This window comes from Vibrio proteolyticus NBRC 13287, assembly GCF_000467125.1.
Lineage (GTDB): Bacteria > Pseudomonadota > Gammaproteobacteria > Enterobacterales > Vibrionaceae > Vibrio > Vibrio proteolyticus.
This window is the reverse complement of record NZ_BATJ01000026.1, coordinates 1-57,671: the sequence shown is the minus strand read 5'-3', so window position 1 is coordinate 57,671 and position 57,671 is coordinate 1. Positions and strand designations below refer to the sequence as shown.

Sequence of the window (57,671 nt, the reverse complement as noted above, 5' to 3'; positions counted from 1 at the left end):
CGCAAACACCGCATCCGCCTGTTTCAGGCCAAACCAGCTCAACCCCAACGCCACCATGATCGCGATGTTCATGTAGAGATCCGACTGGTAATGCAGCGAGTCGGCAGCAATCGCCTGGCTGCCGGTCTTGCGCACCACGTACTGCTGAAAACGCACCAGCGCAAACGTCACCACAATGGCAAACAGGCTGACGTACACCCCGTATTCCGGTGAGGTCAGTTCGTGCGGGCGAAAGAAGCGGTCCACCCCATTGAGGATCAGAAAACAGGCTGAGCCGGAAATGAACATCGCCTGCGCCAGTGCGGCCAGCGATTCGGCTTTGCCATGGCCAAAGGTGTGCTCGCGATCGGCCGGCTGCACTGCATAGCGCACCACGATCAGGTTGACCACCGACGCCGCAATGTCCAGCAGCGAGTCGATCAGTGACGCCAGCAAACTGACAGAACCGGTCACCCACCAGGCAAAGATTTTCACGATCAGTAACAAGGTCGCGACCATCGCCGCAGTCCAGGCCGCCAGGGTCACCAGGCGCGCATAGTCTTTCTTCATAACGTGTTCACAATAACCAGAATAATCTATCAAGTATAACGTGCTCATTGTGAAACAAAAAAGGCAGCCTTAAGCTGCCTTTTTGAGGTCGGTATCGCGTTATTTTTGCTCGGCACGCTTTTGCATCCGCTCGTGCATTTTCGCCTGACACTCCTGCATACGCTCTTGTTTCAGTTCCGCGTACTGGGTTTTCTGCTCCGGCGTCAACACACTCAGCATCTTGTGCTGACGGGCCATCATTTGTACCCGGCGCTCAGTTTGCTTTTCGACCATCTGTTTGGCCAGTGTGTTGGCTTGTGCCTGATCAAAATTGTCGGCCAGCAGCAATTGCTGGACCTGAGCATGGTACGCCTGCATTTCAGCCTGACGTGCTTCGTTATTGCCGGCAAACTTAGCTCGCATCTCCTGACGCCCTTGTTCACGCATCGTCTTGAGCTGGTCCTTCTGCGCGTCCGTTAGATTCAGCTCTTTAAAAATGCCCCGGTCAGAGGCACATTTGCCGAACTCACCACCGTGATGACCTTCGCCGCCTTTACCACCAAATGCCCACGCACTCGCGGTGCCCAGAGTCAGTGGCAGAACGACCGCCGCCAGAATCATTTTCTTTGCCATTTTCATAATCAGTCCCTCTTGAGGATAGTCTTGTTCATGCATGCCGCTCTCTGCAGCGCTTGAGTGTAGAATACGTCGTGGTGAGTAAAGCAACGTTTAGCCAGCGTAAAGAATCGTAAAGAGTGAAAATCGCGCTGAAACCCAATCATTTTTCGCAGTAATATAAGACCAGAGCGAGATAACAGAGGCACACCCATGGCGCACATTCTTTTAATTGATGACGATACCGAGCTGACCAGTCTGCTGCAGGAAGTCCTGAGCTTTGAAGGCTTCACTGTCTCGGAGGCCAACGACGGCGAAGCCGGTCTGGCAGCGCTGTCTGAGGAAATCGATTTGATCCTGCTGGATGTGATGATGCCAAAACTCAACGGTATGGAAACCTTAAAACGTCTGCGTCACGATTGGGAAACCCCGGTGCTGATGCTGACGGCCAAAGGCGAAGAAATTGATCGCGTGGTGGGTCTGGAACTCGGCGCCGATGACTATCTGCCTAAACCGTTCAGCGACCGTGAGCTACTGGCCCGGATCCGCGCCATCTTGCGTCGCACCCAGCACAAAGCCAGTGGCCGCCACAGCGACAGCCTGTGTTATCAGGACATCGAAATCTTTCCCGGACGCCAGGAAGCTTACTGCAGCGGTCAGTTGCTCGAGCTGACCACCACCGAATTCGCCCTGCTGACGCACTTAGTGCAAAACCCCGGGGTGACTCTGACCAAAGACGCCCTCAGTCTGGATGTGCTGGGAAAACGTCTTGCGCCCTTTGATCGTGCCATTGATATGCATGTCTCCAACCTGCGAAAGAAACTGCCAGAACGCGAAGATGGCAAATCGCGCATCAAAACCCTGCGTGGTCGCGGTTACCTGCTGGTTGAGGAGGACTGATGCGTCTGCCGAAAATCACCAGCCTGTACGGGCGGATCTTTGCGATTTTCTGGTTCACCATGGCTCTGGTGTTGCTCGCGGTATTGTCACTGCCTCACCTCGACCCTCGCAAAGCGCGTGACATTCCCGCCGACCACCTGCAGCGCATGCAGCAGGCGCGCGATCGGGTTGAGCAGCGTTTTGCCAACGAAACCGATCTCAGTCGGATTCTGTTTCGCCTTGACGCCCATGAAGGCGGCCCTCGCGATCCCAAGCCCCGCCTGTTTCTGTCCGATACCGACGGCACTATCCTTACAACTCGCCGTCACACCGATTTTAAACTCAAGGCGCTGCAAAACTTCGTCACCGGTATTGAACCGGACTCACCGCCTAAACAGCGCCTCTACGGCCGCTATATGATTGGTGGCCCGCTCCCCATCACTCTGGCCAATCAGGATCTGCGGCTCTACTTCGGTTTCCGCTGGAATGAGCCGCCGCCGTTTCTGCTGCGTCTATTCGATAAGCCGTTCCAATTGCTGCTGGCAGTCATGGCGGTAAGTACGCCGCTGCTACTGTGGCTGGCCTGGGCGCTCAGTCAACCCGCACGCAAACTGGAACTGGCCGCACGCCGGGTCGCCAGCGGCGAGTTTGTCGTCGACCCGAAGCTGGAAAAAGGCACCTCAGAATTTCGTCAGGCCGGCGCCAGCTTCAACCAGATGGTCGAAGCGGTCAACCAGATGATTTCCGGTCAGCAGCGTCTACTGTCGGATATCTCACATGAGTTGCGCTCTCCTTTAACCCGCTTACGGATGGCCAACGCGTTGGCGGTGCGCAAACAGGGCAACAGTCAGGAGCTGGAGCGTATTGATACCGAAGCCCAGCGGCTGGAAACCATGATCGGTGAACTGCTCGAGCTGTCGCGCATGCAGGCCGACAGCCACCTCAGTCGCGAAGTGCAGCCGTTGTCCAGTCTGTGGGAAGAGCTGCTGAGCGACAGCCAGTTTGAGGCCGAGCAAATGGGTAAAACCCTGACTTTCTCCGCCATTCCTGATCGTCACATCTCCGGCAATCCACAACTGCTGATGAGCGCGGTGGAAAACATCATCCGTAATGCGATTTACTATGGTCGGGATCAGGTTGATGTCCAGTTGAGTGAGCATGGCGACATCCTGAGCATTCAGGTCGAAGACAATGGCGATGGCGTGCCGGACAGCGAACTTCAGGACATCTTTCGCCCATTTTACCGTGTCTCGACGGCTCGTGATCGTCACTCGGGCGGCACCGGACTGGGGCTTGCGATCACTGAAAGTGCGGTGCGCCAGCACAGCGGCAGCATCACCGCCAGCCGCAGTCAACTGGGCGGGTTGAAAGTATGTATCGAGCTGCCTTTAGTGGTGGGGTGAAATACCCCCACAAAAAACCAAGTTGATAATGAGATTTATTATCATTAAAGTGAATTCAACTTTTAGGAGGATTCACTATGACGCATTTGTTCCCTGATCTGCCCTACGACTACGACGCGCTGGAACCGTACATCGACGCCAAAACCATGGAAGTACACTACAGCAAGCACCACCGCACCTACTACGACAAATTCCTTTCCGCCATCAAAGGCAGTGAACTGGAAACCACCCCGCTGAGCGAGATCTTCGCTCAGGTTTCCACCCTGTCACCGGCGGTACGCAATCATGGGGGTGGTTATTTCAACCACATTCTGTACTGGAACTGTATGTCCCCTAACGGTGGCGGCGAACCGAATGGCGCTTTGGCAGAGGCCATTGATGCCCGCTTTGGCAGCTTCAGTGCATTTCAGGATGCCTTTACTCAGGCGGCAATCAATACGTTTGGGTCCGGCTTCGCCTGGCTGGTGGTGCGTAACGGCCAGCTGCATATCAGCAGCACCCACAATCAGGACAACCCGCTGATGGACGTGGCCGAGGTACGTGGTGAACCCATCTTGGCGCTGGATGTGTGGGAACACGCCTATTACATCCGCTATCAGAACCGTCGTCCGGAATACATCGACGCCTGGTGGAATGTTGTGGACTGGCAAACGGTCGGCGAACATTACGCCGTGGCACTGGCGCAGCGCGCCTGATTTCAGTGTGGCGGGCCAGCCCCGCCGCCTAATGCCTTCGCCGCAGCGCGCGAAGCTCGCATCCTGTGTCTACTGGGGTATACTCATGGCTATCGTTCTCAATGACTCTGCAACACCATGTTTGATATCGCTCTGTACGAACCTGAGATTGCGCCGAACACCGGCAACATTATCCGTCTGTGTGCCAATTGTGGCGCCAACCTGCACCTGATTGAGCCGCTGGGGTTTGATCTCGAAGAGAAAAAAGTGCGCCGCGCTGGTCTGGATTACCACGATCTGGCCCGGGTGACCCGGCACAAAAATCTCGACGCGTTCTACGCTTACCTGCAGCAACATCGCCGCGATGGTTACCGTATTTTTGCCTGCACCACCAAAACCACGGGTCATCATGTCAATGCCCATTTTCAAGCAGGGGACGTATTGCTGTTTGGTCCGGAAACACGCGGCCTGCCCGCGGAGGTGATCGAAAGCCTGCCGATGGCGCAGCGCATCCGTATCCCGATGATGCCCGATGCGCGCAGCCTTAACCTGTCCAATGCAGTGGCGATCATCGCCTATGAAGCCTGGCGACAACTCGGCTTTGACGGCGCGCAGTAACCGTCACTGAATAAAAAAACGCGCGGCTCAGGCCGCGCGTTTTACGGTTAATTGAGTTTATTCCGGTCATCGTCGTCTTTGCGTTCGTATTCCCCTTCAAAGGTATTGCCGTTTTTGTCGGCATTGAACGGGTCGCGCTCAAACGGATTTTGATCGAACGGGCCGTTGGAATAACCGCTGTGGAATCCTCCTCCAGAGACCGTTTTGACCACCATTTTGCTCATCAGGTACTTGGCGATCACCGCACGCGGTGCCGGCAGCAGAATCAACATACCCAACGCATCGGTCATAAAACCTGGCGTCAGCAGCAACACCCCGGCCACCGCCAGCATCACACCTTCAAAGATCTGTTGCGCCGGCACTTCTCCCTGTTGCAGACGCGACTGGACGGTCATCAAAGTTTGCAAACCCTGACTGCGCACCAACGACGCGCCGACAAATGCGGTGATCAACACCAGCGCGATGGTCGGCCACAAACCAAGGACACCGCCCACCGAAATAAACAGGCCAATTTCAATGATCGGCACCACGATAAATAACAATAATAAGATAGGAAACACATGCCCTCCTTTGTTTCCTACACCTTAGCGCCTTGCCCAGGCGCCTGCAAGGCTGCGCAGATGCATAAAGTGTTGCGGTATATTGCGTCAGGTCACGAAATTTATTTCCCCTTTTTTCATATACATAGTTAGCCCCCTCACGAGAGAGTGGCGATATATTGGTCAAACCGCATTGCGTAGTCTAAATTACTGTCAATCATAAATACTCAACCAATACCATATGAAGCGTGTGTCGAGCATCCTCAACAAGATGGTTATCGTGTGGACGCTGGTATCTCTGATACCGGCGGCGTACTACTTTTACATGAGCGCCAAATCGCACACGTTTCTGCTCGCTAGAATGGAAGCGCAGGGGTTGCAGTTTCTCTCCCATGTCGACGTCAAAGCCACGCAGTTACACGATCATCTCGATCAAACAGTTCGCGAACTGAGCCGCTCTAAACTGATCCATGATTTTGCTAAATCCCCCACCGAACAACGCCGCCAATACCTCGAAAGCCAGTGGCTCCTCAATGCCGTGAATTCCACCTACTTTTACCAGCTGCGTTACATCGATACCCGGGGCATGGAAGTGATCCGGGTCGAATACGATGCGCTGAACAAACGGGCACTGGTGGTGCCGCCAAGTCAGTTGCAGAACAAATCACAACGCGATTATTTCCGTTACGCCCAACAACTCACCGGCGGAGAACAGGGCTATTTCGGGATTGATATTGAGTTTGAGCATGGCAAACCCGTGATCCCGTACAAACCGGGCTTTCGGATTCTCTACCCGATTGAAGATAACGGCACCCGGCTGGGCTACTTTGTGGCGAACCTGCACGTACTGGAGATCATTGCCGCCATCACCGACAACCAACAGAATATGAACGTGCATTTCGTTGACGATCTGGGGTACTTTACCCTCAGCAGCGACAGCCAACTGCTGTTTGGCGACATTATCCGTGCCCGTGCGGGTGACAACATCCCCAACCACAACCCGGAACTGTGGGAACATATGCAGGCGCACCTGAATCAGGAAGGCAGCGTCATGACCTTGCAGGGTCTGTATGTTTACCGGCCGTTCAATCAACAGATTTTTGCCAACGTCAACAGCCTTACGATGCTGGCCTACTACCCACCCAGCGTGGTCGATGCGCTCTTCCTGCCCATGCAACAGGACATCATCAGTGAAACGTTCATTCTCTGGCTGTTTCTCGGACTGGTCGCCGCGATCGTTGCCATGCACTGGGATGATCGCCAGCGGATCAAAACCAACCGCACCTTTGCCCAGTTGGCGATTGAAAACGGCGGCGCAGTGGCACTGACCGACAATGAGCACTACATTCTGCGCGCCAATGCCCAATTGAACGAACTGGTCGGTCTGCACAGCGCCAGCGAAGTGCTGAAAGGACATAACCTGCTTGACTACCAGCCAACTCAGGCGGCGCGGCGCCAGTTGGCGAAACAGTTGGAACTGGATGGTCGCTGGAAAGGCCAGCTGACTCTGTTAAGTCAGGACAACACCCCCACTATCTGCGAAGCCGAAGTGCGCGCCCTGCCGGGCAAATTCACCAAAGTCGACTATTTCATTTACTCGTTTACCGACATCTCTCAGCACCACATGAAGATTGCCGAACTGACCGAGCAAACCGAGCGCGATCCGGCCACTTCGCTGTGGAACAAACGCAAGTTTGATGATCACCTCCGCTACCAAGCCCGCCTTCATCAGCGCTACCCGGATCACCCGCCCGGCTGTCTGGCGATCATTGACATTGATGAATTCAAGCAGGTCAACGACAGCCAGGGGCATGCCTTCGGTGATGAGGTCATCACGTACGTCGCTAGCCAGCTCACCGCTTTGCTGCGCGATACCGACATGGTGGCCCGCATCGGCGGGGATGAATTTGCGGTAATCATCCAGCACATTGAGCTGGAGCAGGCCTTCAAACTGATGCAACGGGTCAGTGAAGCCATTACTCAGGGCGCCAGTTATCCCATCACCCTCAGCATCGGACTCGCCCGCCTCTGTGAGGATGCATCCGCCACTTTCAGCCGTGCCGACGGCGCTCTGTATCGCTCGAAAAACACCGGGCGAAATCAGGTCTCTGCGGACCATTTTCCGCACTTTACCGTGGTGGAAAACTAGCGGATGAGAATTTCGTTAGATTTGCTCCAAAAGGTGATCTAGTTACTATTTTTATGTGTCAGGTGCAGTATGATGTGCCACAGAAGTCAGGACGTATTTTCCAGCCAAAAATTCTGACGAATGGATTCTTATACTGCAGAAATGGCTAATAATTCCCTTTATTATCAGAATAATTCTCTAAGGATCCTGTTATGGCTACCCTATCTGATGCTCCAAAAACTGCTAATTCAGCCACTCGTATTGAAGAAGACCTGCTCGGCCAACGTCATGTTCCTGCGGACGCGTACTACGGTATCCACACTCTGCGTGCGATTGAAAACTTCAATATTTCCAGCATGACCATCTCTGACGTACCGGAATTTGTCCGTGGCATGGTGATGACTAAGAAAGCGGCGGCACTGGCGAACAAAGAGCTGGGTGTGATCCCGAAAGATGTAGCCAACTACATTATTCAGGCGTGTGATTTGATCCTTGAAACAGGTAAGTGCATGGATCAGTTCCCGTCAGACGTCTTCCAGGGTGGTGCCGGTACTTCCGTCAACATGAACACCAACGAAGTGATCGCCAACGTGGCACTGGAACTGATGGGCAAAGAAAAAGGCCACTACGAATTCATCAATCCTAACGATCACGTTAACAAGAGCCAATCGACTAACTGTGCTTACCCAACCGGTTTCCGTATCGCGGTATACAACTCCGTCACGAAACTGATCGATGCAATTGAATACCTCAAAGGCGCATTCGAACTCAAGAGCCAGGAGTTCAAAAATGTGTTGAAGATGGGCCGTACTCAGTTGCAGGACGCAGTACCAATGACCGTTGGTCAGGAGTTCCACGCCTGGGCCGTGACGCTCAACGAAGAGATCCGTGCGCTGGAATACACTTCTAAGCTGCTGCTGGAAATCAACCTAGGCGCCACTGCAATCGGGACGGGGCTGAACGCGGCTCAGGGCTATCAGGAACTGGCGGTGAAACACCTGGCGCAAGTGACCGGCCTGGAAGTCGTGCCCGCAGAAGATCTGATCGAAGCCACGTCTGACTGTGGCGCTTACGTGATGACACACGGCGCGCTGAAACGTCTGGCGGTGAAACTGTCTAAGATCTGTAACGACCTGCGCCTGCTGTCATCAGGCCCACGTGCCGGCCTCAACGAACTGAACCTGCCAGAACTGCAAGCTGGCTCTTCCATCATGCCTGCTAAAGTGAACCCAGTTGTACCGGAAGTGGTTAACCAGGTGTGTTTTAAAGTACTGGGGAATGACAACACTGTGTCTTTCGCAGCCGAAGGCGGCCAGTTACAGCTGAACGTGATGGAGCCGGTGATTGCCCAAAGCATGTTTGAGTCTATCTCACTGCTGGCTAACGCCTGTGTCAACCTGCGCGACAAGTGCATCGACGGCATCACCGTCAACAAAGAAGTGTGTGAAGCGTACGTGTACAACTCCATCGGTATCGTCACTTACCTCAACCCATACATCGGCCACCACGAAGGTGACATCGTCGGTAAGATTTGTGCCGAAACCGGTAAGAGCGTCCGTGAAGTGGTTCTGGAGCGTGGGCTGCTGTCGGCGGAAGAGCTGGACGAGATCCTGTCGGTCGAGAACTTCATGCATCCGACTTACAAAGCAAAACGCTACGAGTAATGCGATGGCATCAGGGCCCTGTGCGGGCCCTTTTTTCGGCGTCGCATTAATACCCCTACTTTTTATCCTGCTTTACTCGTCACAGTCAGTGACTCTGATTATCTGAGCGTTCAGCCTCCTGAGGGCTCAGGTAATCAGAATCAAAATATAAACGAGGTAATCATTATGGTTTGGGTCGAACTGCTTGTTGTTCTGCTCTTTATCTTTTTAGGGGCACGTATTGGTGGCATTGGCATCGGTTTCGCCGGTGGCGCCGGGGTCATTGTGTTATCGCTGGTGCTGGGTGTACCCACCAGTCAGGCGTTTATTCCGGTCGACGTGATTCTGATCATCATGTCGGTGATCACTGCGATCGCGGCCATGCAGGTCGCCGGCGGGATGGACTGGCTGGTACAGCTGGCGGAAAACTTTTTGCGTAAACACCCAGAGCGCATCACCTTCTACGCGCCAATCGTGACTTTTCTAATGACACTGATGGCCGGTACCGGTCATACGGCGTTCTCGACCCTACCTGTGATCGCCGAAGTGGCAAAAGGTCAGGGAGTACGACCTTCACGTCCGTTGTCGATTGCCGTGGTTGCCTCGCAAATTGCCATTACAGCTTCGCCGATTTCCGCCGCCGTGGTGGCGTTCGCTGCCATGCTGGCTCCCAAAGGCGTCGACTATCTCACCCTGTTGGCCATCTGTATTCCGACCACGTTCATCGCCTGTATGATCGGCGCTTTTGTGGCGAACTTTATGGGTAGCGAACTCAAAGACGATCCCGTCTATCAGGAGCGTCTGGAAAAAGGCCTGATCAAACTGGCCGGTGAGCAGCAGCGTGAAATCCTGCCAACCGCTAAGAAAGCCACTTTCATCTTCCTGGCGGCGATCGGGTTTGTGGTCTGTTATGCGGCGGCCATTTCCAGTTCGGTTGGCCTGATTGAGAACCCGGCATTGGGGCGCAACGAAGCCATCATGACCGTCATGCTGGCAGCAGCAGCGGCTATTGTGTTGTTCACTAAGATCGATGCCTCGAAAATTCCGTCGGCGGCCACGTTCCGTTCCGGTATGACGGCATGTGTGTGTGTTCTGGGTGTGGCCTGGCTGGGCTCTACTTTCGTCAATGCCCACGTAGACGGAATCAAAGAAGTGGCCGGTGCACTGCTGGCGGATTATCCGTGGATGCTGGCCCTGGTACTGTTTTTTGCCTCCATGCTGCTCTACTCACAAGGCGCCACCACGGTTGCTCTGATGCCAGCCGCTCTGGCGATCGGCGTTGCTCCGCTGACCGCGGTGGCATCGTTTGCCGCCGTCAGCGCACTGTTCGTACTGCCAACCTACCCCACACTGCTCGCCGCAGTGGAGATGGACGACACTGGCTCAACCCGCATTGGCAGCTACGTCTTCAACCATCCGTTCTTTATCCCGGGTGTGGTCACCATCGCCTCAGCAGTCACGCTGGGCTTTCTGTTCGGCGGTATGATCCTGTAAACGCACGAATAATTGAATGAGGGAGCTTCGGCTCCCTTTTTTATTCGCCCGGCGGCAAAAAGTGCTTTTTTGATTAAAGTCAAAACATCGTTCTAAAAGTCGAAAATACCCACTCAGAATAACGATTGAATAAAATTTCTTAGTGTGTGACAAACCTGAGTATTTTCAGGCATCTCAATTATGCACACCACATCCCCCCGAATATTAATCCAGTTAAAATAAAAAAATACTCCGATGAATATCCTTCGTTCACCCGAGGCAATTTTAATTAAATAACTTTTGTGAAGATCACCAAAGTTGCGTTCGTATAGGCTGTTTAAAATATCCTTAAACCGCTCATTATATTCAGATAAAAGAACGTCTTATTTTAACCTTATGAATTTGAGTGTGTATTTCCAATAACTTAAGAACCAAGTCTGTTAATTATTCGTCGGTCAGATTTTAAATAATTAATGTGTCGCTGATTCACACCTGAGTACTGGGCGTACCTGGGTGTAAGGAGATAGCTATGACAACGCAAACCCTACCAACCGAGCAAAAGAAAAAAGGCTTCTTTGCTAATTTCAAATTCCCTTCCGCCTACACCATCCTGTTTGTGCTGATCGCGCTGGTCGCGCTGTTAACCTGGATCGTGCCAGCAGGCCAATATCAACGCGTCATGAACGAAGATCTTGGCCGCGAAGTGCCCGTAACTGGTACGTATCAACGGGTGGACGGCAACCCTCAGGGCATGGTGGATGTGCTGCTGGCCCCCATCGATGGCTTTTACGATCACAACAGCTATGAAGCCGGCGCTATCGACGTTTCATTGTTCATTCTGGTGATCGGTGGCTTCCTCGGTCTGGTGACCAAAACCGGAGCAATTGACGCCGGGATTGAGCGCGTCACGACCCGTTTACAAGGGCGTGAAGAGCTGATGATCCCGATTCTGATGGCGCTGTTTGCCGCTGGCGGCACCATTTACGGCATGGCCGAAGAGTCTCTGCCCTTTTACACCCTGTTGGTGCCCGTCATGATGGCTGCCCGCTTTGACCCATTAGTTGCCGCGGCCACCGTGCTGCTCGGAGCGGGGATCGGCACACTTGGCTCGACCATCAACCCATTTGCCACAGTAATCGCGGCCAACGCGGCCGGCATCCCATTTACCGATGGTATCTTCCTGCGTGCGGCGGTGTTGCTGATCGGCTGGGTAATATGTGTGGCGTATGTCATGCGTTATGCCCGTCTGGTGCGCGAAGATCAATCGCACTCCATCGTCTATGACAAATATGAAGAGAACAAAGCCCACTTCCTCGGCAACCAGAACGGTGAGGTGCTGGCGTTTACCGGTACCCGTAAGCTGATCCTGTGCATCTTTGGCGCCGCCTTTGCGGTAATGATTTACGGAGTGTCAGTTGCAGGCTGGTGGATGGCTGAGATTTCGGCCATGTTCCTCGCTGCGACTATCATCATTGGTCTGGTCGCACGCATGAGCGAAGAAGAGTTCACCACCAGCTTCATTGACGGCGCCCGTGACCTGCTTGGTGTGGCCCTGATCATTGGTATCGCCCGTGGTATCGTGGTGGTCATGGACCGCGGGATGATTACCGACACTATTCTGAACTCCGCCGAGCAAATCGTTACTGGCCTGTCGTCGTGGGTGTTCATCAACGTGATGTTCTTCCTCGAAGTGCTGCTGTCGTTCCTGGTACCGTCCAGTTCCGGTCTGGCGGTGCTGACGATGCCTATCATGGCGCCGCTGGCAGACTTCGCCGGCGTCGGGCGCGAGCTGGTCGTCACCGCGTATCAGTCGGCCTCCGGCTTAGTCAACCTGATCACACCCACCTCAGCGGTGGTCATGGGTGGACTGGCGATTGCCCGTGTCCCTTACGTGCGCTGGGTAAAATGGGTCGCTCCACTACTCGGCATCTTAACAGCGCTGTGCGTTATCGCACTCAGCCTGGGGGCACTGCTGTAACCCCAACCCTATCGGTACCGCAAGCCGCCTTCGGGCGGCTTTTTCGTGCTGGTGGCGCCCCTTTGCTATCTGCACGGCCGCGGCTTCGTTCTTATCCCTGTCCTTACTGCCCAAGCGACACTGCACAGCGCCAGGCTCACGCCCCAATCCAAAACAGCAATAAATAAGCACAAACACCGACTAATTAAATACCCTGCTATATCGCTAACCGTCACTGCCCTGCCGATTATTATTCCCTCAGAAAATAAACCAAACGTAACGAGCGAAAAATAGCTGAAATAGCGATGTGATCGAGGTGGCTTTTAATGGAAAAAGTTTTGTTAAAAGATAATTAAATCATCCTGACAAAGCAATTATCTAGAGAAAAAGAGTGCATATTTCCTTATTATTCACCCATTCATCACCACGAACCAAAAGAATATATTTCCCTACCATTAAGCCTAATCAATGAATACGCTGAATTATTCATGCATAAACTTCCCTTTGTAGCACATATTTACAACCCAAGACACACACTTCACAGTGAATAAATTTTGTTAAATCCCTTTGCCAGCAAGGGCTGAGCAATAAAAATCGTTCTGTGACTGACCTCTAAGATTCCCCCTGCATGGGGCGTAATATGAATTTCAGAACAAATAAGTGAATAAATAAATTCACTCAATTCTTCCCTACGAAATAAATATTTGTTTTTAGCAATAAGAACAAATTCAGAAATAAGAGAGAGACCATCATGAGTAAGCTATATGTAGGTTCAGAAATCGGTCAACTACGTCGCGTTTTAATCCATCGTCCAAGACGCGCTCTCAGTCACTTAACCCCATCCAACTGTCATGATTTGCTGTTTGATGATGTCCTGGATATCGAACGGGCAGGTAAAGAGCACGATGTGTTCGCCCAGACACTTCGCGACCAGGGTGTCGAAGTTCTGCTACTGACCAACCTGCTGGCGGAAACGCTGGACGTACCGGAAGCCAAAGAATGGCTGCTACACACTCAGATATCCGACTACCGCTTCGGCCCGGCGTTTGCGAACGATCTGCGCTGCTACCTGGGCGATCTGCCACATATTGAGCTGGCGAAAATCATGACAGGCGGCCTGGCTTATGCAGACATGCCCATCAAATCGTCGTCTATGCTGCAGGCAATGCACAAGCCCACCGACTTTATCATCAAGCCACTGCCAAACCATCTGTTTACCCGAGATACGTCCTGCTGGGTGTACGGCGGGGTCTCGATCAACCCGATGGCCAAAGTGGCACGCCAACGTGAAACCAACCATCTGCGGGCCATTTACCGCTGGCACCCTACCTTCGCGGGTCAGGACTTCATTAAGTACTTTGGTGACGAACAACGCAACTACGACAAATCCACCATCGAAGGCGGGGACGTGCTGGTGATTGGCCGCGGCGCCGTGCTGATAGGCATGTCCGAACGCACCACAGCGCAAGGGGTTGAGCAACTGGCCTCCAGCTTATTCAAACATGGTCAGGCGAAAGAAGTGATTGCTCTTGAGCTTCCCAAAGATCGTTCGTGCATGCATTTAGACACCGTGATGACGCATATGCGTGAAGACACGTTCTCCGTTTATCCGAACGTGATCCCGGATGACGTCAACTGCTGGAGTCTGACCGGTGACGAATCCGGCCACGTCAAAGCGACGCAGCAATCGTCTTACATTCGTACCATCGAACAGGCTCTGAACATCGACAAACTCAACATGATCACCACAGGTGGTGACAGTTTCGAGGCCGAGCGTGAACAGTGGAACGACGCCAACAACGTCTTAACCGTTAAACCGGGCGTGGTCATCGGCTATGAACGCAACACCTACACCAACGAAAAATACGACAAAGCTGGCATCACTGTTCTGCCAATTCCAGGCGACGAACTGGGCCGTGGTCGTGGCGGTGCACGCTGCATGAGCTGCCCAATTGAACGTGACGGCATCTGATCCCGTCTGATGGTAACAACCTCGCCGGGGCTTAGTCCCCGGCATGAAGAAGAGACAAACGTATGACTAAACAAACGGTAGTTGTAGCTCTGGGTGGCAATGCCCTGCTGCGTCGCGGTGAGCCACTGGAAGCCGACGTTCAGCGTCATAACATTGAAATCGCGGTCAACACCATCGCGAAAATTGCCGAACAATACAACGTGGTGCTGGTGCACGGCAACGGACCTCAAGTTGGTCTGCTGGCGTTGCAGGGTCTGGAGTACAAAAAAGTCGCCCCTTACCCCCTTGATGTCCTCGGCAGTGAAACTCAGGGCATGATCGGTTACATGTTGATGCAGGAATTCAAAAACCAGATGCCAGACACCAACGTCACCTGCATGCTGACGCAAATGAGTGTGGATCCCAATGATCCGGCGTTTGCCGACCCGACCAAACCGATCGGCCCTATCTATGAAGAAGCGGAAGCGCGCGAACTGGCAGAGAAGTATCACTGGACGGTCAAACCAGACGGCAAGCACTTCCGCCGAGTGGTTCCCAGCCCACAACCGACGGGCATCATCGAGCATGACGCGATCACCAAACTGATCGACGAAGGCCACCTGGTGATCTGTACCGGCGGCGGTGGCATCCCGGTGAAACGTGAAAACGGCAAACTGGTCGGTGTGGAAGCGGTGATCGATAAAGACATGTCGGCGGCGTTTCTGGCCAAACAACTGAATGCCGATGCGCTCTTGATCCTGACAGACGCCGACGCAGTGTACCTCGACTGGGGCACCCCCACTCAGCAAGCACTGCGCCACACTACCCCGTCTGAACTGGCGCAATATCAATTTGATGCCGGCTCCATGGGCCCCAAAATCGAAGCTTCGTGCGAATTCATCCGCCAGGGCGGCAAAGTCGTCGGTATCGGTGCACTGGAAGATGGTCTGCGCATTTTGCACGGCCAGGCGGGCACCAACATCATCCGGGATTAAGCAGCACAATATTAACGACTATCAACCAATTATTTGCGCTTTCTTACTTTGTACCCTGCTCGTGGGAAGGCGCCTAACATGAGGATCTCATCATGGCTTTCAATCTACGTAACCGTAACTTCCTGAAACTCCTGGACTTCACACCACGTGAAATTCAACACCTGCTGGATTTGTCCATGGAGCTGAAAAAAGCCAAATACAACGGCTATGAACAGCCCCGCCTGAAAGGCAAAAACATTGCGCTGATCTTTGAAAAAACCTCCACTCGCACCCGTTGTGCCTTTGAAGTGGCAGCATTTGACCAGGGCGCCCAGGTTTCTTACTTAGGCCCCAGCGGCTCTCAAATCGGTCATAAAGAATCGATGAAAGACACCGCTCGCGTACTGGGCCGCATGTATGACGGCATCGAATACCGCGGCTTTGGCCAGTCCATCGTCGAAGAGCTGGGCGCTCACGCTGGTGTACCGGTCTGGAACGGTCTGACCGACGAGTTCCACCCGACTCAGATCCTGGCAGATTTCCTGACCATGTTAGAGCACGGCCGTGGCAAACAACTGCACGAAATCCGCTTTGCCTACCTTGGTGATGCGCGCAACAACATGGGCAACTCTCTGATGGTCGGCGCAGCGAAAATGGGCATGGACATTCGTCTGGTTGCACCAAAACAGTACTGGCCGGAAGAGAGTCTGGTGGCGGAATGCCGCGATATCGCCGCTGCAACTGGCGCCAAAATCACCCTGACCGAAGACGTGAAAGAAGGCGTAGAGGGTTGTGACTACCTGTACACCGACGTTTGGGTCTCCATGGGCGAAGCCAAAGAAGCCTGGGCTGAGCGCATCAATCTGATGCTGCCTTACCAGGTCAATATGGAGGTCATCAAGGCCACAGGTAACCCACATGTCAAATTCATGCACTGTCTGCCGGCATTCCACGGTGAAGACACCACCGTCGGTAAAGAACTGGCACAAGAGTACCCTGTGCTAAAACAAGGTTGTGAAGTCACCGACGACGTGATTGAGTCCGACTATTCGATCGTTTTCGACGAAGCAGAGAACCGCATGCACACCATCAAAGCCATCATGGTGGCGACATTAGGTGACTGATCCTTCACTGACTCACGGCAGGGAAAAAATGCGGGTGGCACTCAGGACCCAAACCCTCAATCCGGCCTGAATAAAGTCCGCATTTTTTTTCATTCCCAGCTCGCATAACGCGGCGCCATCGGCGCCGCTTTTTCTTATGTGCCAAATGTTTAAAAGCGCAGAAAGACCAAGCAAAATCTCGCATAAAATTCCATAAAATGAATACTTTAGCCAAGGTATTGCAAGGCGGGATTTAGCGCGTATAATCCTTCGCAATTTGTCTACAGAGTGATGAAAAATGACCCGGTCCGCTTACGACAACTCGTTGTCTCGCCCACGCCCGAATGCGGCGTTGACGGCCGTGTTATTTTTTATTGCTGATCATGATTGAAGCCTCCTATTTCAGGGGGCTTTTTTTTGGCCGTAAGTTAATGGAGGAAGACACGCCATGGCGCATTCGTTGTTCAACAAACACATCATCTCCATTCCAGAGCTGAGCCGCAGCGAACTGGAACTGATTGTCGATACCGCAGCCCAAATCAAAGCGGAACCCCGCCCGGAACTGCTGAAAAACAAAGTGGTCGCAAGCTGCTTTTTTGAGCCGTCCACCCGCACTCGCCTGTCATTTGAAACCGCCGTCCAGCGTCTGGGTGGCAGTGTGATTGGCTTTGACAACGGCGGTAACACCTCACTGGCGAAGAAAGGCGAAACGCTGGCCGACTCGGTCCAGGTGATCGCCTCTTACGTCGATGCGTTTGTCATGCGTCATCCGCAAGAAGGTGCAGCCCGTCTGGCGTCTGAGTTTTCTGCCGGCGTGCCGGTGATCAACGGTGGTGATGGTGCCAATCAGCATCCGACCCAAACGCTGTTGGATCTGTTCTCGATTTACGAGACTCAGGGCACCCTAGACAACCTCAACGTTGCGTTTGTCGGTGATCTGAAATACGGCCGTACCGTGCATTCCCTGACTCAGGCGCTGTCCAAGTTCAACAACGTGCGTTTCTTCTTCATCGCGCCGGAAGTGCTGGCGATGCCGGATTACATCTGCGAAGAACTCGACGAGCACGGCATCCGCTACAGCCTGCACACCAGCATTGAAGAAGTGGTGCCGGAGCTGGATATTCTCTACATGACCCGGGTTCAGAAAGAACGCTTCGATGAGTCTGAATACGCCCACATGAAGTCAGCCTACATTCTGACAGCGGAAACGCTTAAAGAAGCGCGCAGTAATCTGAAAGTTCTGCACCCGTTGCCACGGGTGGACGAAATTACCACCGACGTCGACAAAACCCCGCACGCCTATTATTTCGAGCAGGCCGAAAACGGGGTCTACGCACGCCAGGCACTGCTGGCGCTGGTTCTGAATGAAAATCTGTAAGCGGGAGGAGAGATAAACATGGTCAAACAAAATCAATTGCAGGTTGAAGCGATTCGCCACGGTTCCGTCATCGATCACGTCCCCGCCAACATCGGGATCAAGATCCTTCAGTTGTTCCGCATGCATGATCACTGCGAGCGCATTACCATTGGCCTAAACCTGCCATCATCGGCACTTGGACACAAAGATCTGATCAAAATTGAAAACGTCTTTCTGACCAAAGATCAGGCCAATCAGCTGGCGCTGTATGCCCCGCATGCCACCGTGAACCAGATTGAAGACTATCAGGTGGTCAACAAGCTGACCTTGACCTTGCCGGAGCGAATTGACGGTGTGTTCGCCTGCCCGAACAGCAACTGCATCTCACACGGTGAACCGGTAGAAAGCCGATTCAAAGTGCAGCAAAAAAGCGATAACGTGCAGCTAAAGTGTCACTATTGTGAAAAAGTATTCTCACGCGAAATTATGACTGAATCGCGCTAAGCCTGCCCTGTCAGGCGTCTCCCATCCGCCTGACCAACTCGGTTGGATAGTTATGCCCGGCAGGGAATAATTATCCAACCACATCAGAATAATTCACCATTTTATCGGCAATATTATAGATTTTTATTTGGTGATCTCATTCAAAAAGCCACACATTATTTGATGGTAAACTCTTCAGCACAATAATAATTAAGCCATCACCAGTATGGTTCAGCCTCTATCCGGTCAGCTCCACAATGGAAGGAGTTTATTACCCACAAGGATGGATATTATTCAGTAACGTCTTAACCAAGGAGTTGCCCGTGAACGATATAATGCACCCCGAGGCATTGGGCACCGCAGATGATCACACGCTTGCCACCGCCTGCAAACGGCTATTACAACAACAGAGTTTCAGTACCCAGAACGAACTGCGCGAAAAGCTGATCGACATTGGCTACGAAGGGATCAGCCAGTCGACGGTCTCTCGCCTGCTGTCACAGCTTGGCGTCGTCAAAGTCCAGAATGCCTGCGGCAAAAAAGTGTACTGCATCACGGTCGAAAACGCCCCGGTGCGGGTTGAGTCTTCGATCGCCTCACAAATCGAATTCATCACCCACAACCAGTCCATCGTGGTGGTCAAAACCCACCCCGGCAGTGCTCAGTTAGTGGCTCGTCTGGTCGACATCGACCCCCATACCGAGATTCTTGGCACCGTAGGCGGTAACGATACGGTGATCATCATCCCCAAAGACACCGACCGCATTGACGCCTGCGAACGGGTAGTCAAAGCCCGTCTGGGCGTGATGTAACGTAAAACCGCAGCCCATGCTGCGGTTTTTTGATCTCTCGATTAACCCGCGTATGAAACTAATTCGTCACCTCGCCGGTCTGAATGAAAGAGTCCCGGCGTTTTGCCGAGTGAGTTTAACTCCACCGCACTTGGGTATAACATACCCGGTAAGTCTTACATTTGGCCCGGTTATATGCGCTACGCAATTTCACTGTTACTGTTTGTTTTTTCATTGCTTTCTTTACCGGCTCACGCGTCGTTGTTCAACAACAGCAACACGCCGAGCTTTGGTGCCAGCAACAACACCTTTGTCCCGGTCGATCAGGCCTTCCCTTTCCGCTTTGAACAAGAGGGCAACCGGGTTTATCTCGACTGGCAGGTTAAGCCGGACTATTACCTCTATCAGGAGCGGATTTCCGTCTCCGGGGATAAGGTCGCGGTCGGCTCGATTGAGATGCGCGAGGGTCAGCCCTACGAGGACGAGTTCTTCGGTCAGGTGAAAATCTATACAACGCCGATCATGATCGAAGTGCCGCTGAGTCAGTACCAAGACGGCGCACAACTGATGGTGCAGTATCAAGGCTGTGCCAAAGCCGGGTTCTGTTATCCACCGGAAACCCGGATCGTTAAACTACAACCGTTTAGCGACACCGCCGCGACGACAACACCATCGGTTGTCAGCACGCCAGACCCGCAGGTAACGCCGCTCGACACCGCAGTCATCACTCAGGACGCTCCCCAATCGCAAGAGAGCAGCCTGGCCGGCGCTCTGGCCGATAACTGGTGGACGCCGTTGCTGTTTCTTGCCCTTGGCGTGGGCCTGGCATTTACCCCGTGTGTGCTGCCGATGTACCCGATCCTGACCAGTATTGTGCTCGGCAGTGGCAAGCTCAGCCATAAACGCGCACTGGGGCTGGCCTTCGTCTATGTCCAGGGCATGGCCCTGACCTACACCCTGCTCGGTCTGGTGGTCGCCTCGGCCGGAATGCAATTTCAGGCAGCGATGCAACACCCGTACGTCTTAATTACTCTGAGCGGGTTGTTTGTTGCACTGGCACTGTCGATGTTTGGTGTTTATACCCTGCAACTGCCGAGTGCCCTTCAGACCTGGCTCAACAACCTCAGTAACAAGCAACAGGGCGGCAGCAGTGCCGGTGTGTTTGCCATGGGCGCCATCTCTGGACTGGTGTGTTCACCTTGCACTACGGCGCCCCTGTCCGGCGCCTTGCTGTACGTCGCCCAAAGCGGGGATTTACTGACGGGTGCGGTCGCACTGTACGCTCTGGCGATGGGCATGGGGATCCCGCTGATTTTGGTCGCCGTGTTTGGCAACAAACTGCTGCCAAAAGCCGGCAACTGGATGGAACGAGTGAAAACCTTGTTTGGCTTTGTTTTGCTGGCGGCACCGCTGTTCCTGCTGGAACGCATTCTTCCCTCAGCATGGAGCACCACGCTGTGGTCTCTGCTCGGCATCGCCGCATTCAGCTGGCTGTATCACCTTAAGAACAACCTGACTTTCGGGGGATGGAAGCAAAGCCTGATCGGCGTGGTGGCCATTCTGGGTCTGCTGGCCTCTGCCCAGCCGCTGCTCAGTCACTGGCTGGGCGAGGGCTCTGGGCAGTTGCAAGCTCAGCCCAGCATCAGCTTTAAACGCATCGCCAGCGTGGAGGATCTGAATCGTGAACTGGCGGCGGCAAAAGCGGCGGGCAAACCTGTGATGCTCGATTTCTACGCCGACTGGTGTGTGGCTTGTAAGGAGTTTGAAAAGTACACCTTCCATGACCCGGCAGTGGAAGCCAAACTCAAAGACTTTGTGCTGTTGCAGGCTGATGTGACCAAAAGCCTGCCCGACGACATTGCACTGCTCAAACAGATGGATGTGCTGGGATTACCAACCATTGAGTTCTGGAACGCCGCAGGGGAACGGGTGTCAAACGCACGCCTGACCGGTTTTGTCAAAGCGGCGCCATTTTTAGACCACCTCAACGCGCATCAGCTCTAACCTGCCCGGTGCCCGCAGATGTGACCTGACGGTCGCTTTAAACGTCTTCGGGCCGGTTTCTCTCAAGCGTTCACTATAAAAGTCGATTCAGTTCAGACTTTTAGCGGATAGATATTGTCCACCAGCGGGATCGGGACAATAATTTCTTTAACCAAAATGTCAAAAGTAATTAACGTCATGGATTCGACTTACACCATCATCATTGCCGACGACCATCCTTTGTTCCGGAACGCCTTATTTCAGTCCGTTCATATGGCCGTCAGCGGAGCCAATCTGCTGGAAGCGGATTCCCTCGACGCTCTGCTCAATCTGCTGGCCCGTGAAGACGAACCGGATCTGTTACTGCTCGATCTGAAAATGCCTGGTGCCAACGGCATGTCCGGCCTGATCCAATTACGGGCGGAATACCCGGATTTACCGATTGTGGTGGTGTCCGCCAGTGAAGAACCTGCAGTCGTCACTCAGGTGAAAAGCCACGGCGCGTTCGGTTTTATTCCCAAATCCAGCGACATGCGCGAGTTGGTCAGTGCCTTGAATCAGGTTCTGGCGGGTGACCCGTTCTTCCCGGAAGGCCTGCTGACCAGTAATGCCGCCTGCAACGATCTGGCGGAGAAAATCGCCACCCTGACCCCGCAGCAGTATAAAGTGCTGGGGATGCTCTCTGACGGGCTGCTCAACAAACAAATTGCTTACGAACTTAATGTGTCTGAAGCCACCATCAAAGCGCACATGACCGCCATTTTCCGCAAGCTTGGGGTCAAAAATCGGACCCAGGCCGTCATCCTGCTCAATGAGCTGGGAGAGGTTTAAGACGCCTCTTCCTCTGGCAGACGCAAACCGACTTTAATGACATCACCGTCCGCCACCTCGGCAATCACCCAGTACAATCCGTTCCATTCAAAGTGATCGCCGATCACCGGGGTCGAACCCAGTTGCTGATGCACCAGATCCGTCAGGCTCATACTCTGGCTCTCTTCATCCAGCTCCAGCCCATACAACCCTGCCACATCGCTCAACTGCGTCGCCCCATCGAGGAAGAAATCGCCGAAGAAACGCACCAGTTCCGGTTTTTCCGGCGCTTCACTGAACAACTGACTGAGCGCCTCAAGATCTTTCTCCTGCGCCAGCACACACAGAACGTCATTCTCATGCAACTTGGAGCTGCCGCTCGGGTGAATCAACTGCCGTTCGCGGAAAATCGCCGCAATCCGCGTTCCCTCAGGCATAAACAGCGAACGCAGCGGCTCACCGATGTACCACTTTTCCGGTTTCATTTTGTACACGAACAGTTCCCACTCACTGGTCGGGAAAATCTCCACGCCGGTCCGTGAGACTGGCTCTGGCCGCGGAGGCAGTTCGACTTTGGCTTTCGCGGCGGCTTTGGTCAGAGTCCCCCCCTGCAGGAACAGCGAGACTAAGACGACGAAAAACGCCAGATTAAAGTACAGCTGCGCATCCGGTAGCCCGGCCATCATCGGGAACACCGCCAGAATGATCGGCACCGCTCCGCGCAGCCCCACCCAGGAAATAAACCATTTCTCGCGCGGTTTGAAACGGAACGGCGCCAGGCTGATCCACACCGACAGCGGACGGGCAAACAGAATCATACCAAAAGCCAACGCCAGGCCCGGCAGCAGAATATCGAGCAGGTTGGATGGGGTCACCAACAGTCCCAGGACCAGGAACATGCCGATCTGGCTCAGCCAGGTCATGCCATCCAAGACATTGAGAATCGAATATTTTCCCTGAGTGGGTTTGTTGCCCAAATACAAACCAACCAGATAAATCGCCAGAATACCGCTGCCCCCCAGAGCATTGGTGCTGGCAAAGATGATCAGGCCGACACTGACGGTCAGAATCGAATACAACCCGTCCGGCAGTTTGCTGTGATTGATCACCCGCCACAGCCCCCAACCACCGGCCAGGCCCATCAGCGCGCCGATGCCGAACTGCTTGACAAAACTGAGTGCCAGAAAGCCTGCGCTCAACTCTGCGCCCGGCTGGCCGAGAATCGCAATCAGCGTTACGGTCAGAAATACCGCCATCGGATCATTGGTTCCCGATTCAATCTCCAGCGTTGCTCCGACCCGTTCGTTGAGGCTGCGCCCTTTAAGCAGCGAAAACACCGCCGCGGCGTCGGTTGAGCCGACAATCGCCCCGACCAGAATCCCCTGCAACGGATGCAAGTCAAACAGCCAGGTGGCCATCAAGCCAGTCAAGACGGTAGTGATCGCCACCCCGAGCGTCGCCAGCGACACCGATGGCCACAAGGCCACGCGAAAACTGGACACCCGGGTGCGCATCCCACCATCGAGCAAAATCACCGCCAGCGCCAGGTTACTGACCAGATATGCCACGGAGTAATCATCAAACAGAATGCCCCCCGGTCCGTCTTCCCCGGCCAGCATACCGACCACCAGGAACAGAAACAGGATTGGGATACCCAGCTTGGATGACACCGGGCTGAGTAACACACTCAAAGCGATCAGCAAGGCGCCGATCAAAAAGAAACTGTTAATTGTCGTTGCGTCCACGCGTTCTCCCTTTATTGTTTTTGTTGAGTGAGTGAGCGCCGAACGGCGGATCGCCGTTCACCACTGACGAATGACATTATATCGTGCCAGCCCCCTGACAGAGAATCCATCCGGTTTGAATTATGTAAAAACTTTATGCAGCCGTTTGGACAGCATCGTTATTAGACCTTTGGCTAATTTAACACTACATTAACATTGCCGTTTTTCATCAATTAAACCCAATTACCTGAAATTAAATACAATTTTATTAATCTATGCTCGACTAAAGTTGAAAAGAGTAATCGACATCAGCTTGCTATTGTAGAGACTGAAACACTTTTTTAACAAACAACCTCGTAAGGAGACGGCAATGGCGTTTGAAAGTGAAGAAAGAGCCAAGGCCTATTGGAGCAAGAACGTCAAACTGATGACCATGCTGATGGTGATTTGGTTTGTCGTGTCTTTTGGCTGCGGCATCTTATTTGTCGATGAACTCAACCAATTCCAACTGGGCGGCTACAAACTGGGTTTCTGGTTTGCGCAGCAAGGATCGATATACGCCTTTTTGGTGATTATCTTCTACTACGCGTGGAAAATGCGTCAGATTGACCGCGAATTCAACGTGGATGAGTAAGGAGCTTTAGAGATGGATCTTAAAACAATTACATATCTCGTGGTCGGCGCCACCTTCCTGCTGTACATCGGTATCGCCATCTGGGCCCGAGCCGGTTCCACTAAAGAATTCTACGTCGCTGGCGGCGGGGTCAACCCGATCGCCAACGGCATGGCCACGGCGGCCGACTGGATGTCAGCCGCCTCGTTTATTTCCATGGCTGGCCTGATTGCCTTTATGGGTTACGGTGGTTCGGTCTTCCTGATGGGCTGGACGGGCGGCTACGTTCTGTTGGCTCTCTTACTGGCACCGTACCTGCGTAAATTTGGCAAGTTCACAGTACCGGAATTTGTCGGTGAGCGTTTCTACTCCAAAACCGCTCGCGTGGTGGCCGTAGCGTGTCTGATCATCGCGTCTGTGACCTATGTTATCGGTCAGATGAAAGGCGTGGGTGTTGCGTTTGGTCGCTTCCTGGAAGTGGACTACGCGACCGGCCTTGGCATCGGGATGTGTATCGTCTTCATCTACGCCGTTCTGGGCGGGATGAAAGGCATCACCTACACGCAGATTGCTCAATATTGCGTCCTCATTCTGGCGTACACCATTCCAGCAATATTCATCTCTCTGCAACTGACCGGGAATCCACTGCCGCAGATCGGGCTGGGCAGCACCATGGCGGGCACCGATCAGTATCTGCTTGACCGGCTGGATCAGGTGGTGACCGAACTCGGCTTCAGTCAATATACCACCCAGGTGCGCGGTGACACGCTCAACATGTTTGTCTACACCATGTCTCTGATGATCGGTACTGCAGGCCTGCCACACGTGATCATCCGTTTCTTCACGGTCCCGAAAGTGCGCGACGCGCGTACTTCTGCTGGCTGGGCACTGGTGTTTATTGCGATTCTTTACACCACCGCCCCTGCTGTGGCTGCCATGGCACGCCTTAATCTGATGGATACGGTCAACCCGGCTCCGGGACAGCATCTGGTGTATGACGAACGTCCGGCCTGGTTTAAAAACTGGGAGACCACCGGGTTATTAAAATTTGAAGACAAAAATGGCGATGGCGCCATCCAGTACACTTCCAACGCAGACACCAATGAGTTGAAAGTGGACAACGACATCATGGTACTGGCCAACCCGGAAATCGCCAAACTGCCAAACTGGGTGATTGCTCTGGTGGCCGCAGGGGGCCTGGCTGCCGCACTATCGACCGCAGCCGGTTTGTTGCTGGCGATCTCATCCGCCATTTCCCATGACCTGATCAAAGGGGTGATCAACCCGAACATTTCCGAGAAGAAAGAGCTGCTCGCCAGCCGGATATCCATGGCCGTGGCCATTGCGGTCTCTGGCTACCTCGGCTTGCATCCGCCGGGCTTTGCCGCCGGTACGGTAGCGCTGGCCTTCGGCCTGGCCGCCTCCTCTATCTTCCCGGCCTTGATGATGGGTATCTTCAGCAAGAACATCAACAAAGAAGGGGCGATCGCCGGCATGATCACCGGTATCGGCATCACACTGTTCTACGTCTTCCAGCACAAAGGGATCCTGTTCATTCCGGAATGGACATATCTGGAAAGCTGGGGCAGCAACTGGTTCCTCGGTATTGAACCGAACGCCTTTGGTGCCATCGGTGCGGTGTTTAACTTTATCGTCGCCTTCGCGGTCTCGAAAGTGACCACCGAAACGCCACAGGAAGTTAAAGATCTGGTTGAGCATGTTCGTGTACCGGTTGGTGCCGGCGAAGCACAATCACACTAATTAACGACCCATCACACAAAAGCCCCTTCGGGGGCTTTTTTCTTCGCCCTGATCGCGTATGTTAGCGCCATAGCTGTTGTTGCAAGGAAGCCAAACATGTTCAAAAACAAGCACTTTATTATTGCTCTGTTGATCGCCCCTATCTTATCGATCATCGCTTATTTCGGCACCGATATGGCGGTCAGCGAAAAAGCCCAACCAGCACAGGAAGGAGCCACTTACAAACTGGCCAGCAAATCCAACTGCCGCTACACCAGTGGTCTGTGCGACATGGAAAATGGGGATTTTAAAGTCCAGTTCCGCTCGGAGCATCTTGGCAAACAGCAACTGGACCTGTCGCTGAAAGCCGACTATCCGCTGGAAGGCGTTAAGGTATCCCTGGTTAATCACCCGGATCAGACCGCAGCACCGGTCGATATGCTACGCAGTGATGACAGCGCGCAGCACTGGACCATTACCCTGCCAGCCCCAAGCAGCGACACAAGCCGTCTGCGAGTGGCTATCTCTGCCAACGGCACCACGTATTTCGGCGAAACCGAGACCGACTTTGTGGTGTACCAGACACTGCTCGACGACAAGCAGCGCAACTGACTTCCCGAGCCGGGTTTTGCACCCGGCCTGTTACGCCACCCGGTTGAGGATCGCACGCAATTTAAGCGGCTTGACCGGTTTGGCCAAAAAACCAAAACCATTCGACTCAATCGCATCCAGCATATCCTGTGTGCGATCGGCACTAATGATCACACCGGCAAAACGCGCTCCGAGCCGTAAACGACACTGCTGCAAAACTTCCAACCCGGTACGGCCATTATCCAGACGGTAGTCCGACAAGATCACATCCGGCACCCAGCCGTCTTCCAGCGCTCTGAGGCTCTGAACCAGATCGAGTGCAGTGCGCACATCGCAGCCCCAGCGGCCAAGCAGATTGTCCATTCCCACCAGAATGTCCTCTTCATTGTCGACACACAAGACACGCAGATGCGCCACACTACTCGGCTCAGCCAAGCTCGGTGCCACCACAGGGGCAATACGCTCAGCACGATCTAAGGTGATGGAGAAGACACTGCCGCGGCCCGGCCACGAGCGCATGGATATCTGATGACCAAGCACATGAGCGATCCCTTTGGAGATCGCCAGCCCAAGCCCGAGCCCCTGATCAGAGCGCACGCTACTCGCGCGGGTAAACTCTTCGAAGATCATCTGTTGCTTGTCTTCATCGATACCGGTGCCGTTGTCCCATACCTCAATCCGCACCTGTTGCCCACAGCGGCGCACGCCGAGCACCACTTTGCCGTGCGGATTGTAACGAAACGCGTTGGTCAGAAAGTTCTGCACCACCCGCCGGAGCAATTTGGGATCGGAGTTGACAAACAGCCCGGATGGGATCAGCGTAAAATCGATCCCTTGCTGCCTGGCCAGCGCACTGAATTCGGCATCCAGATTAGCCAGTACATCCCGCAGCGCAAAAGCGTGCATGTGGATCTCCAGTTTGCCGGACTCCAGACGCGAGATATCCAGCAGATCGCCGATAAGATCCTCCGCGGCGCCAAGCGCACTTTCAATGTGCAGGGCCAGCGTCCGACTGTCATCCTCTTTGGCCACTTCAGAAAGCGACGAAGCAAACAGCCTCGCGGCGTTCAGCGGCTGCATCAAATCATGGCTCACCGCCGCCAGAAAGCGAGATTTGGACTTGGACTCCAGGTCCGAACGCTGCGTTGCGGCCACCAGCTTCTTGTTGAGCTGCTCCAGCTCCTGCGTCCGCTCGTGCACACGCTCTTCGAGCGTTTCATTGGCGTCTTTGAGCGCCTGCTCCGCCTCCCGGAACACCGTAATGTCGGTAAAACTCATCACAAAGCCGCCGCCCGGCATCGGATTCCCCTGAACTTCAATCACCCGGCCATCCGGTCTGACCCGCGAAGAGGTGTGTCGGGTCCCCTGCTCCAAGTGATACACCCGGCGCCGGACATGGTCTTCGGGGTCGCCCGGGCCACACAAACCTTGTTCGGCATTGTGGCGAATTACGTCCGCAATCGGCCGCCCGACCTGAATCAGACCGGGCGGGAATTCAAACAATTCCAGATAGCGCTGGTTCCAGGCCACCAGCCGCAGCTGTTTATCGACCACCGCAATGCCCTGACCGATGTGTTCAATCGCCCCTTGCAGCAAGCCCCGGCTAAAATCGTACAGCTCGGAGGCTTCATCAACGATGGTCGCCACTTCTTCCAGCTGCATATTTCTGCCTTGCAGCGCCGAAGTAAGCACCAACTTAGCAGAAGAGGCACCAAACACCCCAGCCAACACCCGTTCGGTATGGCGGATCAGCGTCGAAGGGGCTTGCTGATTAGGCAGCAAGGTTTCACGCTGCTGGCTCCAGTACTGACGAAACGCACTGCGCACCCGATGGCGACCAACAAAACGGGACGCCAGCATTTCCAGCTCCGCAATCGTCACCCGGCTCTGATACAAACTGATGTTTTCCGATTCTGGCAACGGCGCGCCGACAAAGGTGGCGGACTGCAGGCGCTCACTCAGACTCGGACGCGTCAGTAAGGAGACCACCACGTAACAGGCCGCATTGGCGGCCACGCTCAACACCATGCCCCAGTCCGACGGACGCAGTCCCCAGTCATCAAGCAGCTGAGGCGGCGCGATCATCCACAGCAGCAGATTTGACTCAGCGTTGCCGGCCAGCATGTCGGTCTGGCTCATCAGCGTGACCAGCCACAAGGCGAACCCGACCGCCAGACCCACGTACACCCCTTTGCGGTTACCCTGCCGCCAGTACATCCCGCCCAGCAGCGCCGGCGCAAACTGGGTGATCGCGGCAAACGAGAGAAAACCTATCGCAGACAGTGAGTGAATACTTCCCAATACCTGATAAAAGCCCCACGCGCCCATCAGTAGCAAGAGGATCAGCGCGCGGCGGATGATCAGCAATAATCCGGAGAAGTGGCGGTAATTGCGCTGCGAGAGACGCATTCGCCGCAGCAGCAACGGCATCACCAGATCATTCGACACCATGATCGCCAGTGCGATAGTCGAGACAATCACCATACCACTCGCCGCCGATGTGCCGCCAAGAAACGCCAGCAAAGCAATGTCGCTAGCCCCAACCAGCATCGGCACGCTGATGACGTAGGTATCCGCCGGGCTGCCGCTCAGTAATCCCTGTCCGACCCAGGCGATCGGCAGCACAAACACCCCCATTAGGATCAGATAGAGCGGAAACAACCAGCGCGCGGTATGCAAGTCCTGACCCCGCTCATTTTCCACCACCATGGTGTGAAACTGGCGCGGCAGACAGAAGATCGCCATGATGGTGAGAAAAGTATGGATCAGCAGCGTCGGAATATTGGGCGCCTGATAGGTATCGCTGGCAATCTGCGCCAGATTGATGTCCTGACGACTGAGCGCCAGATAGACAATGAACACCCCCACCACCAAAAAAGCCACCAATTTGACAATCGACTCGAATGCGATTGCCATCATCATGCCGCGGTGGTGTTCGGTATTATCGATATGTCGGGTACCAAACAGCATGGTAAATATCGCCAGCGCGATCACCACAAACCAGGAAACCTGATAGTTCTCATAACCATATTGAGTGGTCAGATCGGGCGCGATGATTTCCAGTCCCATCATGATACCGCGCAGCTGCAAGGCAATGTACGGCAGGATACCGACCACCGCGATCAGAGTGACCGCCACCGCCAGCCCCTGAGATTTGCCATAGCGGGCGGCAATGAAATCGGCAATCGAGGTAATGTGCTCGCGCTTGGCGATCAAGATCAGCCGGGCAATGACGCGCCAGAACAGCGTAAACACGATCACCGGGGCAAGGTAGATCGGCAAAAACGACCATGGGTTGTTGCTCGCCTGACCGACCGTGCCATAAAACGTCCATGAGGTACAGTACACCGCGATCGACAAGCTGTAGATCCACGGGCGCCATTTCGCCAACCAGTGACTCTGCCGGTCGCCGTACCAGGCGACCATAAACAGCAACACCAGGTACATCAGCGAAACCGGGATAACTATCCATCCTTGCATCAGATATCCTTGCAGCTGGGTAAGAAAAAACCTCCCCGCGAGCCATGCCGTTCAGGAGGAGGTTTCATTTAACAAAGTCTGCTCAATGATCTCAATCGCTTGAGTCTAATTCTGTGCTTTGGCCTCCGCTTTCTCTGCCATGCCATCGTGCACTGACCCGGGATGTTCCTCCACCCGAATCAACAGCGCCAAGGCGCCCATGGCTGCCATGGCCCAGAATACGCCAGCACCCCATTGCTCGTAACCCCACCCGCTCAAGGTGGTCATCAGCGCAATAAAGGCGCCGAGCGGAATCGCATTGTACAGCGCTTGCAGTGCCACCATCTTATGTGGCTCGGCATGCTGAATGTACTGGATGGCAGCAATGTGTGCGATGGCAAACGTCACCCCGTGCAGCAGTTGTATCATCACCAGCGCGGCGATCGCGGTCGTCGACGCCGTCATCCCCCAGCGCGCCATCACCCCCAGCGCGGCCACCACAAACATCGCCCGTAGCGACCAGCCGGCAAACAGGCGTTTACTGCCCGCAAACAACAGCACCTCTGCGGCTACGCCCAGGCTCCATAAATAGCCAATGACGGCCTCGGAATGACCCGCTTCTTTCCAGTAAATCGAGCTGAACGCGTAATACGCGGCGTGGCTTCCCTGCAACAGCGCCACCAATAGCAGAAACTTAACCACCGGCCATTCGCACAACAACTGGCCGAGTTTCGGTCGTGGTTGATGGCTTGCCTGCTGAGTGACCGGCATCGGTGCCGGGTGACGCACCGCCACCAAAATCGAAAACGCGACCCCGACCAGCGCAGTGTAAATGATCATATTGGCGCCATAGAGTTTGACCAGATAGCCCACCGCCAGCGAGCCAGCAATAAACGCAACGGAGCCCCACAAACGAGTCCGGCCGTAATCGAGCATCTTCAGGCGCGCGTAGTAATTCGCCATCGCGTCGGACAATGGCACAATCGGCCCACAGCAGAGGTTAAACAGCACCGTAGCCAAAGCCATCATCCAGAAACTGCCGCCGGTAAAGAGGTGAAAGACAACAAACGCCAACGCGGTCACGCTCAAGCCACGCAGCGCCGGGATCAGATGCTCCGCCTTGTGAATACGAGGGGTGAGCACCAGATTCGCCACACAGCGCGTAGCAAAACCGATCCCCATCAGCACACCGACGTCGGCCGCCGAGACCCCCTGATCTTTAAACCACAACGCCCAAAACGGCAGATATACTCCATACGCAAAGAAAAAACCGATGAAGTATTGGGAAATCCAGCCGTACGGAGAGGGCTTCAACATGTCTAAGATCCTGAAAAAATGAGCGATAAAAACCTCAATATTATGAGTGCGAGTAGCTTGAATAAAAAGGGAATATTACGCAACGAACTGTTTCCCTATTCGATACGCTGCCACGACATTAGACCAAAGTCGTCTGGAGGCATTGGCAGGATTTGTCACACTTGAATGAGTCCTTTATTTCGGTTGCCTCTATGCCAGATAAATTCAATATGCAGTCTCCGCCGTTTGACCGGCTGAGCGCCAGCCAGCAGCAAACACTGCGCAGTTCACTCGACGTAGCTTACTTCCGTGCGCGCGAATCTCTGCTCAAAGCCGATAGAGCCAGTGACTACCTGTACATACTGATCAAAGGGGTGGTGGAAGAGCGCAGCGCCGATGGCAACGAGATTTTTGCGCATTACGCCAACGACGATTTGTTTGACGTGCGAGCGATGTTTGACGAACAGGCACGCCATCAGTACGTGGCACTGGAAGACACCCTCGCCTATCTGTTACCCAAAGCGGTGTTCCTTGAGCTTTATCACAGCAACGGCCAGTTCGCGGCTTATTTTGACAATAACCTCGCCCGGCGTCAGGAGCTGATAGAAGCCGCTCAGCAGCAGCAAAACCTGGCCGAATTCATTCTGACCAAAGTCGACGCTTCGATCTATCATCCGCCGATGATTCTAGAGCCGGATCAAGCGCTGAATCAAGTGACCCAGCAACTCAAAGCGCGTGGGGCGGACGCCGCACTGGTGCGTCTCAATGACTCGGATATCCGTTTGCTCGATCAGCCTGGTGCTCATCATCCGTATGCCATCGTCACGCGAACCAACCTGCTGCACGCCGTAATGTTGGACGGCCATACGCAGGACACACCAGTTGGGCGCATCGCCACTTTCCCGGTGTTTCACGTCGAAAAAGGCGATTTCCTGTTTAATGCCCTGATCACCATGACGCGTAACCGAATGAAGCGCCTGATGGTCACCGACGGCCAGGACGCCGTCGGAATGCTCGATATGACCCAGATACTCAGCGCCTTCTCGACCCACTCGCACGTGCTGACACTGAGTATTGCCCGCGCCAGCAGCGTGGAGGAACTGGCGCTGGCCTCCAACCGTCAGCGTCAGTTGGTTGAAAGCCTTTTGAAAAACGGCATCCGCACTCGCTTTATCATGGAGCTGATTTCGGCCGTCAATGAACAGATCATTGAAAAAGCATTTGAGCTGGTAGTGCCACCGGCACTGCACGATCACTGTTGCATGTTGGTGCTCGGGTCCGAAGGACGGGGCGAGCAGATCTTAAAAACCGATCAGGACAACGCCCTGATCATCAAAGACGGCCTGCAATGGCATCAATGTCAGGCCGTGATGGAAACGCTCACTCACACCCTGGTGCAGCTTGGTTACCCGCTCTGTCCAGGCAAAGTGATGGTCAATAATCCCAAATGGGTCAAGAGTCAGAGCGAATGGCAAGCCACCCTGTCCACTTGGATCGAACGGGCACAACCGGAATCCGTGATGGATCTGGCCATCATCGCCGATGCCCATGCCGTCGCTGGCAACCGCCAGCTTCTGGAGCCGGTCGCCGCGCACCTGCGCGAGCGCATGAAAAACCGCATGCTGGTGCTGTCTGAGTTTACCCGCCCCGCACTGCAGTTCTCAGTGCCCCTAAGCTTGTTTGGCAACGTAAAAACAGACAAAGACGGGCTGGACATCAAACGGGGCGGGATTTTCCCGGTGGTGCACGGCATTCGTGCTCTGGCACTGGAATACGCGCTGCCGGAGAAAAACACTTTTGAACGGATTGATGCCTTGCGCCGCAAACGGATTCTGGAACCAGAGACGGCAGACAATCTCAGCGAAGCATTGAAGTTGTTCTTTAAACTGCGCTTGGCTCAGCAGTTGTCGACCTACAGTATCGACAACCATATCGACCCCAATCACCTCGACCGCACTGAGCGTGACTTGTTGCGCCACAGCTTGCACGCGGTGAAAAAATTTAAACAGTTCCTCGGCTATCACTACCAGATCCGGGACTGAGGAGCACTGACATGAACTGGCTGACACGCAAATACTGGTATCTGAGGCTTAAAGGCTCGGCCTATCGCCCCCTGTTTGGCCCACTCGACAAATCTGAATACGTCTCGCTGGATTGTGAAACCACCAGCCTCGATCCCGAGCGCGCCGAGCTGGTCACCATCGCAGCGACCAAAATCATCGACAATCGGGTGATCACCAGCCGGCCCTTTGAAGTCAAACTCAAAGCGCCGCAGTCGCTCGACTCCGGCTCCGTCAAAATCCACCATCTTCGTCATCAGGATCTGCACGACGGCATCAGCGAAAAAGATGCGCTGGTACGCCTGCTCGATTTCATCGGCAACCGGCCTCTGGTCGGCTATCACATCCGGTATGACAAACGCATTCTGGATCTGGCCTGTCGCCGTCAACTGGGATTCCCTTTACCCAACCCGGTGATTGAAGTCAGTCAGATCTACCACGACAAACTGGAGCAGCATTTGCCCAACGCTTATTTCGACCTCAGTCTGGATGCGATCTGCCACCACCTAGGTCTGCCGATTCAGCACAAACACGATGCGCTGCAGGATGCCATTTCCGCAGCGCTGGTCTACGTGCGCCTGACCAAAGGCGACCTGCCGAGCCTCAATTTCCCTTATGTCCGCTAACGCAGCGAGCCTGTGGGTCGATCCTGTTCGCAAAACTCGCTATAAGCCGCTGGTTTTTCAGCGTAAACGTCATTCTCATCCTAAAGTCTAATTGTCGAATCCGGTGCAGTGACAGACAGTTATACTACAGCAGATTTTCCTGCCGGCGGTTTGCGCCGGTTTCAAAAAAGGATGTCTCAGAATTCACAAGGAGATACGTAATGAGTGAAGCCCACATTTATCCGGTCAAAGACAATATTAAAGCAACGACACATGCGGATAATGACACTTATCTGGCCATGTACCAGCAATCGGTGCGCGACCCGGAAGGGTTCTGGAGAGAACACGGCAACATCGTCGACTGGATCAAGCCCTTTAGCAAAGTCAAACACACCTCGTTCGATACTGGCCATGTGGACATTCGCTGGTTCGAAGACGGCACACTGAACGTCTCCGCCAACTGTATTGACCGCCACCTGGCCGAGCGCGGCGACGACGTCGCGATCATCTGGGAAGGCGATGATCCGGCAGACGACAAAACGCTCACCTTCAACCAGTTACATCAGGAAGTGTGCCGTTTCTCCAACGCGCTCAAAGCGCAAGGAGTGAACAAAGGCGACGTGGTGTGTCTGTACATGCCGATGGTGCCGGAAGCGGCAGTCGCCATGCTGGCCTGTACCCGAATCGGTGCGGTGCACACCGTGGTGTTTGGGGGTTTCTCACCCGAAGCGCTGGCTGGGCGGATCATCGACTCGGACGCAAAAGTGGTGATCACAGCGGACGAAGGGGTGCGCGGTGGACGCGCGGTGCCACTGAAGAAAAACGTCGATGAAGCGCTCACCAACCCGGACGTGAAAACCATCAATAAAGTAGTAGTCCTCAAGCGCACCGGCGGCGACATCGACTGGCACGAGCATCGCGATGTCTGGTGGCACGCGGCCACATCCAGCGTGTCGGATCACTGCCCGCCCGAAGAAATGAAAGCCGAAGACCCGCTGTTTATCCTCTATACCTCAGGTTCGACTGGCAAACCGAAAGGGGTTTTGCACACCACCGGGGGTTACCTGGTGTACGCAACCATGACGTTCAAGTATGTGTTCGATTATCAGCCAGGCGAGACCTTCTGGTGTACCGCCGACGTCGGCTGGATCACCGGCCACACCTATCTGGTCTACGGCCCGCTGGCGAACGGGGCGAAAACCATCCTGTTTGAAGGCGTGCCCAACTACCCACACACCAGCCGCATGAGTGAAGTGGTCGACAAACACCAGGTCAACATCCTCTACACCGCACCGACAGCCATCCGTGCGTTGATGGCCAAAGGCGACGAAGCGGTGAAAGGCACCCAACGTGACAGTTTACGTATCATGGGATCGGTCGGTGAACCGATCAATCCGGAAGCCTGGGAATGGTATTACAAAACCATCGGCAATGAACACTCGCCGATTGTCGATACCTGGTGGCAAACCGAGACCGGGGGCATTTTGATCACTCCCCTGCCAGGCGCCACCGAACTGAAACCCGGTTCGGCAACCCGTCCTTTCTTCGGCGTGCAACCGGCTCTGGTCGATAACATGGGCAACCTCATTGAAGGAGCCGCCGAAGGCAACCTGGTGATCCTCGATTCCTGGCCTGGGCAAATGCGCACTGTGTATGGTGATCATGACCGGTTTGAGCAGACTTACTTCTCCACCTTTAAAGGCATGTACTTTACCGGTGATGGTGCGCGTCGTGACGAGGATGGCTACTATTGGATCACCGGCCGGGTTGATGACGTGCTCAACGTATCCGGGCACCGCATGGGCACCGCCGAAATCGAGTCAGCGCTGGTCGCGCATGAAAAAATCGCGGAAGCGGCGATCGTCGGTATTCCACACGATATCAAAGGCCAGGCCATTTATGCCTACATCACCCTCAACGATGGTGAATTCCCGTCGGCCGAGCTGCACAAAGAAGTCAAAGACTGGGTGCGCAAAGAGATAGGCCCGATTGCCACACCTGATGTTCTGCACTGGACCGACTCGCTACCGAAAACCCGCTCCGGCAAAATCATGCGTCGCATCCTGCGTAAGATAGCCACAGGCGACACCAGTAATCTGGGGGACACATCCACGCTCGCCGATCCAAGTGTGGTCGATAAACTGATCAAAGAAAAAGCCGAACTGATGTAAGGCTCCCCTTTTGTACTCCTTTACCGCCACCTCTGTGTGGCGGTTTTTTATTGCCCCAAGCGGATGCGATTGCCCGCCGACAGGCGGTCAAACGTGCGTTCTGTTAACCTGGTTACAGAATTTCAGCGCGATAGTATAGGAGATTAGACCAGTAAATTGCTGCCATTTGCGCTGAATTAGCTATAATCTTGGTCAATTTCTTAATTACAGCGAATTTTTAACAAAAAAATCATGCTGAATTAAAAAGAATGTGGGAATATTCTAATTCGCAACACGATAAAGGAAAATGACTACACAATGTCGACAAAATCACGCATTCTCGTCCTTAATGGACCGAATCTGAATCTGTTGGGGCTCCGCGAGCCAGCGCACTACGGTTCGCAGACTCTACAACAGATCGTAGAGAAATTGTCCGATCAAGCGCAAAAAGCGGGCATTGAACTGAGCCATTTGCAATCGAACCGCGAATATGAACTGATTGAAGCAATCCACGCGGCTTACGGCCAGGTGGATTTCATCATCATCAACCCAGCCGCGTTTACTCACACCAGTGTTGCACTGCGTGATGCGTTGCTTGGGGTTGCCATCCCATATATTGAAGTGCACTTGTCCAACGTACATGCACGTGAACCTTTCCGCCACCACTCTTACCTGTCGGACAAAGCCGAAGGGGTGATTTGTGGTTTGGGCGCACAAGGGTATGAATTCGCTTTGTCTGCGGCCATTGAGAAGTTGCAGGCGAAGTAGCCACAGACGCTCTGCAGTCCTTATCAGGGCTGTCTTATTCACAAGATAAAAGAGAAAGAAAACATGGATATCCGTAAAATTAAAAAGCTTATCGAGTTAGTTGAAGAGTCTGGCATTGCTGAGCTGGAAATCTCTGAAGGTGAAGAATCGGTACGCATCAGTCGCAACAGCGGCACGGCGCCAATGCAAGCCCCTATCCACTACGCGGCTCCAGCGATGCCAGCGGCGGCACCAGCCCCTGCTGCACCGGCTCCGGTAGCAACTGAAGAGGCAGCACCAGCGGCAGCAGTACCAGCAGGTCACCAGGTTCTTTCTCCAATGGTCGGTACCTTCTACCGCTCGCCAAGCCCAGATTCGAAAGCGTTCGTTGAAGTGGGTCAAAGCGTCAGCGCTGGCGACACCCTGTGCATCGTAGAAGCGATGAAGATGATGAACCAGATCGAAGCCGACAAGTCCGGTGTGGTCACCGCGATTCTGGTAGAAGACGGCCAGCCAGTAGAGTTCGACCAACCACTCGTTGTTATCGAATAAGCGGGGCAGCATTATGCTAGATAAAGTAGTCATCGCGAACCGAGGCGAAATTGCGCTTCGCATTCTTCGCGCTTGTAAAGAGCTGGGTATTAAGACCGTCGCGGTGCACTCCACCGCCGACCGCGATCTTAAACACGTCCTACTGGCAGACGAAACTGTCTGTATTGGTCCGGCACGTGGTATCGACAGCTACCTGAACATCCCACGCATCATCTCTGCTGCCGAAGTCACTGGCGCGGTTGCGATCCACCCGGGCTACGGCTTCTTGTCAGAAAACGCTGATTTTGCCGAGCAAGTAGAACGCAGCGGCTTCATCTTCGTCGGCCCGAAAGCAGACACCATCCGCATAATGGGTGACAAAGTGTCGGCCATCAACGCAATGAAAAAAGCGGGCGTGCCTTGTGTTCCCGGGTCAGACGGCCCGTTGGACAACGACGACATCAAAAATAAGGCCCACGCGAAACGCATCGGTTACCCAGTGATCATCAAAGCCTCCGGTGGTGGCGGTGGTCGTGGCATGCGTGTGGTTCGTAGCGAATCGGAGCTGGTTCAGGCCATCGCCATGACCCGTGCCGAAGCCAAGGCGGCATTCAACAACGACATGGTCTACATGGAGAAATTCCTGGAAAACCCACGTCACGTTGAAGTTCAGGTCATTGCCGACGGTCAGGGCGGTGCGATCCACTTAGGCGAACGTGACTGTTCCATGCAGCGTCGTCACCAGAAAGTGGTTGAAGAAGCGCCAGCGCCAGGCATCACTGAAGAGATGCGCAAATACATCGGTGAACGTTGTACCCGTGCCTGTGTGGAAATTGGTTACCGCGGTGCCGGTACGTTCGAATTCCTGTACGAAAACGGCGAGTTCTACTTCATCGAGATGAACACTCGTATTCAGGTAGAACACCCAGTGACGGAAATGGTGACCGGTGTCGACCTGATCAAAGAGCAGTTGCGTGTGGCCGCAGGCCAACCACTGTCGTTCACTCAGGATGACATCAAGATCCGCGGCCATGCGATTGAATGTCGTATCAACGCGGAAGATCCGGTGCGCTTTTTGCCTTGTCCGGGTAAGATTGAACGTTTCCATGCGCCAGGCGGCATGGGCGTGCGTTGGGAGTCCCACATCTACAGTGGTTATTCCGTCCCACCACACTACGATTCAATGATCGGTAAACTGATCACTTTCGGTGAAAACCGCGACGTTGCGATCGCACGGATGAGAAATGCGCTGGGTGAGATGATCATCGAAGGCATTAAAACCAACGTGCCGCTGCAGGTTGACATCATGAATGACGAGAACTTCCAGCACGGTGGAACGAACATCCACTATCTGGAGAAAAAGCTGGGTCTGTAAGCCCACTTGCTCGTCATCCGCAAATGCCCACCTTGGTGGGCATTTTTGTTGCTTTCTCTACTCAAACAACACGCGCACTTCTGCTACACTCTGCGCCAATTCAATTATTGAAAGAGTGACCGCCATGCCCTGGATTCAAATCAAACTCAATGCGACCAATCAAAACGCCGAACCAATCGGCGATATGCTGATGGAAGAGACCGGCGCACTGTCCGTCACTTTCCTGGACGCGCACGATACGCCGGTATTTGAGCCATTGCCGGGGGAAACCCGCCTGTGGGGCGACACCGACATTCTGGCGCTGTACGACGCCGAAGCGGACACCGGATGCATCATCGACCAGATCAAAGCCAGCCAGTTACTCGCGGACAACTTTGCTTACAAAGTTGAGCAACTGGAAGACAAAGACTGGGAACGGGAGTGGATGGACAACTTCCATCCTATGCAGTTTGGCCAGCGCCTGTGGATTTGTCCGAGCTGGCGTGAAGTGCCGGATCCAAGTGCCGTGAACGTGATGCTCGACCCGGGCCTGGCTTTCGGTACCGGTACCCACCCGACGACCGCACTGTGCCTGGAGTGGCTGGAAGGCCTGGATCTGGAAAATAAAACCGTCATCGACTTTGGTTGTGGCTCCGGCATACTGGCGATTGCCGCGATCAAACTGGGCGCAGCAAAAGTGATCGGGATTGATATCGATCCTCAGGCGCTGCAAGCCTCGAAAGACAACGCTCAACGCAATGGTGTGGCCGAACAACTGGAAGTCTATCTGCCACAAAATCAGCCAGAAGGCCTGGTGGCTGACGTCGTGGTGGCCAATATTCTGGCAGGCCCATTACGGGAACTGTCTCCGGTCATCAAGAGTCTGATTAAACCCGGCGGCGCACTGGCGATGTCCGGCGTCCTCGATACACAAGCGGAAGATGTGGCCACTTACTACCGTGACGAGCTTCACATAGATCCGATTGTTGAGCAAAGTGAGTGGTGTCGCATCTCTGGCCGCAAACAAGGCTAATCAAGACTTTGCGCGCTAATTGACTGAAATTCATGCAAATTACAAAAACAAATTGTAAATGCTCAAATATTAGTCTTTTCACGCAACCAAAAAATGCGTAAAATGCGCGCCCTTGCTGGTACGAAGCTGTGAAGACGTTTTGAAAATCGGAAACTATCAACTTAAGAACAATCTGATCGTCGCCCCGATGGCGGGTGTCACTGACAGACCATTTCGCGAGTTGTGTCTACGATACGGTGCCGGGATGGCCGTCAGTGAAATGATGTCCTCCAACCCGAAACTGTGGAAAACGTCCAAATCTCAACAACGTATGGTACATGAGGGCGAATCGGGCGTTCGCTCAGTACAGATTGCGGGTTCAGATCCACAGCTGATGGCCGACGCAGCGCAGTTCAGTGTTGAAAACGGTGCGCAAATCATCGACATCAACATGGGCTGCCCTGCCAAAAAAGTGAACAAGAAACTGGCTGGCTCCGCGCTGTTGCAGTATCCGGAACTCATTGAAGAGATCCTTAAAGCTGTGGTCAACGCGGTGAATGTCCCTGTGACACTCAAAACCCGGACTGGTTGGGACCCAGAAAATAAAAACTGTGTCCACATCGCTAAATTAGCCGAAGACTGCGGCATTCAGGCACTGGCTCTGCATGGCAGAACCAAAGCTTGCATGTACAAAGGTGAGGCCGAATACGACAGCATTAAAGCAGTCAAGCAAGCCATCTCAATTCCGGTTATCGCTAACGGTGATATCGATAGTCCGGAAAAGGCGAAGCTGGTACTGGAGTACACCGGTGCCGACGCTTTAATGATTGGGCGCCCTGCCCAGGGACGTCCATGGATTTTTCAGGAAATCCAACACTATTTGGAAAACGGCACCACTATGCCTGGACTTCCGTATACGGAAGTGAAAGACATACTGCTTGGTCATGTGAACGCTCTGCATAGTTTCTATGGTGAGTTTCTGGGCCCCCGCATCGCTCGTAAGCATGTGGGTTGGTACCTCAAAGAGCATGAACAAGCGAGTGAGTTTCGCCGTACCTTCAACGCCATCGACGCAGCTGAGCTGCAAATTGAAGCGTTGGAAGGTTATTTTGATAACGTTGCATCATAATTAAGAGAAGAGCTAGACCGAATATGTTCGAACAAAATCTGACTTCAGAAGCTTTAACAGTAACTACCGTAACTTCACAGGATCAAATCACGCAAAAGCCACTTCGTGATTCTGTTAAAGCGTCTCTTAAAAACTATCTTGCTCAGCTGAATGGTCAAGAAGTAACAGAACTATATGAGCTAGTTCTAGCTGAAGTTGAACAGCCTCTACTGGACACCATCATGCAGTACACTCGCGGCAACCAGACTCGCGCAGCTACCATGATGGGCATCAACCGCGGTACTCTTCGTAAGAAACTGAAAAAATACGGCATGAACTGATCATTCCTGCGGTAAGACAAAAAACGGCGCTCTAGCGCCGTTTTTTATGCCTGCGATTGGCAGATGCCCTTGCTCTCACCTCTCGCTTTTGTGTAACTGACAGACCACGCATTCCTCAAAAACGAATCCGCTCTCTCAACTCGCCTTTGGTCGCATATACGCGAATTAAGTCGCTCTGTTACATTGATTTTGTGCATCAATATCAAATAACCACAACAACAATGACCGGCACCGCCTGGCCATCCACAAGGAGTGATGTGTATGGGAGTCAGCTTGCGACAAACCAAAATCAAAACCCGCCTTTATTTACTCACCGTGCTGATTGCCGTACTGATGCTGGTACCGTTTGCAGCCATGCTGTTCGATTATCAGCAGGACCTGATGGAAGCCAAGCAGACCAAAACCCGCCATTTGGTGGAAACCGCGCACAGCCTGATGAGCTACTACCAGCAACAGCAGCAGCAGGGCCTCCTCAGCACCGAGCAGGCGCAGCAACAGGCACGAAGCGCCATTGCCACATTGCGTTACCAACAAGACGACTACTTCTGGATTAACGACTTACAACCGGCGATGGTGATGCATCCGATGAAACCTCAGCTGGATGGCAAAGACCTGTCGGCCATCAAAGACCCCAATGGCAAAGCGCTGTTTGTCGACATGGTCAATCTGGTGAAAAAACAAGGGGCCGGGTTTGTGTACTATATGTGGCCCAAGCCCGGCAGCAACGTTGACGTGGAAAAGGTGTCTTACGTAAAACTGTTTCAGCCGTGGGGATGGTTGGTTGGCTCGGGCGTGTACCTAGATGACGTCAACGCCTTAGTGTGGCAACGGGTACAATCGGCTCTGATGATCCTCACCGCCAGCCTGTTGGCAATGATTGCGCTGGCTGCCTGGATTGGCCACAGCATCACCCAGCCTTGCAGCGATACCGAGCGCGCTTTGCGTGAAATCGCAGACGGAGATGGCGATCTGACCCGTCAGTTGCCAGTGCATGGCAATGATGAACTGTCGCACATTGCCAGCGCCTTCAATCAGTTCACCGCCCGCATCCGCGAGATCGTACGAGATCTCCAGCCGATCACCGACGGGATAACCGGCGCCGCCGTTGAGCTCAATCAGGTGGCGAGCACCGCCTCGGGGAAAACTCAGCAGCAACAGCAGTCGGTCGATACGGTTGCCTCCGCGATGGACCAACTGCACGCCAACAATCAGGAAGTGGCCAATGCCGCTCAGGAAGCTGCTCAGGCGGCGCAGACCGCGCATGATAAAGGCCGTCATGGCAGTGCTGTGATCACCCAGGCCTCCAGCTATATGGACGCGCTGTCTGCCCTTGTGACACAGACTCAGGCGAATGCCCGGAGTCTTGAACGTGAAACCCAGGATGTCGGCAGCGTGCTGGAGGTGATTCGCGGCGTGGCCGAGCAGACCAACCTGCTGGCGCTGAACGCGGCGATTGAAGCGGCTCGCGCTGGCGAACAAGGCCGCGGCTTTGCGGTAGTGGCCGATGAAGTGCGCACCTTGGCGACCCGCACCCAGAGCAGCACCGATGAAATCGAGCAGATCATCACCAGTTTACAAAAACGTGCCGCGGAAGTGTGTCTGTCAATGGAACAGACCGAGCAACAATCCGGTGCCACGCAGCAGCAAGCAGTGATTGCCCAGCAGGCGCTGGCGGACATTGACCACGAAGTGGCCACCATACTGTCGCTCAATGAACACATCGCTGAAGCCTGTGCACAACAAACTAGTGCCACCGATGAAATCAGCCGCAGTGTGGCCGCAATTGCGGATCACAGCAATCAAGCGGCTGCCGAGGCCAATCAGGTGGCGGCGGCCAGCGAACAACTGATGCAAAGCGGACGCCAATTGCAAACCAGCTTTGCTGCGTTCAAAGTGTAAAAATGCCAGGGCATTCAGCCCTGGCCATTTGGGTAACAGTGAGATGGGGTATCGCGCACTGTCTGAGGTAACAACCTGCATCCTCGGCGGTGACACCGCAGGGGATGCAGATTGCTGAGCGTGACTCAGTCTTTGAGAACTTTGACGGTATAACGCCCGTCTTTCTGACGATACAGGCCGTGAATATCGGTTTCAAAACCTGGGTAGTGCGCGCCGATCTCACACAGCATTTCCAGGAATTCAAGCACCGGACGCGACTCCGGCGTCACCATTTCACCTGGCAGTACCAAGGGCACACCTGGAGGGTAAGGCAGAATCATGTTGGCACTAACGCGACCGACCATATCGTTGAGCAGGATTTCCTCGGTATGGCCCCGCAACTCTTCCTGCCACGCCGCGTGTGGCGTCACTTTCATCTCCGGCAGCACATCAAACGCTTTGTACATCAGCTCTGGTAGGTTGTATTTTTTGGTTAAATCATGGATCGCTTGTGCAAGATCTTGAACGCGCATGCCTTCATAGAAGCTTGGATCTTCGTTGTACAACGAAGGCAGGAAGTTTTTGACCGTCAAATTCAAGTCATAACCGCGTTTGAACTCGGTGAGACCACGCAGCAATTGCATGGCTTTTGATTTGTCGATACCGATAGAGAATAGGAACAACAGGTTGTATGGGCCTGTTTTCTCTACAACAATGCCGCGTTCGTCGAGGAATTTCGCCACCAGCGACGCAGGAACTCCGGACTCTTCCAGTTCACCGTCGTTGTTCATCCCCGGGGTCAGCAGCGTCACTTTGATCGGATCAAGATACATGTGGTTATCGTCCATGTTCTTGAAGCCGTGCCATCCATCGTTGGGATCCAGTTTCCAGCATTCTGTGCTATCAATATTGTCTGGTTGCCACACATCGAAGAACCAGCCTTCACTTTCCCCTTTCAGACGTTTGATTTCTTTACGGAAGCGAATCGCCCGATCGATGGAGTCCTGCATCAGCTTGCGACCCGTGTTCCCACGCATCATTGCCGCCGCCGTTTCGGTCGACGCAACAATACCGTACTGTGGCGATGTCGAGGTATGCATCATGAAGGCTTCGTTAAACGACTCTTTGTCAAACTCACCCTTGATGTGAATCATCGAGGCCTGGGAAAACGCCGCCAACAGCTTGTGTGTCGACTGGGTTTCGTAGAACACTTTGCCCGGCATGGCCTCACCACTCATGCCACATTTACCCGCGTAGATTGCGTTGAAGTTAGTGTAAGGCACCCAGGCACTGTCGAAGTGGATGTGTTTACACTCCAGCGACTCTTTGATGAACTGTGTATTGTACAACAGGCCATCGTAGGTCGAATTGGTCACCACCGCGTAAGACGGCGCAGTCGCGCCCGGGGTGCATGCCACTTTCTCCGCGATCACCTCGCGGCTGAACTCGCTTTGCGGAATGCCACCCAAAATGCCATAGGCGTTACGGGTCGGGCGGAAGTAGATTGGTGTGACATCACTCATCATCATCAGGTGCGTAAGCGATTTATGGCAGTTGCGATCCACCAGCACGGTGCTACCCGCCGGGGCGGAAAACATCCCGACGATTTTGTTTGATGTCGACGTGCCGTTGGTCACGATGTATGAACTGTCGGCATTAAACGTCCGTGCAATGTACTCTTCAGCTTCCTGATGCGGACCAGAGTGATCGAGTAGCGAGCCCAACTCGGGCATGGAGATAGACACGTCCGCCTTGAAGGTATTCGGGCCGTAGAAATCATAGAAGATGCTACCGGCAGGGCTTTTCTGGAAAGCCGTCCCGCCCATGTGGCCCGGCGTACAGAAGGTGTATTTCCCCTCATCAACGTATTTGAACAGCGCCTTGGTAAACGGAGGCATGATCGCGTCCTTGTATGCCTCGGTGGCTTGATTAATCTTGATCAGGATGTCATCGGCCATCCCCAAGGCATATTCGAAAAAGCTGACGTTCAATCGCAGATCGGTCAGGGAAATATCCAGGGTCGACTGCTCGTTGGCGAACGCGTGCACCGGTAATTTCTCGTTGATCTGGCTGATGCGCTCACACAGCTCAAGTGAGTATTTGTCCCAGTCAAACAGGACACCGCAGATACGCGGGTTCATCTCAATCATCTTGATCAAGTCTTTGTCATCGACCGGGTACACCACGTCGTAGCCGGCTTTTTCCAATGCATGATGCAACTGACGCACCGGTTCTTCTTTAAAGAACACACCCATGTGATTGAGGATAGCGAAAATATTCATTTGGACATCTCCAAGGCGAAAGAGGGCGCTCCCTGCCAACGACAGGCAGTGAGTAAGAGAAGCGCCGAAAGAAATTCAGGGAGCCGGAACCGCAGCACCGGCGTGAGGATTAGTGACCGGTCTGAGTAACCGGCATCTCGTTGCGATGCTGTTCCATGTACTGGGCCAGCCCCGCTTTTTTGCTGTAGAACATCAGGATGACCAGTGACATGATGAAGGTTGCCGTCAGTGTGGTTCCTTCCGCTCCGGCCAGCGCTACCATGCAGAACAGACAAGCGATACCGGAGAACAGCATCACGAAGCCATTGCGGGTGGTCATGCCCTCAAAACGGATCAGGTTGATGCTGGAGTAAAAGTACGGCAGCATGGTCAGCAGCACTGCATCGGTGGTCAGTTGGTTGAACAGATCAGCAGCATGCGCGGTTTTGGAGCTGAACACCATCAGCACACACATCAGCGCGGTCATTTTGAGCGAAGCCAGGATCAGCCCTTTTTTCGGTACGCCATTGCGGTCAGTTTCACCGTAGATCTTAGGGAAATTACCATCACTGGCTGCGCGCTTACCGGCCTCTCCCACCAACATCATCCATGAGCCAAGTGACGTGAAGCACGCCAGTGCGGTGAACGCCGAGACAAAAGGTGCGGTCCAGCTGCCAAACAGCGCTGTGGTGGCCAGCGCAAACGGCGCACCAGAGGCAGCAACATCTGAGGCTGGGAACATACCGCTGATCATCTGCGTCGACATTACGTAAATCACCCCGGCGATTCCGGTACCCAGCATGGTAGCCAGCGGCACGGTGCGTTTAGGGTTATCCACCATACCGGATGACACCGCGGCTGATTCCACACCGACAAACGACCACAGACAAATCAGTACCGCCGTGATGATGGCGTGGCTGTCTGAGCCTGCCGAGACATTCCAGTTCTGGGCATAGACGGCGGTGTCAAAGTGGGTCCAGCCAAACAGAGCTGTTCCCAGGACGGGAACCAGGATCAGCACCAGCCCTAACGTGCACAGACGACTCACCCAGCTGCCCCCCAACAGGTTGACCAGAGTAAACAGCCACACAGAGGCAATGGTTGCGATACCGGCCGGAATGGGGTTGTTCAACACCGGGAAGAACACAGAAAGGTAAGAGACACCAGTGATTGCAATCGCCAGATTACCGATCCAGTTCGCGTGGTAGTAAAGCACGCCCGTCTGGAAACCAAACACTGGAGAGATTTCACCGGCATAAGCGATCGGGCCTCCTTGTTGCGGGTTTTTGGTTGCCAGACGAGCGAACACAAACGCCAGACACAGCGCGCCGACAATACAAATCAGCCAGCTAAACAGAGAAATGGAGCCGACCGTAGCCAGGCTGGAGGGCAACAGCGCAATACCGCTGCCCATCATGTTACCGGCCACTACCCCGGTACAGGCGATCACGCCAATTTTTTTAGCATTCGAGGACATAACATCTCCAAGTCGATTCTTATTGAGCAACAGACGCTCAAACTGAACATCATTAGCGAGCGGTTATCGACATGGATATCTGCCAGAACTCGCTAACTGTCGACTGGCAGACTACGCCCAAAACAGCGAAAAAGAATCAAGATGAGATTATCAATAAAATCATGATCTGACGGCGCTTATCCTGATATAAACCTGAGCAAATAAAATATATAAGCCATTGAATTTCATACATTAAAAGAAAATCTAAAAGCACATCAAACGCCATTCTAAAAATATCAACCTCACTCAACTTCGCAGGTATTGAGCAGCGACGTGGGCTTGGGCCGCCCTCCTTATTCTGATGACCAGGCCCGGCGCAAAAAAAGCCCCCGCCGGTTGGCAGGGGCTTGGCAAAATAAGGCTGACTCAGCAAGGTGCGTTTAAATCACTCGGACAACAGCTGGGTGCACCGAACGGTACATGGCGTAATCAATGGCTTTCAGATCGCTGCTGAACATCAGATTCTGGCACAGCAGGTAAGTTTCCATCGATGTGTCGATGTAAAACGCTTCACTGTAAGACTCCCCGGCCTTGTCCAGTTCACCGTTCAACTCAGCCAGTTTGCCCTGAATCACATACGCCAGCACCGAATCACGCTGCGCCAGTGCACGGTTCAGATCGCGATTTGCCTGCGACAGTTGCCCGCTCATCACTTCATGCAGCGCCAACGCTTCATACACTCTTGGCTGCGTTGGTAACGGCTCCGTCGCCACGGCCTGAGTCAGTTGCCGGTTGAGGATGGCAATCCGCTCATGGTTTAGTGTGCGTTCAGGTTCAAGCGCGTGCTGCACATAGTAAGCCACCAGCAACTCTGCCTCGACATACGCATTGCCTGGCTCCGCGTCCAGCGTCTTCTCCAGCAGCTCAACTCCGCGGGCAAACTCCGTCGCCTCTGACACATTAAGGTAGTGGTTCGCCTGAACAAAGCGTTGTAAGGCGGTGGTATTTTTCGGCATGTCGGCCATGAGCCTGGCCGCTTTGTGGTACGGGAGCGCAATCGTCAATGCCTGCATCAGGTCCTGAGAGGCCTGCTGCATCACCGCCTGCAAACGCTGGCTGACCAGTGGATACTGGCGACTGAACAGGACATTTTCCGACGAGTTGTTCTTGTATTCGATATCGAGCAATTGGACACCGCTGTCATCTTTCACCCGCACGGTCACGGTTTTTCCGGGTAAAATTCCCGAATTGAATACCGCTTTGTGCAGCATGACCCGGTATGTGCTGACCTGAGCAATATCGGACATCAGCTTTTGGGCAAATCCGTCGGCCAGTTCGTGGCTGAGTGTGGTGTGATGCAGTTGATCCTGAAAACGAAACTCAATCAGATGGGTATCAATCGCCTGAGTGATGCGCACTTCCGACTGGTTGTAGGTAAACAACCCCATCGCTACAATCAGCACACTCACCCATAACACGTTCAGCGCCGTCTGACGCCAACGGCTCAGGCTGGGCGCACGAGCCGACCGCACCGTCCTGGCAGACAGGCTACACACTGCCCGGGTCAACGGCGCCGCAGGAAAAGCCATATCACTGTCGTCGTCATCCGGCCTGGACTGCTCCGATGGCAGATTGACCGGCAAAGGCGCGGAATCGAGCAGCTGAACATCCGCTACCAGCTTGTAACCCCGCTTGGGGACCGTCACCACATAACTGAGGTTCTCTTTGCGGCCATCGCGCAGCAGCTTACGCAGTTCAAAGATAGACTGAGTGACCACCTGATCGGTCACGATCGCCCCATCCCACACATGGGTGATCAGGGCTTCTCGGCAAAATACTTCACCGGCATGTTCAGCAAGAAATCGGAGTAAATTGATTAAGCGCGGTTCAGCCGACACTTCCCTGTCCTGGCGATACAGCTTATTTTCATCAACGCTTAATACCCAATCATTGATTTGAAAATAGGTTCCAACCATAACTTGGCACTCTTGGTATCTGTCAGACAATGTCGCTCAGCGGGCACTCGCCCGAATAATTATCCGAGTCGACAGGAGGCGGAATTATAGGTGGGAACCCAGTCAGAACCTAAGAAACTGCAATACCAAAAATGCAACCTAAGGTTAAAGGGCTATAAACACAAAACTTTGACCTACTCCAAAGCAGCCAGAATCGAACAATGACTAGCGTCGTCATCAACATCACCGCAGCAGGCATCGTTGATCTTTTTCAACGCGCTACGAATACGGGTCAGCTCAGCAATTTTGGTGTCGATAACGTTCAGTTTGGCCGAGGTGATCGCTTTGACTTCGGCGCAGCTGTGCTCCGTGGCTTCCAGCTTGATTTCCAACAACTCGCGGATCTCATCCAATGTCAGCCCCAAATCTTTCGCTTTGAGAATAAAACTGACCTGCTGCTGATTTTCGTCACTGTAGAGACGGTAGCCAGACTCACTACGCCCTGCCGGTTTAATTAACTGATTTTTTTCATAAAAACGCAGCGTATCTGCGGTCACGCCACAGCGTTTCGCCAGTTCACCGATCTGAAACATAACGGCTCCTATTAACTATCTCGTTACTTTTTAAGCGAAAGATCGCCTTTTTTGCAATTATTTTTGCGATGCCAAACGATTGCGCGAGCTTTTTTGTAATAAATTAGTTAGAATACGCGCCATCAAATTTGGAGTACATTATCTAACCAGTCGATACTGGTGACTAAAGATTTTTACCAAAACTGGCCAAGTCATTACCCATGGTAATCCATGTTCACTTTTGGCAAACGTCTTTTATTTAGTTTAACTCCATGAATTTGAGGAAGATGGAAGCATGAACAACGCTCGTCCAATTCGCCGCGCGCTGATTAGCGTGTCAGACAAAACAGGTATTGTTGAGTTTGCACAAGCTCTGGCAGATCGCGGTGTCGATATCCTTTCTACTGGTGGTACGGCCCGCCTGCTGGCTGACAGCGGTATTGCTGTGACCGAAGTGTCAGATTACACCGGTTTTCCGGAAATGATGGACGGACGGGTTAAAACGCTCCACCCGAAAGTGCATGGTGGTGTCCTGGGCCGTCGTGGCCAGGATGATGCCGTCATGGCGCAACATGACATCAAACCTATCGACATGGTTGTCGTCAATCTCTATCCCTTTGCCGAAACCGTTGCCAAAGACGGCTGCACGCTGGCAGACGCCGTGGAAAACATCGACATCGGCGGCCCGACCATGGTGCGCTCTGCAGCGAAAAACCACAAAGACGTGACCATCGTGGTGAACGCGCACGATTACCCGCGCGTAGTTGCCGAAATGGATGCCAATGAGGCCTCACTGACGCTGGAAACCCGCTTCGATCTGGCGATTGCCGCATTCGAGCACACCGCCGCTTACGATGGCATGATCGCCAACTACTTCGGCACGATGGTTCCTTCTTACGGAGAGAACAAAGAAGGTGATGAAGAGAGCAAGTTCCCTCGCACCTTCAATCAGCAGTTCCTCAAAAAACAAGACATGCGCTACGGCGAAAACAGCCACCAGGATGCCGCCTTCTACGTGGAAGCGAACCCAGAAGAAGCGTCGGTTTCAACCGCACGTCAGATTCAGGGCAAAGCCCTGTCTTACAACAACATCGCCGATACTGACGCGGCGCTGGAATGCGTGAAAGAGTTCGCAGAGCCCGCGTGTGTGATCGTCAAACACGCTAACCCATGTGGTGTGGCTCTGGGCGGCGACATTCTGGAAGCCTACAACCGCGCTTACCAAACCGATCCAACCTCAGCGTTTGGCGGCATTATCGCATTTAACCGCGAACTGGATGCCTCGACAGCCAGCGCGATCGTTGAGCGTCAATTCGTTGAAGTCATCATCGCTCCTTCAGTGTCTGAAGAAGCGATCGAAGTGGTCGCAGCGAAGAAAAACGTACGCCTACTCGAGTGTGGTGAGTGGTCAACCAAGACAACAGGCTTCGATGTGAAACGCGTGAATGGTGGTCTGCTGGTTCAAGACCGTGACCAGGGCATGGTAAATCTGGATGATTTGAAAGTCGTGTCTCAGCGACAACCAACCGAAGAAGAGCTGAAAGACGCGCTGTTCTGCTGGAAAGTGGCCAAGTACGTCAAATCTAACGCGATTGTCTACGCCAAAGGCGACATGACTATCGGTGTCGGCGCAGGCCAAATGAGCCGCGTCTACTCAGCCAAGATTGCCGGCATTAAAGCGGCTGACGAAGGTCTGCAAGTCGCCGGTAGCGTAATGGCGTCGGATGCCTTCTTCCCCTTCCGTGATGGCATCGATGCCGCAGCGGAAGCCGGCATCAAATGCGTGATCCAGCCAGGCGGCTCGATGCGTGACGATGAAGTGATTGCGGCGGCCGACGAACACGGCATGGCCATGATCTTCACCGGCATGCGTCACTTCCGTCACTAAGCCTTCGAACCATCACTTGGGAGCCTGTCAGCCTGATCGAGCTCCCAATGATTGAGAGATCCGAATTTACAATTAAGGAATTCATTTATGCGAGTTTTAATTATTGGTGCCGGCGGTCGTGAGCATGCGTTATCTTGGAAAGCCGCGCAAAACCCAAATGTTGAAACTATCTTTGTTGCGCCAGGCAACGCCGGTACAGCGCTTGAGCCCAAACTGGAAAACGTCAACATTGCAGTGGAAGACATCGCGGGTCTGGTTGCGTTCGCAAAAGAGAACGCCATTGAACTGACCATCGTCGGCCCTGAAGCGCCACTGGTGATTGGCGTAGTGGATGCGTTCCGTGCTGCCGGGTTGCCAATCTTTGGTCCGACGCAATCTGCGGCGCAACTGGAAGGTTCAAAAGCCTTTACGAAAGACTTCCTCGCTCGTCACCACATTCCGACCGGCGCTTACGCCAACTTCACGGAAATCGAACCGGCACTTGCTTACGTGCGCGAGCAGGGTGCACCGATCGTGGTCAAAGCCGATGGTCTGGCGGCGGGTAAAGGCGTGATTGTCGCCATGACACTGGAAGAAGCCGAAGACGCTATCAAAGACATGCTGGCCGGCAATGCGTTCGGCGACGCTGGCAGCCGCGTGGTGATCGAAGAGTTTCTGGATGGCGAAGAAGCGAGCTTTATTGTCATGGTTGACGGTGAAAACGTTCTGCCTATGGCGACCAGCCAGGACCACAAACGTGTTGGCGATAAAGATACCGGCCCAAACACGGGCGGCATGGGCGCTTACTCGCCCGCTCCCGTGGTTACCCCTGACATCCACAACCGCATTATGGATGAAGTGATTTATCCAACCGTGCGCGGCATGGCTGCCGAGGGCAACCCATACACCGGCTTTCTTTACGCGGGCCTGATGATCGATAAATCCGGCACACCGAAAGTGATCGAATATAACTGCCGCTTCGGTGACCCGGAAACCCAGCCTATCATGATGCGTATGCAGTCAGATCTGGTTGAACTGTGTCTGGCTGCTATTGATGGCAAACTGGACCAGGTGGACTCGAAATGGGACCCGCGTGCTTCCATCGGCATCGTGCTGGCCGCAGGCGGTTACCCGGGCGCGTACAACAAAGGCGACGTCATTTCAGGCCTACCTCAGGCCGAAGTGGAAGGCGAGAAAGTCTTCCATGCAGGCACCGATAACCAGGATGGGGACATCGTCACCAACGGTGGCCGCGTACTGTGTGCAACTGCGCTGGGCAACAGCGTGTCTGAAGCTCAGCAACGTGCCTACCAGCTGGCTCAACACATCCGTTGGGAAGGTATGTTCCACCGCAATGACATTGGTTACCGAGCGATTGCGCGCGAGAATCAGGAATAACCTCCTCGCATCGACAAAAAAGGCGCTCTGATGAGCGCCTTTATTTTATTGTTTTTCCAGCAGCCCTGGCCGCTGAATACAGCCATGATCCTCGTCTGCCAACATCAGCAGTTGTTCGACGATCATGCCATCCGATTTAATCTTGCCGATAAACGCCACGTAGCTGTCAATCGCCGCCAAACGGTTGACTACGAAGCTCGGCAGAGTCTGATTAAACGACAGACGACGGTATTCCTGCCCAGTGCAGCTCTCAAAAGTAGCCCCGTCCCATACGCCTTGTAACAGCTCAAAACCAGCCTTGTCTTGCTTTTTAGCGGTACTGGCCACATTCTCGGCTTCACGGACGTAGCTCGCCAATTGCTGCTCATTAAGCGGCAACACTTTCCCGTCCAAACGGTAACGCTGGAATACCGCTTCCCCGTCTTTATTGAAACGGATATGAATGCGGTAGTCGACCAGAGCCTCGCTCTTACGTTGCTTACCTTCACGAATCATCTCGCGTACCTGACCTTCGTCCCAACGGTACTCAGACTGATACCAGCCGTAATCACCGGCAGAGACATAATCTGCCGCCTTCAACGGCTGAGACTGTTGCTCGGTATACCAGTAAAAGCTGGTCGCATCGCCAAGGGACTGACCGCCAGTGTATTCAGAAAATTGTTCCAGATTAGGCGTGGGAGCGGAGGAAGAACACCCAATTAAAGGCAAGAGGATTAGTGAAGATAAAAACCAATTTTTCATAGCAGAGGAATTACGCCGAGACAAACAAGCATCTCGGCGTAGTATAAATTACTTCACTGCGTCTTTCAGTGCTTTACCAGCAACGAATGCAGGAACGTTAGCTGCAGCGATTTGGATCTCTGCACCAGTCTTAGGGTTACGACCAGTACGTGCTGCACGGTGGTTTACTTTGAATGTACCAAAACCAATTAGTTGAACTTGGTCACCCTCTTTCAGTGCGTCAGTCACACCGTCAAGAGTTGCTTCAAGAGCAGCTTTAGCTTGTGCTTTAGACAGGTCTGCTTTCTCTGCAATAAAGTCGATTAATTGGGTCTTGTTCATTAGGTTTCCCTTCTTATGTGTTATCGAATTCAATTCACTCTAAATCATAAATGCCCCATCTGGCAAAGGTTTGTCGGCGATCTTTGACTTTACTGACGTACTTTTAACCGGAATATGAGCATTAACTCACAATTTGTTACTCAATGCCTCGGATCTGAGACTTGTTTTTGCCTGTTTACAGCCCTATTTAATAGCAGCAAATGTTACGAGAAGCCTGATGTTTCGGGGCTTTTGCTGAATAAAAAATACGCACACCAATAATGCCCAGGCATACCGGAATAAGCCGCAAAAATTGCAAATTTGCCTTTTCCGGCGCAAAGTTCGGTTGTGGTATCTCACTGCATAGGAGCATTATGTTACTGCTGACTGTTTACGTTTCGATTGCGATCGGCGTATCGTTTGTCTGTTCGGTTTTAGAAGCGGTTTTATTAAGTATTACCCCAAGTTATCTGGCCCAGCTGCGCCAGCAAGACCACCCGGCCGCGGGCAAATTGTCGCGCCTCAAAGCAGACATTGATCGCCCGCTGGCTTCGATTCTGACCCTCAATACCATCGCCCATACGATTGGCGCGGCCAGTGCGGGTGCGCAGGCAGCGGTCGTGTTTGGCAGCGAATGGCTGGGCGTATTTTCCGCTGTTTTGACACTGGGGATCTTGGTGCTGTCCGAAATCGTTCCGAAAACCATCGGAGCGACCTACTGGCGCCAGTTAGCCCCACTGACCGCCACCACGCTGCGTTGGATGGTGTGGGCATTGACACCGTTTGTCTGGTTTTCAGAGCAAATCACCAAACGTCTGGCTCGCGGACAGGAAACGCCGAAAATGCGTGATGAGCTGTCTGCGATGGCAATGCTGGCTCAGGAGAGCGGCGAATTTGCCGAAGGCGAATCGACCATGCTCAACAACCTACTGGGCATTCGTGACATTCCGGTGACTCAGGTGATGACACCCCGGCCCGTTGTGTTTCGCGTCGATGCTGAGATGAGCATCAACGAGTTCCTGCACGAGCACCGTGATACACCGTTCTCAAGGCCGCTGGTTTACAGCCAGGAGAAGGACAACATCATCGGCTTTGTCCACCGTCTGGAATTGTTCAAGCTGCAACAGTCTGGCCTGGGTGACAAACAGTTGGGGGCGGTCATGCGCCCGGTGCATGTGTTGCTCAATACGCTATCGCTGCCGACCGCCTTTGAACAGATGATGGCGCATCGTCTGCAACTGGCGATGGTGGTCGACGAATACGGCACCGTACAAGGCATTCTGACACTGGAAGACATCTTTGAGCATCTGCTGGGTGAAGAGATTGTCGATGAAGCGGACCGCATCACCGATATGCAGGAACTGGCGTACCAACGCTGGGAACGCTGGAAGAAAAAGCACGGCGTCATAGAAAACCGCGATGATGATGATTAAAAAATGGGAGCTCATGCTCCCATTTTTTATAAACCGATACCGATGTTGCTGATGCCTTCTTCACGCAATTCCTGACGCAAATCTTTAATCAGTTCGATGTCTCTTTCTGTCGCATCACGCAGAGGACGGAAAATGGCCCACTGAACGTCCCATTCCCCACACACCGCTTCGTTCTGCTTCTGGTTGTCATTGGTGACCTCTTCGCCGGTTTGAGCTTCTTCAAGCTGCGCAACGGTCGCGACCGACTGCTGACTGAGTTTGAACATGTTTTCCTGAAGATCATCACGATCCAGCAGGCCGTGCAGTAACGTAGACAGCCCAATGCAGGCATCGATCGCCGGATACACCAGATACATATCGAAATCTTCCGAGCTGGGAATGATCTCTTCCAGCTTCTCCAACTGACGTTCGAAATTCACTTTAGCGTTTTTCACCGTTAGGAGTTCCCAGACACTGTCGAGAATATCGCGGTAGATACGCGCTTCCGCGAATTCTGTATTCGCGCAAAACATGGCATAGTTAGGGTACATGCGCTCACACAGGCAAGCCATAAACGTGATTTGTTGCCAGGGCTCGAATTTCTCAAGACGCAGCTGAAGGGGATTCTGTAGCATAGTTACTCAGTCGTTGCAGAAAAAGACAGCGGAAGTGTACTTGATATACCACAGGGAAAAAAGCAAAGCCGATGAACAATTTTAGTCATAAGCTCTACATTCTGACCGAACACGACGATACGTACCGCCAGCTCGTTGCTGATCTGAAGCTGCCGGATCTGGTGATCACCGAACAGCGGGACGAGGCGAGCATACTTTTGGCTGCGCCGCCTATGGCGGCCAAGCAGTTAGACAAGTTTCCTCAGTTGGTCTGGCTGCAATCCATCTATGCCGGCGTTGACGCTCTGCTGCAGCAAGCAGACAAACGCGATTACCACTTAACCAATGTCAAAGGTATCTTCGGCCAGCAAATAGCCGAGTACGTACTCGGCTATACTATCGCCCATTACCGCCATTTCCGCCGGTACCAACAGCAGCAGGCTCAGCAACACTGGCAACCTCACTCCTATGTCTCCCTAACGCAGAAACGTATGGTCATTCTCGGTACAGGATCAATTGGGGTGCACCTGGCGCACAGCGCGCAGGCAATGGGGTTGGAAACCATAGGAGTCAACCGCAGTGGTATTCCGCCCAAGGGGTCACCTTTTGTCGACACCTACCATATTCAGGACCTGGACAAAGCGCTCGCGACCGCAGACGTTATCGTCAACACTCTGCCAAATACGCCTGACACTCACCATCTGCTGAATGCTAAGACCTTACAAGCGGCTCAGCATGCTCTGCTGTTCAATGTCGGCCGAGGCGCGACACTCTGCCAACAAGGCTTATTGCAATCCTTGGCCGCCGGAAATATCGAGCACGCTTATCTGGATGTATTTGAAACGGAGCCACTTGAGCACCAACATCCGTACTGGCAACATACAAATGTGACCGTGACACCGCATATCGCCGCTTTGAGCTTTCCAGATCAGGTAGTGGCCATTTTTGGTGAAAATTACCTGCGTTGGCGCGACGGGTTTGCGCTCCATCACCAAGTTGACTTTAACAAGGGTTATTAATGCTGGACGAACTTCTGTGCCAAATCAGACAATGCAAAGTCTGTGAGCCTCACCTACCTTTAGGGGCCAATCCGGTGATCCAGGCCAGCCGGCAATCACGCCTGCTGATCATCGGCCAAGCACCGGGTACTAAGGTTCATCAGACCTCCATTCCCTGGAACGATCCCAGTGGAGATAGGTTAAGAACCTGGCTGGATCTGGATAAACACGTCTTCTATGACGCGGAGAATATCGCCATCATGCCAATGGGACTGTGTTATCCGGGGAAGGGAAAAAGCGGCGATCTGCCACCAAGAAAAGAATGCGCGCCACTGTGGCATCAACAGGTACTGGATCAGATGCCAAATATCGGTATGACCTTACTGATCGGTCAATATGCGCAGAACTATTACCTGCACGACAAACCGACCACACTGACAGAAACAGTGCGTCAATGGCAACGCTGGGCACCGCAGTTTCTGCCGTTACCTCACCCTTCCCCCCGTAATACCCTGTGGTTGAAAAAGAATCCCTGGTTTGAAACTGAAGTGATTCCCTATATCCGTGATTACGTTCATCAGCATCTAAGTCAAGGCTAACCACGTCTTGTTAATAATAGCCATAAAACCATAGAATTATTTTATTCAAGCTTATGAGTTGGCCTCTGAAACGCGTGAGAGCGACTCGGGCGTCACATTCATCACAGGAAGCGGGTTTACCCACCAACAAAAAGACCCCAGCATGATGGCTGGGGTCTGAAAGAGGTGGCAAAGCCGCCGGGATTTCGGGCAACCGGGACTCGTTTGCTCGAAGACCAAAATAACGCGGTAAAACGAAAAAAGCCTCGCTGATAGCGAGGCTTTCGAAATAAATGGCGGAGCGGACGGGACTCGAACCCGCGACCCCCGGCGTGACAGGCCGGTATTCTAACCAACTGAACTACCGCTCCGCACTGGTTAGACTGTAAGTCTAAGCTTTT

Annotated in this window: 47 protein-coding genes, 1 tRNA gene and 1 pseudogene (1 of these 49 running past the window's edge); 35 read left to right on the top strand and 14 right to left on the bottom strand. The window is 53.6% G+C overall.

Features of this window, described 5'->3' with window-relative positions:
• Positions 1-549, bottom strand: partial view of a CDF family cation-efflux transporter FieF gene (gene fieF / locus VPR01S_RS20285; protein ID WP_040903218.1) — the 5' portion only. The gene continues 360 nt to the left of window position 1, outside the view; 549 of the gene's 909 nt are visible here — the first part of the coding sequence; the start codon lies at positions 547-549; its stop codon lies beyond the left edge, outside the window.
• A 99-nt stretch (positions 550-648) separates the two neighbouring features.
• The gene (locus tag VPR01S_RS20280; protein WP_021707250.1) at positions 649-1,167 is read right to left on the bottom strand and encodes a CpxP family protein; all 519 of its coding nucleotides are present in this window, start codon (positions 1,165-1,167) and stop codon (positions 649-651) included.
• A 189-nt stretch (positions 1,168-1,356) separates the two neighbouring features.
• Between VPR01S_RS20280 and VPR01S_RS20275 the strand changes: the two genes are divergently transcribed.
• The 4 genes from VPR01S_RS20275 (at position 1,357) to VPR01S_RS20260 (ending at position 4,717) form a co-directional block, all read left to right on the top strand.
• Positions 1,357-2,043, top strand: a complete 687-nt coding sequence (locus VPR01S_RS20275; protein WP_021707249.1) for a response regulator — start codon at positions 1,357-1,359, stop codon at positions 2,041-2,043.
• Positions 2,043-3,425, top strand: coding sequence for an envelope stress sensor histidine kinase CpxA (cpxA, locus tag VPR01S_RS20270; RefSeq protein ID WP_021707248.1), 1,383 nt, complete (start codon positions 2,043-2,045; stop codon positions 3,423-3,425). The genes VPR01S_RS20275 and cpxA overlap by 1 nt, the downstream gene beginning before the upstream one ends.
• Before the next feature lie 77 nt (positions 3,426-3,502).
• Complete coding sequence (locus tag VPR01S_RS20265; RefSeq protein ID WP_021707247.1) at positions 3,503-4,120, top strand: superoxide dismutase; 618 nt, start codon at positions 3,503-3,505, stop codon at positions 4,118-4,120.
• A gap of 117 nt (positions 4,121-4,237) precedes the next feature.
• Positions 4,238-4,717 carry a tRNA (cytidine(34)-2'-O)-methyltransferase gene (locus tag VPR01S_RS20260; protein WP_021707246.1) on the top strand — a complete coding sequence of 160 codons (480 nt, stop codon included), beginning with the start codon at positions 4,238-4,240 and terminating at the stop codon, positions 4,715-4,717.
• A gap of 47 nt (positions 4,718-4,764) precedes the next feature.
• On the opposite strand, the gene VPR01S_RS20255 is transcribed toward VPR01S_RS20260, so the two are convergent.
• Entirely contained in the window at positions 4,765-5,277 is a 513-nt protein-coding gene (locus VPR01S_RS20255; protein WP_021707245.1) for an FxsA family protein, read from the bottom strand.
• A gap of 220 nt (positions 5,278-5,497) precedes the next feature.
• On the opposite strand from VPR01S_RS20255, the gene VPR01S_RS20250 reads away from it, so the two are divergent.
• The 12 genes from VPR01S_RS20250 to VPR01S_RS20195 all read left to right on the top strand — a co-directional run bounded on the left by VPR01S_RS20250 (position 5,498) and on the right by VPR01S_RS20195 (position 21,930).
• The gene (locus tag VPR01S_RS20250) at positions 5,498-7,405 is read left to right on the top strand and encodes a sensor domain-containing diguanylate cyclase (RefSeq protein WP_021707244.1); all 1,908 of its coding nucleotides are present in this window, start codon (positions 5,498-5,500) and stop codon (positions 7,403-7,405) included.
• Positions 7,406-7,596: 191 nt separating this feature from the next.
• Entirely contained in the window at positions 7,597-9,048 is a 1,452-nt protein-coding gene (gene aspA, locus VPR01S_RS20245; protein ID WP_021707243.1) for an aspartate ammonia-lyase, read from the top strand.
• A 165-nt stretch (positions 9,049-9,213) separates the two neighbouring features.
• Complete coding sequence (locus VPR01S_RS20240) at positions 9,214-10,521, top strand: anaerobic C4-dicarboxylate transporter (protein WP_021707242.1); 1,308 nt, start codon at positions 9,214-9,216, stop codon at positions 10,519-10,521.
• A 508-nt stretch (positions 10,522-11,029) separates the two neighbouring features.
• Positions 11,030-12,478: a YfcC family protein gene (locus VPR01S_RS20235; RefSeq protein WP_021707241.1), complete on the top strand. Its 1,449-nt coding sequence runs from the start codon at positions 11,030-11,032 to the stop codon at positions 12,476-12,478.
• A gap of 730 nt (positions 12,479-13,208) precedes the next feature.
• Positions 13,209-14,429, top strand: coding sequence for an arginine deiminase (arcA, locus tag VPR01S_RS20230; RefSeq protein ID WP_021707240.1), 1,221 nt, complete (start codon positions 13,209-13,211; stop codon positions 14,427-14,429).
• Positions 14,430-14,491: 62 nt separating this feature from the next.
• Complete coding sequence (locus VPR01S_RS20225) at positions 14,492-15,403, top strand: carbamate kinase (RefSeq protein WP_021707239.1); 912 nt, start codon at positions 14,492-14,494, stop codon at positions 15,401-15,403.
• Positions 15,404-15,495: 92 nt separating this feature from the next.
• Positions 15,496-16,506 (top strand): ornithine carbamoyltransferase, encoded by a 1,011-nt coding sequence (locus tag VPR01S_RS20220; protein ID WP_021707238.1) that lies wholly within the window; start codon positions 15,496-15,498, stop codon positions 16,504-16,506.
• Positions 16,507-16,933: 427 nt separating this feature from the next.
• Positions 16,934-17,863 (top strand): aspartate carbamoyltransferase, encoded by a 930-nt coding sequence (gene pyrB / locus VPR01S_RS20215; protein WP_021707237.1) that lies wholly within the window; start codon positions 16,934-16,936, stop codon positions 17,861-17,863.
• Positions 17,864-17,881: 18 nt separating this feature from the next.
• A complete protein-coding gene (gene pyrI / locus VPR01S_RS20210; protein ID WP_021707236.1) occupies positions 17,882-18,346 on the top strand; it encodes an aspartate carbamoyltransferase regulatory subunit in 465 nt (154 codons plus the stop codon).
• A gap of 314 nt (positions 18,347-18,660) precedes the next feature.
• Positions 18,661-19,137 (top strand): arginine repressor, encoded by a 477-nt coding sequence (locus VPR01S_RS20205; protein WP_156008764.1) that lies wholly within the window; start codon positions 18,661-18,663, stop codon positions 19,135-19,137.
• Between the two features lie 174 nt (positions 19,138-19,311).
• Positions 19,312-21,120, top strand: coding sequence for a protein-disulfide reductase DsbD (locus VPR01S_RS20200; RefSeq protein ID WP_021707234.1), 1,809 nt, complete (start codon positions 19,312-19,314; stop codon positions 21,118-21,120).
• 177 nt (positions 21,121-21,297) lie between these two features.
• A complete protein-coding gene (locus VPR01S_RS20195) occupies positions 21,298-21,930 on the top strand; it encodes a response regulator transcription factor (protein WP_021707233.1) in 633 nt (210 codons plus the stop codon).
• Here VPR01S_RS20195 and VPR01S_RS20190 read toward each other — a convergent pair.
• The gene (locus tag VPR01S_RS20190) at positions 21,927-23,654 is read right to left on the bottom strand and encodes a potassium/proton antiporter (protein ID WP_021707232.1); all 1,728 of its coding nucleotides are present in this window, start codon (positions 23,652-23,654) and stop codon (positions 21,927-21,929) included. The two genes, VPR01S_RS20195 and VPR01S_RS20190, sit on opposite strands and share 4 nt — an antisense overlap.
• Positions 23,655-24,003: 349 nt before the next feature.
• Here VPR01S_RS20190 and VPR01S_RS20185 point away from each other — a divergent pair, with 349 nt between their 5' ends.
• The 3 genes from VPR01S_RS20185 to VPR01S_RS20175 all read left to right on the top strand — a co-directional run bounded on the left by VPR01S_RS20185 (position 24,004) and on the right by VPR01S_RS20175 (position 26,598).
• Complete coding sequence (locus tag VPR01S_RS20185; RefSeq protein ID WP_021707231.1) at positions 24,004-24,267, top strand: DUF4212 domain-containing protein; 264 nt, start codon at positions 24,004-24,006, stop codon at positions 24,265-24,267.
• Between the two features lie 12 nt (positions 24,268-24,279).
• The gene (locus VPR01S_RS20180) at positions 24,280-26,007 is read left to right on the top strand and encodes a sodium:solute symporter family protein (RefSeq protein WP_021707230.1); all 1,728 of its coding nucleotides are present in this window, start codon (positions 24,280-24,282) and stop codon (positions 26,005-26,007) included.
• 96 nt (positions 26,008-26,103) lie between these two features.
• Positions 26,104-26,598: a hypothetical protein gene (locus VPR01S_RS20175; RefSeq protein WP_021707229.1), complete on the top strand. Its 495-nt coding sequence runs from the start codon at positions 26,104-26,106 to the stop codon at positions 26,596-26,598.
• A 30-nt stretch (positions 26,599-26,628) separates the two neighbouring features.
• On the opposite strand, the gene VPR01S_RS20170 is transcribed toward VPR01S_RS20175, so the two are convergent.
• Together VPR01S_RS20170 and VPR01S_RS20165 are read right to left on the bottom strand one after the other, a co-directional pair.
• Positions 26,629-30,057, bottom strand: a complete 3,429-nt coding sequence (locus tag VPR01S_RS20170; protein WP_021707228.1) for a PAS domain-containing hybrid sensor histidine kinase/response regulator — start codon at positions 30,055-30,057, stop codon at positions 26,629-26,631.
• A 105-nt stretch (positions 30,058-30,162) separates the two neighbouring features.
• Positions 30,163-31,353 carry a 3-phenylpropionate MFS transporter gene (locus VPR01S_RS20165; protein WP_021707227.1) on the bottom strand — a complete coding sequence of 397 codons (1,191 nt, stop codon included), beginning with the start codon at positions 31,351-31,353 and terminating at the stop codon, positions 30,163-30,165.
• Between the two features lie 191 nt (positions 31,354-31,544).
• Here VPR01S_RS20165 and VPR01S_RS20160 point away from each other — a divergent pair, with 191 nt between their 5' ends.
• The 10 genes from VPR01S_RS20160 to VPR01S_RS20115 all read left to right on the top strand — a co-directional run bounded on the left by VPR01S_RS20160 (position 31,545) and on the right by VPR01S_RS20115 (position 43,139).
• The gene (locus VPR01S_RS20160) at positions 31,545-33,374 is read left to right on the top strand and encodes a DUF294 nucleotidyltransferase-like domain-containing protein (RefSeq protein WP_040903213.1); all 1,830 of its coding nucleotides are present in this window, start codon (positions 31,545-31,547) and stop codon (positions 33,372-33,374) included.
• Between the two features lie 11 nt (positions 33,375-33,385).
• The gene (locus tag VPR01S_RS20155) at positions 33,386-34,018 is read left to right on the top strand and encodes a 3'-5' exonuclease (RefSeq protein WP_021707225.1); all 633 of its coding nucleotides are present in this window, start codon (positions 33,386-33,388) and stop codon (positions 34,016-34,018) included.
• 200 nt (positions 34,019-34,218) lie between these two features.
• Complete coding sequence (gene acs, locus VPR01S_RS20150) at positions 34,219-36,168, top strand: acetate--CoA ligase (RefSeq protein WP_021707224.1); 1,950 nt, start codon at positions 34,219-34,221, stop codon at positions 36,166-36,168.
• A 297-nt stretch (positions 36,169-36,465) separates the two neighbouring features.
• Positions 36,466-36,915, top strand: a complete 450-nt coding sequence (gene aroQ / locus VPR01S_RS20145) for a type II 3-dehydroquinate dehydratase (RefSeq protein WP_021707223.1) — start codon at positions 36,466-36,468, stop codon at positions 36,913-36,915.
• A 63-nt stretch (positions 36,916-36,978) separates the two neighbouring features.
• The gene (gene accB, locus VPR01S_RS20140) at positions 36,979-37,446 is read left to right on the top strand and encodes an acetyl-CoA carboxylase biotin carboxyl carrier protein (protein ID WP_021707222.1); all 468 of its coding nucleotides are present in this window, start codon (positions 36,979-36,981) and stop codon (positions 37,444-37,446) included.
• Positions 37,447-37,459: 13 nt separating this feature from the next.
• The gene (accC, locus tag VPR01S_RS20135; RefSeq protein WP_021707221.1) at positions 37,460-38,800 is read left to right on the top strand and encodes an acetyl-CoA carboxylase biotin carboxylase subunit; all 1,341 of its coding nucleotides are present in this window, start codon (positions 37,460-37,462) and stop codon (positions 38,798-38,800) included.
• A 124-nt stretch (positions 38,801-38,924) separates the two neighbouring features.
• The gene (gene prmA / locus VPR01S_RS20130) at positions 38,925-39,812 is read left to right on the top strand and encodes a 50S ribosomal protein L11 methyltransferase (RefSeq protein ID WP_021707220.1); all 888 of its coding nucleotides are present in this window, start codon (positions 38,925-38,927) and stop codon (positions 39,810-39,812) included.
• 139 nt (positions 39,813-39,951) lie between these two features.
• Complete coding sequence (gene dusB, locus VPR01S_RS20125) at positions 39,952-40,920, top strand: tRNA dihydrouridine synthase DusB (protein ID WP_040903222.1); 969 nt, start codon at positions 39,952-39,954, stop codon at positions 40,918-40,920.
• A gap of 23 nt (positions 40,921-40,943) precedes the next feature.
• Positions 40,944-41,240 (top strand): DNA-binding transcriptional regulator Fis, encoded by a 297-nt coding sequence (fis, locus tag VPR01S_RS20120; protein WP_000462885.1) that lies wholly within the window; start codon positions 40,944-40,946, stop codon positions 41,238-41,240.
• Positions 41,241-41,501: 261 nt separating this feature from the next.
• On the top strand, positions 41,502-43,139 hold the full coding sequence (locus VPR01S_RS20115) for a methyl-accepting chemotaxis protein (RefSeq protein ID WP_021707218.1): 1,638 nt from the start codon (positions 41,502-41,504) through the stop codon (positions 43,137-43,139).
• A gap of 125 nt (positions 43,140-43,264) precedes the next feature.
• On the opposite strand, the gene VPR01S_RS20110 is transcribed toward VPR01S_RS20115, so the two are convergent.
• The 4 genes from VPR01S_RS20110 to zntR all read right to left on the bottom strand — a co-directional run bounded on the left by VPR01S_RS20110 (position 43,265) and on the right by zntR (position 49,383).
• Positions 43,265-45,400, bottom strand: coding sequence for a lysine decarboxylase CadA (locus tag VPR01S_RS20110; RefSeq protein ID WP_021707217.1), 2,136 nt, complete (start codon positions 45,398-45,400; stop codon positions 43,265-43,267).
• A 109-nt stretch (positions 45,401-45,509) separates the two neighbouring features.
• Positions 45,510-46,856 carry a cadaverine/lysine antiporter gene (cadB, locus tag VPR01S_RS20105; RefSeq protein ID WP_021707216.1) on the bottom strand — a complete coding sequence of 449 codons (1,347 nt, stop codon included), beginning with the start codon at positions 46,854-46,856 and terminating at the stop codon, positions 45,510-45,512.
• 419 nt (positions 46,857-47,275) lie between these two features.
• Positions 47,276-48,811 carry a lysine decarboxylation/transport transcriptional activator CadC gene (gene cadC, locus VPR01S_RS20100; protein ID WP_021707215.1) on the bottom strand — a complete coding sequence of 512 codons (1,536 nt, stop codon included), beginning with the start codon at positions 48,809-48,811 and terminating at the stop codon, positions 47,276-47,278.
• Between the two features lie 173 nt (positions 48,812-48,984).
• A complete protein-coding gene (gene zntR, locus VPR01S_RS20095) occupies positions 48,985-49,383 on the bottom strand; it encodes a Zn(2+)-responsive transcriptional regulator (RefSeq protein ID WP_021707214.1) in 399 nt (132 codons plus the stop codon).
• Positions 49,384-49,432: 49 nt separating this feature from the next.
• Here zntR and VPR01S_RS23095 point away from each other — a divergent pair.
• The 3 genes and pseudogenes from VPR01S_RS23095 to purD all read left to right on the top strand — a co-directional run.
• Positions 49,433-49,510: pseudogene (locus VPR01S_RS23095) on the top strand (phosphoribosylamine--glycine ligase); the annotation flags it as partial.
• Between the two features lie 147 nt (positions 49,511-49,657).
• Positions 49,658-51,250, top strand: a complete 1,593-nt coding sequence (gene purH, locus VPR01S_RS20090) for a bifunctional phosphoribosylaminoimidazolecarboxamide formyltransferase/IMP cyclohydrolase (RefSeq protein WP_021707213.1) — start codon at positions 49,658-49,660, stop codon at positions 51,248-51,250.
• 87 nt (positions 51,251-51,337) lie between these two features.
• On the top strand, positions 51,338-52,627 hold the full coding sequence (purD, locus tag VPR01S_RS20085) for a phosphoribosylamine--glycine ligase (RefSeq protein ID WP_021707212.1): 1,290 nt from the start codon (positions 51,338-51,340) through the stop codon (positions 52,625-52,627).
• A 45-nt stretch (positions 52,628-52,672) separates the two neighbouring features.
• On the opposite strand, the gene VPR01S_RS20080 is transcribed toward purD, so the two are convergent.
• Together VPR01S_RS20080 and hupA are read right to left on the bottom strand one after the other, a co-directional pair.
• Positions 52,673-53,368, bottom strand: coding sequence for a DUF1481 domain-containing protein (locus VPR01S_RS20080; protein ID WP_021707211.1), 696 nt, complete (start codon positions 53,366-53,368; stop codon positions 52,673-52,675).
• Between the two features lie 48 nt (positions 53,369-53,416).
• Positions 53,417-53,689, bottom strand: coding sequence for a nucleoid-associated protein HU-alpha (gene hupA / locus VPR01S_RS20075; RefSeq protein WP_021707210.1), 273 nt, complete (start codon positions 53,687-53,689; stop codon positions 53,417-53,419).
• A 353-nt stretch (positions 53,690-54,042) separates the two neighbouring features.
• On the opposite strand from hupA, the gene VPR01S_RS20070 reads away from it, so the two are divergent.
• Positions 54,043-55,101 carry a CNNM domain-containing protein gene (locus tag VPR01S_RS20070; protein WP_021707209.1) on the top strand — a complete coding sequence of 353 codons (1,059 nt, stop codon included), beginning with the start codon at positions 54,043-54,045 and terminating at the stop codon, positions 55,099-55,101.
• Positions 55,102-55,127: 26 nt separating this feature from the next.
• Here the strand turns inward: VPR01S_RS20070 and VPR01S_RS20065 are convergent, their stop codons facing one another.
• The gene (locus VPR01S_RS20065; RefSeq protein ID WP_021707208.1) at positions 55,128-55,715 is read right to left on the bottom strand and encodes a YjaG family protein; all 588 of its coding nucleotides are present in this window, start codon (positions 55,713-55,715) and stop codon (positions 55,128-55,130) included.
• 71 nt (positions 55,716-55,786) lie between these two features.
• Here VPR01S_RS20065 and VPR01S_RS20060 point away from each other — a divergent pair, with 71 nt between their 5' ends.
• A complete protein-coding gene (locus tag VPR01S_RS20060; protein WP_021707207.1) occupies positions 55,787-56,713 on the top strand; it encodes a D-2-hydroxyacid dehydrogenase in 927 nt (308 codons plus the stop codon).
• Positions 56,713-57,291 (top strand): uracil-DNA glycosylase family protein, encoded by a 579-nt coding sequence (locus tag VPR01S_RS20055; RefSeq protein ID WP_021707206.1) that lies wholly within the window; start codon positions 56,713-56,715, stop codon positions 57,289-57,291. Before VPR01S_RS20060 ends, VPR01S_RS20055 begins: the two co-directional genes overlap by 1 nt.
• A gap of 273 nt (positions 57,292-57,564) precedes the next feature.
• Here the strand turns inward: VPR01S_RS20055 and VPR01S_RS20050 are convergent.
• Positions 57,565-57,641: transfer RNA gene (locus VPR01S_RS20050), tRNA-Asp, on the bottom strand.
• Positions 57,642-57,671 lie beyond the last annotated feature (30 nt).

Bases quoted from the DNA above. Each gene is read 5' to 3' on its own strand.
- VPR01S_RS20185 (WP_021707231.1), top strand. From the start codon at position 24,004: ATGGCGTTTGAAAGTGAAGAAAGAGCCAAGGCCTATTGGAGCAAGAAC.
- VPR01S_RS20280 (WP_021707250.1), bottom strand. From the start codon at position 1,167: ATGAAAATGGCAAAGAAAATGATTCTGGCGGCGGTCGTTCTGCCACTG.
- VPR01S_RS20155 (WP_021707225.1), top strand. From the start codon at position 33,386: ATGAACTGGCTGACACGCAAATACTGGTATCTGAGGCTTAAAGGCTCG.
- accC (WP_021707221.1), top strand. From the start codon at position 37,460: ATGCTAGATAAAGTAGTCATCGCGAACCGAGGCGAAATTGCGCTTCGC.
- VPR01S_RS20240 (WP_021707242.1), top strand. From the start codon at position 9,214: ATGGTTTGGGTCGAACTGCTTGTTGTTCTGCTCTTTATCTTTTTAGGG.
- purD (WP_021707212.1), top strand. From the start codon at position 51,338: ATGCGAGTTTTAATTATTGGTGCCGGCGGTCGTGAGCATGCGTTATCT.
- VPR01S_RS20070 (WP_021707209.1), top strand. From the start codon at position 54,043: ATGTTACTGCTGACTGTTTACGTTTCGATTGCGATCGGCGTATCGTTT.
- pyrB (WP_021707237.1), top strand. From the start codon at position 16,934: ATGGCGCATTCGTTGTTCAACAAACACATCATCTCCATTCCAGAGCTG.
- cpxA (WP_021707248.1), top strand. From the start codon at position 2,043: ATGCGTCTGCCGAAAATCACCAGCCTGTACGGGCGGATCTTTGCGATT.
- VPR01S_RS20065 (WP_021707208.1), bottom strand. From the start codon at position 55,715: ATGCTACAGAATCCCCTTCAGCTGCGTCTTGAGAAATTCGAGCCCTGG.
- zntR (WP_021707214.1), bottom strand. From the start codon at position 49,383: ATGTTTCAGATCGGTGAACTGGCGAAACGCTGTGGCGTGACCGCAGAT.
- VPR01S_RS20235 (WP_021707241.1), top strand. From the start codon at position 11,030: ATGACAACGCAAACCCTACCAACCGAGCAAAAGAAAAAAGGCTTCTTT.
- cadC (WP_021707215.1), bottom strand. From the start codon at position 48,811: ATGGTTGGAACCTATTTTCAAATCAATGATTGGGTATTAAGCGTTGAT.
- aroQ (WP_021707223.1), top strand. From the start codon at position 36,466: ATGTCGACAAAATCACGCATTCTCGTCCTTAATGGACCGAATCTGAAT.
- VPR01S_RS20205 (WP_156008764.1), top strand. From the start codon at position 18,661: ATGCACCCCGAGGCATTGGGCACCGCAGATGATCACACGCTTGCCACC.
- fis (WP_000462885.1), top strand. From the start codon at position 40,944: ATGTTCGAACAAAATCTGACTTCAGAAGCTTTAACAGTAACTACCGTA.
- aspA (WP_021707243.1), top strand. From the start codon at position 7,597: ATGGCTACCCTATCTGATGCTCCAAAAACTGCTAATTCAGCCACTCGT.
- hupA (WP_021707210.1), bottom strand. From the start codon at position 53,689: ATGAACAAGACCCAATTAATCGACTTTATTGCAGAGAAAGCAGACCTG.
- VPR01S_RS20060 (WP_021707207.1), top strand. From the start codon at position 55,787: ATGAACAATTTTAGTCATAAGCTCTACATTCTGACCGAACACGACGAT.
- VPR01S_RS20265 (WP_021707247.1), top strand. From the start codon at position 3,503: ATGACGCATTTGTTCCCTGATCTGCCCTACGACTACGACGCGCTGGAA.
- VPR01S_RS20175 (WP_021707229.1), top strand. From the start codon at position 26,104: ATGTTCAAAAACAAGCACTTTATTATTGCTCTGTTGATCGCCCCTATC.
- VPR01S_RS20115 (WP_021707218.1), top strand. From the start codon at position 41,502: ATGGGAGTCAGCTTGCGACAAACCAAAATCAAAACCCGCCTTTATTTA.
- VPR01S_RS20260 (WP_021707246.1), top strand. From the start codon at position 4,238: ATGTTTGATATCGCTCTGTACGAACCTGAGATTGCGCCGAACACCGGC.
- cadB (WP_021707216.1), bottom strand. From the start codon at position 46,856: ATGTCCTCGAATGCTAAAAAAATTGGCGTGATCGCCTGTACCGGGGTA.
- VPR01S_RS20165 (WP_021707227.1), bottom strand. From the start codon at position 31,353: ATGTTGAAGCCCTCTCCGTACGGCTGGATTTCCCAATACTTCATCGGT.
- pyrI (WP_021707236.1), top strand. From the start codon at position 17,882: ATGGTCAAACAAAATCAATTGCAGGTTGAAGCGATTCGCCACGGTTCC.
- accB (WP_021707222.1), top strand. From the start codon at position 36,979: ATGGATATCCGTAAAATTAAAAAGCTTATCGAGTTAGTTGAAGAGTCT.
- VPR01S_RS20180 (WP_021707230.1), top strand. From the start codon at position 24,280: ATGGATCTTAAAACAATTACATATCTCGTGGTCGGCGCCACCTTCCTG.
- VPR01S_RS20160 (WP_040903213.1), top strand. From the start codon at position 31,545: ATGCCAGATAAATTCAATATGCAGTCTCCGCCGTTTGACCGGCTGAGC.
- VPR01S_RS20170 (WP_021707228.1), bottom strand. From the start codon at position 30,057: ATGCAAGGATGGATAGTTATCCCGGTTTCGCTGATGTACCTGGTGTTG.
- VPR01S_RS20110 (WP_021707217.1), bottom strand. From the start codon at position 45,400: ATGAATATTTTCGCTATCCTCAATCACATGGGTGTGTTCTTTAAAGAA.
- VPR01S_RS20195 (WP_021707233.1), top strand. From the start codon at position 21,298: ATGGATTCGACTTACACCATCATCATTGCCGACGACCATCCTTTGTTC.
- VPR01S_RS20055 (WP_021707206.1), top strand. From the start codon at position 56,713: ATGCTGGACGAACTTCTGTGCCAAATCAGACAATGCAAAGTCTGTGAG.
- VPR01S_RS20250 (WP_021707244.1), top strand. From the start codon at position 5,498: ATGAAGCGTGTGTCGAGCATCCTCAACAAGATGGTTATCGTGTGGACG.
- prmA (WP_021707220.1), top strand. From the start codon at position 38,925: ATGCCCTGGATTCAAATCAAACTCAATGCGACCAATCAAAACGCCGAA.
- arcA (WP_021707240.1), top strand. From the start codon at position 13,209: ATGAGTAAGCTATATGTAGGTTCAGAAATCGGTCAACTACGTCGCGTT.
- VPR01S_RS20200 (WP_021707234.1), top strand. From the start codon at position 19,312: ATGCGCTACGCAATTTCACTGTTACTGTTTGTTTTTTCATTGCTTTCT.
- VPR01S_RS20080 (WP_021707211.1), bottom strand. From the start codon at position 53,368: ATGAAAAATTGGTTTTTATCTTCACTAATCCTCTTGCCTTTAATTGGG.
- VPR01S_RS20225 (WP_021707239.1), top strand. From the start codon at position 14,492: ATGACTAAACAAACGGTAGTTGTAGCTCTGGGTGGCAATGCCCTGCTG.
- VPR01S_RS20275 (WP_021707249.1), top strand. From the start codon at position 1,357: ATGGCGCACATTCTTTTAATTGATGACGATACCGAGCTGACCAGTCTG.
- acs (WP_021707224.1), top strand. From the start codon at position 34,219: ATGAGTGAAGCCCACATTTATCCGGTCAAAGACAATATTAAAGCAACG.
- VPR01S_RS20220 (WP_021707238.1), top strand. From the start codon at position 15,496: ATGGCTTTCAATCTACGTAACCGTAACTTCCTGAAACTCCTGGACTTC.
- purH (WP_021707213.1), top strand. From the start codon at position 49,658: ATGAACAACGCTCGTCCAATTCGCCGCGCGCTGATTAGCGTGTCAGAC.